At 49.9% G+C, this 57,671-nt stretch carries 57 protein-coding genes and 1 rRNA gene (1 of these 58 running past the window's edge); 46 read left to right on the top strand and 12 right to left on the bottom strand.

The annotated features are described in order from the left end of the window. The 5 genes from ACFVVF_RS24540 to ACFVVF_RS24520 all read left to right on the top strand — a co-directional run. Positions 1-18, top strand: partial view of a bifunctional diguanylate cyclase/phosphodiesterase gene (locus tag ACFVVF_RS24540; protein WP_387815413.1) — the 3' end only. The gene continues 2,493 nt to the left of window position 1, outside the view; only the last 18 of its 2,511 coding nucleotides appear in the window; its start codon lies beyond the left edge, outside the window; its stop codon occupies positions 16-18. 116 nt (positions 19-134) lie between these two features. Beyond that, the gene (locus tag ACFVVF_RS24535) at positions 135-662 is read left to right on the top strand and encodes a sigma-70 family RNA polymerase sigma factor (RefSeq protein ID WP_387815191.1); all 528 of its coding nucleotides are present in this window, start codon (positions 135-137) and stop codon (positions 660-662) included. 17 nt (positions 663-679) lie between these two features. Beyond that, entirely contained in the window at positions 680-1,822 is a 1,143-nt protein-coding gene (locus ACFVVF_RS24530; protein WP_387815189.1) for a hypothetical protein, read from the top strand. Then, positions 1,819-2,793 (top strand): ABC transporter ATP-binding protein, encoded by a 975-nt coding sequence (locus ACFVVF_RS24525; RefSeq protein ID WP_387815187.1) that lies wholly within the window; start codon positions 1,819-1,821, stop codon positions 2,791-2,793. The genes ACFVVF_RS24530 and ACFVVF_RS24525 overlap by 4 nt, the downstream gene beginning before the upstream one ends. Next, positions 2,790-3,671 (top strand): ABC transporter permease, encoded by an 882-nt coding sequence (locus tag ACFVVF_RS24520; protein WP_387815186.1) that lies wholly within the window; start codon positions 2,790-2,792, stop codon positions 3,669-3,671. Before ACFVVF_RS24525 ends, ACFVVF_RS24520 begins: the two co-directional genes overlap by 4 nt. A 996-nt stretch (positions 3,672-4,667) precedes the next feature. Here ACFVVF_RS24520 and ACFVVF_RS24515 read toward each other — a convergent pair. Continuing rightward, a complete protein-coding gene (locus ACFVVF_RS24515) occupies positions 4,668-5,324 on the bottom strand; it encodes a hypothetical protein (RefSeq protein ID WP_387815184.1) in 657 nt (218 codons plus the stop codon). 254 nt (positions 5,325-5,578) lie between these two features. Between ACFVVF_RS24515 and ACFVVF_RS24510 the strand changes: the two genes are divergently transcribed. After that, positions 5,579-6,589: a LacI family DNA-binding transcriptional regulator gene (locus ACFVVF_RS24510; RefSeq protein WP_387815183.1), complete on the top strand. Its 1,011-nt coding sequence runs from the start codon at positions 5,579-5,581 to the stop codon at positions 6,587-6,589. Between the two features lie 22 nt (positions 6,590-6,611). Continuing rightward, the gene (locus ACFVVF_RS24505) at positions 6,612-8,795 is read left to right on the top strand and encodes an alpha-galactosidase (RefSeq protein ID WP_387815181.1); all 2,184 of its coding nucleotides are present in this window, start codon (positions 6,612-6,614) and stop codon (positions 8,793-8,795) included. A 52-nt stretch (positions 8,796-8,847) separates the two neighbouring features. On the opposite strand, the gene ACFVVF_RS24500 is transcribed toward ACFVVF_RS24505, so the two are convergent. Together ACFVVF_RS24500 and ACFVVF_RS24495 are read right to left on the bottom strand one after the other, a co-directional pair. Then, a complete protein-coding gene (locus tag ACFVVF_RS24500) occupies positions 8,848-9,852 on the bottom strand; it encodes an iron-hydroxamate ABC transporter substrate-binding protein (RefSeq protein ID WP_387815179.1) in 1,005 nt (334 codons plus the stop codon). 113 nt (positions 9,853-9,965) lie between these two features. Beyond that, on the bottom strand, positions 9,966-10,751 hold the full coding sequence (locus ACFVVF_RS24495) for a helix-turn-helix domain-containing protein (protein ID WP_387815178.1): 786 nt from the start codon (positions 10,749-10,751) through the stop codon (positions 9,966-9,968). A 119-nt stretch (positions 10,752-10,870) separates the two neighbouring features. Between ACFVVF_RS24495 and pyk the strand changes: the two genes are divergently transcribed. Further along, the gene (gene pyk / locus ACFVVF_RS24490) at positions 10,871-12,295 is read left to right on the top strand and encodes a pyruvate kinase (RefSeq protein WP_387815176.1); all 1,425 of its coding nucleotides are present in this window, start codon (positions 10,871-10,873) and stop codon (positions 12,293-12,295) included. A gap of 126 nt (positions 12,296-12,421) precedes the next feature. Continuing rightward, positions 12,422-13,135: a M50 family metallopeptidase gene (locus ACFVVF_RS24485; RefSeq protein WP_387815175.1), complete on the top strand. Its 714-nt coding sequence runs from the start codon at positions 12,422-12,424 to the stop codon at positions 13,133-13,135. Between the two features lie 70 nt (positions 13,136-13,205). Here ACFVVF_RS24485 and ACFVVF_RS24480 read toward each other — a convergent pair whose 3' ends face one another. The 3 genes from ACFVVF_RS24480 to ACFVVF_RS24470 form a co-directional block, all read right to left on the bottom strand. Continuing rightward, positions 13,206-13,376, bottom strand: coding sequence for a mechanosensitive ion channel protein MscL (locus tag ACFVVF_RS24480; protein WP_387815173.1), 171 nt, complete (start codon positions 13,374-13,376; stop codon positions 13,206-13,208). A gap of 145 nt (positions 13,377-13,521) precedes the next feature. Beyond that, positions 13,522-15,105 (bottom strand): helix-turn-helix domain-containing protein, encoded by a 1,584-nt coding sequence (locus ACFVVF_RS24475; RefSeq protein WP_387815171.1) that lies wholly within the window; start codon positions 15,103-15,105, stop codon positions 13,522-13,524. 105 nt (positions 15,106-15,210) lie between these two features. After that, positions 15,211-16,224 carry an ABC transporter substrate-binding protein gene (locus ACFVVF_RS24470; protein WP_387815169.1) on the bottom strand — a complete coding sequence of 338 codons (1,014 nt, stop codon included), beginning with the start codon at positions 16,222-16,224 and terminating at the stop codon, positions 15,211-15,213. A gap of 590 nt (positions 16,225-16,814) precedes the next feature. Between ACFVVF_RS24470 and ACFVVF_RS24465 the strand changes: the two genes are divergently transcribed. Continuing rightward, the gene (locus ACFVVF_RS24465) at positions 16,815-17,288 is read left to right on the top strand and encodes an NEAT domain-containing protein (RefSeq protein ID WP_387815167.1); all 474 of its coding nucleotides are present in this window, start codon (positions 16,815-16,817) and stop codon (positions 17,286-17,288) included. Between the two features lie 111 nt (positions 17,289-17,399). After that, on the top strand, positions 17,400-20,324 hold the full coding sequence (locus ACFVVF_RS24460; RefSeq protein ID WP_387815165.1) for an S-layer homology domain-containing protein: 2,925 nt from the start codon (positions 17,400-17,402) through the stop codon (positions 20,322-20,324). 50 nt (positions 20,325-20,374) lie between these two features. Here the strand turns inward: ACFVVF_RS24460 and ACFVVF_RS24455 are convergent, their stop codons facing one another. Beyond that, a complete protein-coding gene (locus tag ACFVVF_RS24455; protein WP_387815164.1) occupies positions 20,375-21,367 on the bottom strand; it encodes a M23 family metallopeptidase in 993 nt (330 codons plus the stop codon). A gap of 236 nt (positions 21,368-21,603) precedes the next feature. On the opposite strand from ACFVVF_RS24455, the gene ACFVVF_RS24450 reads away from it, so the two are divergent. Together ACFVVF_RS24450 and ACFVVF_RS24445 are read left to right on the top strand one after the other, a co-directional pair. Next, on the top strand, positions 21,604-22,362 hold the full coding sequence (locus ACFVVF_RS24450; RefSeq protein ID WP_387815162.1) for a response regulator transcription factor: 759 nt from the start codon (positions 21,604-21,606) through the stop codon (positions 22,360-22,362). Continuing rightward, complete coding sequence (locus ACFVVF_RS24445; protein WP_387815161.1) at positions 22,359-24,113, top strand: sensor histidine kinase; 1,755 nt, start codon at positions 22,359-22,361, stop codon at positions 24,111-24,113. Before ACFVVF_RS24450 ends, ACFVVF_RS24445 begins: the two co-directional genes overlap by 4 nt. A gap of 56 nt (positions 24,114-24,169) precedes the next feature. On the opposite strand, the gene ACFVVF_RS24440 is transcribed toward ACFVVF_RS24445, so the two are convergent. The 3 genes from ACFVVF_RS24440 to ACFVVF_RS24430 form a co-directional block, all read right to left on the bottom strand. Further along, on the bottom strand, positions 24,170-24,832 hold the full coding sequence (locus tag ACFVVF_RS24440) for a PspA/IM30 family protein (RefSeq protein WP_387815411.1): 663 nt from the start codon (positions 24,830-24,832) through the stop codon (positions 24,170-24,172). 36 nt (positions 24,833-24,868) lie between these two features. After that, complete coding sequence (locus ACFVVF_RS24435; protein WP_387815159.1) at positions 24,869-25,090, bottom strand: PspC domain-containing protein; 222 nt, start codon at positions 25,088-25,090, stop codon at positions 24,869-24,871. Between the two features lie 205 nt (positions 25,091-25,295). Continuing rightward, positions 25,296-26,111, bottom strand: a complete 816-nt coding sequence (locus tag ACFVVF_RS24430; protein ID WP_387815157.1) for an alpha/beta fold hydrolase — start codon at positions 26,109-26,111, stop codon at positions 25,296-25,298. A gap of 142 nt (positions 26,112-26,253) precedes the next feature. On the opposite strand from ACFVVF_RS24430, the gene ACFVVF_RS24425 reads away from it, so the two are divergent. Next, positions 26,254-27,072: a PPK2 family polyphosphate kinase gene (locus ACFVVF_RS24425; RefSeq protein WP_387815155.1), complete on the top strand. Its 819-nt coding sequence runs from the start codon at positions 26,254-26,256 to the stop codon at positions 27,070-27,072. Between the two features lie 137 nt (positions 27,073-27,209). Beyond that, positions 27,210-27,674: a hypothetical protein gene (locus ACFVVF_RS24420; RefSeq protein ID WP_387815153.1), complete on the top strand. Its 465-nt coding sequence runs from the start codon at positions 27,210-27,212 to the stop codon at positions 27,672-27,674. A 144-nt stretch (positions 27,675-27,818) separates the two neighbouring features. Here ACFVVF_RS24420 and ACFVVF_RS24415 read toward each other — a convergent pair whose 3' ends face one another. Beyond that, positions 27,819-28,106 carry a hypothetical protein gene (locus ACFVVF_RS24415; protein ID WP_387815151.1) on the bottom strand — a complete coding sequence of 96 codons (288 nt, stop codon included), beginning with the start codon at positions 28,104-28,106 and terminating at the stop codon, positions 27,819-27,821. A 364-nt stretch (positions 28,107-28,470) separates the two neighbouring features. Between ACFVVF_RS24415 and ACFVVF_RS24410 the strand changes: the two genes are divergently transcribed. The 29 genes from ACFVVF_RS24410 to ACFVVF_RS24270 all read left to right on the top strand — a co-directional run bounded on the left by ACFVVF_RS24410 (position 28,471) and on the right by ACFVVF_RS24270 (position 55,563). Further along, positions 28,471-29,688, top strand: coding sequence for a LolA family protein (locus ACFVVF_RS24410; RefSeq protein ID WP_387815149.1), 1,218 nt, complete (start codon positions 28,471-28,473; stop codon positions 29,686-29,688). A gap of 153 nt (positions 29,689-29,841) precedes the next feature. Further along, the gene (gene alr, locus ACFVVF_RS24405) at positions 29,842-31,020 is read left to right on the top strand and encodes an alanine racemase (protein WP_387815409.1); all 1,179 of its coding nucleotides are present in this window, start codon (positions 29,842-29,844) and stop codon (positions 31,018-31,020) included. Positions 31,021-31,239: 219 nt separating this feature from the next. Then, the gene (locus ACFVVF_RS24400) at positions 31,240-31,521 is read left to right on the top strand and encodes a CopG family ribbon-helix-helix protein (RefSeq protein WP_387815147.1); all 282 of its coding nucleotides are present in this window, start codon (positions 31,240-31,242) and stop codon (positions 31,519-31,521) included. 3 nt (positions 31,522-31,524) lie between these two features. Next, entirely contained in the window at positions 31,525-31,875 is a 351-nt protein-coding gene (locus ACFVVF_RS24395; protein WP_028609438.1) for a type II toxin-antitoxin system PemK/MazF family toxin, read from the top strand. Between the two features lie 276 nt (positions 31,876-32,151). Next, positions 32,152-32,877: a CpaB family protein gene (locus tag ACFVVF_RS24390; protein WP_387815145.1), complete on the top strand. Its 726-nt coding sequence runs from the start codon at positions 32,152-32,154 to the stop codon at positions 32,875-32,877. Further along, positions 32,874-33,728, top strand: a complete 855-nt coding sequence (locus ACFVVF_RS24385) for a CpaE/TadZ family protein (protein WP_387815143.1) — start codon at positions 32,874-32,876, stop codon at positions 33,726-33,728. Before ACFVVF_RS24390 ends, ACFVVF_RS24385 begins: the two co-directional genes overlap by 4 nt. Then, complete coding sequence (locus tag ACFVVF_RS24380) at positions 33,725-35,113, top strand: ATPase, T2SS/T4P/T4SS family (protein ID WP_387815141.1); 1,389 nt, start codon at positions 33,725-33,727, stop codon at positions 35,111-35,113. The genes ACFVVF_RS24385 and ACFVVF_RS24380 overlap by 4 nt, the downstream gene beginning before the upstream one ends. Further along, positions 35,106-36,041 carry a type II secretion system F family protein gene (locus tag ACFVVF_RS24375; protein WP_387815139.1) on the top strand — a complete coding sequence of 312 codons (936 nt, stop codon included), beginning with the start codon at positions 35,106-35,108 and terminating at the stop codon, positions 36,039-36,041. The genes ACFVVF_RS24380 and ACFVVF_RS24375 overlap by 8 nt, the downstream gene beginning before the upstream one ends. Positions 36,042-36,091: 50 nt before the next feature. Beyond that, positions 36,092-36,976: a hypothetical protein gene (locus ACFVVF_RS24370; RefSeq protein WP_387815137.1), complete on the top strand. Its 885-nt coding sequence runs from the start codon at positions 36,092-36,094 to the stop codon at positions 36,974-36,976. A 25-nt stretch (positions 36,977-37,001) separates the two neighbouring features. Next, positions 37,002-37,157: a hypothetical protein gene (locus ACFVVF_RS24365; protein WP_387815135.1), complete on the top strand. Its 156-nt coding sequence runs from the start codon at positions 37,002-37,004 to the stop codon at positions 37,155-37,157. A gap of 18 nt (positions 37,158-37,175) precedes the next feature. Beyond that, entirely contained in the window at positions 37,176-37,322 is a 147-nt protein-coding gene (locus tag ACFVVF_RS24360) for a hypothetical protein (RefSeq protein WP_188891282.1), read from the top strand. After that, entirely contained in the window at positions 37,319-37,744 is a 426-nt protein-coding gene (locus ACFVVF_RS24355; RefSeq protein ID WP_387815133.1) for a hypothetical protein, read from the top strand. Before ACFVVF_RS24360 ends, ACFVVF_RS24355 begins: the two co-directional genes overlap by 4 nt. A gap of 17 nt (positions 37,745-37,761) precedes the next feature. Then, positions 37,762-38,250, top strand: coding sequence for a hypothetical protein (locus tag ACFVVF_RS24350; RefSeq protein WP_387815131.1), 489 nt, complete (start codon positions 37,762-37,764; stop codon positions 38,248-38,250). 1,448 nt (positions 38,251-39,698) lie between these two features. Then, positions 39,699-40,925 carry a M24 family metallopeptidase gene (locus tag ACFVVF_RS24345; protein ID WP_387815129.1) on the top strand — a complete coding sequence of 409 codons (1,227 nt, stop codon included), beginning with the start codon at positions 39,699-39,701 and terminating at the stop codon, positions 40,923-40,925. Positions 40,926-40,941: 16 nt separating this feature from the next. Continuing rightward, positions 40,942-41,421, top strand: coding sequence for a PH domain-containing protein (locus ACFVVF_RS24340; RefSeq protein ID WP_387815127.1), 480 nt, complete (start codon positions 40,942-40,944; stop codon positions 41,419-41,421). Beyond that, on the top strand, positions 41,414-42,916 hold the full coding sequence (locus tag ACFVVF_RS24335; protein WP_387815125.1) for a PH domain-containing protein: 1,503 nt from the start codon (positions 41,414-41,416) through the stop codon (positions 42,914-42,916). Before ACFVVF_RS24340 ends, ACFVVF_RS24335 begins: the two co-directional genes overlap by 8 nt. A 390-nt stretch (positions 42,917-43,306) precedes the next feature. Then, a complete protein-coding gene (locus ACFVVF_RS24330) occupies positions 43,307-43,702 on the top strand; it encodes a GntR family transcriptional regulator (RefSeq protein ID WP_387815123.1) in 396 nt (131 codons plus the stop codon). Positions 43,703-43,707: 5 nt separating this feature from the next. Then, positions 43,708-44,814, top strand: a complete 1,107-nt coding sequence (locus ACFVVF_RS24325) for a DUF1648 domain-containing protein (RefSeq protein WP_387815121.1) — start codon at positions 43,708-43,710, stop codon at positions 44,812-44,814. Positions 44,815-44,856: 42 nt separating this feature from the next. Then, entirely contained in the window at positions 44,857-45,066 is a 210-nt protein-coding gene (locus tag ACFVVF_RS24320; protein ID WP_387815119.1) for a PLD nuclease N-terminal domain-containing protein, read from the top strand. Continuing rightward, positions 45,066-45,983 carry an ABC transporter ATP-binding protein gene (locus ACFVVF_RS24315; protein ID WP_387815117.1) on the top strand — a complete coding sequence of 306 codons (918 nt, stop codon included), beginning with the start codon at positions 45,066-45,068 and terminating at the stop codon, positions 45,981-45,983. Before ACFVVF_RS24320 ends, ACFVVF_RS24315 begins: the two co-directional genes overlap by 1 nt. Beyond that, on the top strand, positions 45,980-46,753 hold the full coding sequence (locus ACFVVF_RS24310; RefSeq protein WP_387815115.1) for an ABC transporter permease: 774 nt from the start codon (positions 45,980-45,982) through the stop codon (positions 46,751-46,753). The genes ACFVVF_RS24315 and ACFVVF_RS24310 overlap by 4 nt, the downstream gene beginning before the upstream one ends. 114 nt (positions 46,754-46,867) lie before the next feature. Further along, the gene (locus ACFVVF_RS24305) at positions 46,868-47,248 is read left to right on the top strand and encodes a hypothetical protein (protein ID WP_042170466.1); all 381 of its coding nucleotides are present in this window, start codon (positions 46,868-46,870) and stop codon (positions 47,246-47,248) included. Positions 47,249-47,399: 151 nt separating this feature from the next. Then, a complete protein-coding gene (gene gatC / locus ACFVVF_RS24300; RefSeq protein ID WP_042170463.1) occupies positions 47,400-47,687 on the top strand; it encodes an Asp-tRNA(Asn)/Glu-tRNA(Gln) amidotransferase subunit GatC in 288 nt (95 codons plus the stop codon). A gap of 32 nt (positions 47,688-47,719) precedes the next feature. Further along, complete coding sequence (gatA, locus tag ACFVVF_RS24295; RefSeq protein ID WP_387815112.1) at positions 47,720-49,180, top strand: Asp-tRNA(Asn)/Glu-tRNA(Gln) amidotransferase subunit GatA; 1,461 nt, start codon at positions 47,720-47,722, stop codon at positions 49,178-49,180. A gap of 13 nt (positions 49,181-49,193) precedes the next feature. Then, positions 49,194-50,633, top strand: coding sequence for an Asp-tRNA(Asn)/Glu-tRNA(Gln) amidotransferase subunit GatB (gatB, locus tag ACFVVF_RS24290; protein ID WP_387815110.1), 1,440 nt, complete (start codon positions 49,194-49,196; stop codon positions 50,631-50,633). A gap of 162 nt (positions 50,634-50,795) precedes the next feature. After that, positions 50,796-51,500: an MgtC/SapB family protein gene (locus tag ACFVVF_RS24285; RefSeq protein ID WP_387815407.1), complete on the top strand. Its 705-nt coding sequence runs from the start codon at positions 50,796-50,798 to the stop codon at positions 51,498-51,500. Continuing rightward, positions 51,482-53,230, top strand: a complete 1,749-nt coding sequence (locus ACFVVF_RS24280; RefSeq protein WP_387815108.1) for a DUF6677 family protein — start codon at positions 51,482-51,484, stop codon at positions 53,228-53,230. The genes ACFVVF_RS24285 and ACFVVF_RS24280 overlap by 19 nt, the downstream gene beginning before the upstream one ends. 47 nt (positions 53,231-53,277) lie before the next feature. After that, a complete protein-coding gene (gene perR, locus ACFVVF_RS24275; RefSeq protein WP_387815106.1) occupies positions 53,278-53,730 on the top strand; it encodes a peroxide-responsive transcriptional repressor PerR in 453 nt (150 codons plus the stop codon). Between the two features lie 84 nt (positions 53,731-53,814). Next, a complete protein-coding gene (locus ACFVVF_RS24270) occupies positions 53,815-55,563 on the top strand; it encodes a glycosyl hydrolase family 18 protein (protein WP_387815104.1) in 1,749 nt (582 codons plus the stop codon). 80 nt (positions 55,564-55,643) lie between these two features. Here ACFVVF_RS24270 and ACFVVF_RS24265 read toward each other — a convergent pair whose 3' ends face one another. Next, on the bottom strand, positions 55,644-55,994 hold the full coding sequence (locus ACFVVF_RS24265) for a YgzB family protein (protein WP_387815103.1): 351 nt from the start codon (positions 55,992-55,994) through the stop codon (positions 55,644-55,646). A gap of 154 nt (positions 55,995-56,148) precedes the next feature. On the opposite strand from ACFVVF_RS24265, the gene ACFVVF_RS24260 reads away from it, so the two are divergent. After that, a complete protein-coding gene (locus ACFVVF_RS24260; protein WP_387815101.1) occupies positions 56,149-57,015 on the top strand; it encodes a nucleotidyltransferase-like protein in 867 nt (288 codons plus the stop codon). Between the two features lie 485 nt (positions 57,016-57,500). After that, positions 57,501-57,671: ribosomal RNA gene (locus tag ACFVVF_RS24255) — 16S ribosomal RNA — on the top strand; the annotation flags it as partial.

The raw sequence follows: 57,671 nt of genomic DNA, 5'->3' as shown, positions 1-57,671 counted from the left end.
GTATCCGCTGAACAATAACGTATCGGCCAGGCAAGGCCGCCTCGATGAGGCGGCTTTTTTTTGACCCTGTTACATAATTGGTCTATCGTCCGTCTTATAGATAGCTTAAGCGAAATAAAGGAGGTTATCGGGAAGTGGAACATTCGGCGCCGGATCTGTTTCGCCAATTATTCGATCAGCATTATCCGTCCGTTCGCCGCAAGTTAATTGCGCTGCTGCGCGACGAGGCTGCGGCTGAAGATATAGCCCAGGAAGTTTTTCTAAAGCTGTACCGAAATCCGCCCGATCAGCTGGAAGCCGTAGGGGCATGGCTGCATCGGGTTTTAACTAGACAAGCCTATGATTATATCGATAAAAAAAATCGGGAGCGGGCGCTGCTTCAAAAGTCTGAGCAGCAATTTATGGTCCAGCCGCAAGCTTTTCAGTCCAATGAGGAGACGATGCTGGAGCGGGATGAGCAGGAGCAGGTGAAGCAGCTGCTTGAGGCCTTGCCTGAGCGGGATCGCAAGCTGCTCATGCTTAGATATTCGGGATACAGCTATGCGGAAATTGCCGAGAAGCTGAGATTGAAGCAGCCGCAGGTAGGGACGCTCCTGAAACGGGCGGGGGAACGGTTCAAGCGGCAGGCAATGAAGCCGGACGGCATTATGTCCAATGAATAGAATAGGAGGTTAGCGAGATGACCATGAAGGATGACAAGTTGACTGCAGATGAGCGGCGTCAGAAAGAAGAGGCTTGGGCCCGTCTGGAGGCAAGATTGGCAGGAGAAGAGCAGTCGCCGCTATGGGCACAATGGGCGGCTGGTCAGGAAATAAGCTCGGAGACTGGTAACGAACGAACGGCTGCAGTGGCTATAGGCCATACAAACGTCGAAAGCAGTGATTTGGCTGCAGCAGAAATCCCTTCTATTACCGGTAATAGACCGTCAGGCAGCATCAGATGGCTGAAGCGGCATGCTCTGAAAATCGGAATGTCCGGCGCGGCTGCAGCTATTGCGATTATGATCGCCATTCCAACGACCAATCAGGCACTGGCTGCGCTGCTTAATCAGTTCAAAATGAATGAAGTCGTCGTCGTACAGGAAAATGATTTGGAACAGTTGGCGCAAATTTTTTATCGCGATGCAAATGTGAGCACCCGTTTCGGCGATTTTGTCTCGAGTAAAACGACCGAGTATAACAGCGATATAACCGACAGCCAAATTTTGCAGCAATTCGGGGTAGTTGTGCCCAAGCTGAAGCTAGGTGAACAAACCGAAATAACGAAAGGTTCCAATCATAACTCAGTCTATACGCTGAAGCTGAACGTCGAAGAGATAAATAAAACGATGAAAAAGCTGGGTGCGACAAAACTGCTGCCGGAATCCGTCGACGGAAAACCGTTGAACCTTAAGATCGGCCGCGCTTTAAATGTGTATTACAAAGAGGTTACGGGCTCTAAGTCGGGTGAAGGCCGTTCGGTTAGCCTCAGCTATATGGATGCGCCGACGATCGATATTGATCCGAGCATCGACGCACAGGAGGCGTTTGATGCCGTGGTGCGGCTCCCGGTATTGCCGGACTATATACGAGATGCCATCGTAAACACCTCGAGGCTGGAAGAGGGCCAAATTCCTTTCCCAATTGTCTCAAACGGCAAGATGGAGCAATTTACGATCAATGGTCAGAACGTTTATCTGGAAAAGTTCCAGCGCAATGAAGAGAAAGCAACCTGGAGCGCATTGTGGCTGGCTGACGGGAAAAGAGTCGGCGCCTACTTTGAAGGCTATGGCGATGACCGGTCTGCGGTTATTGAGCTGATAACGGAGCTGACTCATCCATGACAAGTGCTGCAATTGAAACGAAACAATTAACGAAGGACTATGGGGACGGCCGCGGCATTCGCGGCGTCTCCCTTCGCATTGAAGCGGGAGAGGCATTTGGTTTTCTGGGACCTAACGGAGCAGGAAAGAGCACGCTTGTCAAAATGCTTGTCGGCTTGATTAAGCCGACCTCCGGAGAAGCCCGCATATTCGGCATGACAGCCGGAAGCGTTGAAGCTAGAGGAAGAATCGGCTACTTGCCGGAGCTGTTCCGATATCCGGGCTGGCTCACAGGCGAAGAAGCGCTTCACTTTCATGCCCAATTATGCGGACTGGACCGCGTCACGGCGAAGCAGCGTATTTTTTCCTTGCTGGATGAAGTGGGAATCGGCAGCCGGGGCAGAGACCGGATTAAAGGATATTCCAAAGGCATGCAGCAGCGTCTAGGGCTGGCATGCGCATTGCTTGCGGACCCTGACATCGTGTTCTTGGACGAACCGGCTTCGGCGCTTGATCCCGTTGGCCGGTACGAGGTCAGGGAGCTATTGATCCGGCTGCGCGGCAGGGGGAAGACGATTTTTCTAAATTCGCATTTGCTGGAGGACGTTGAGCAGATGTGCGACCGAATCGCTTTGCTGAACAACGGTTCAATTTTGGCTAACGGCACCTTGAGCGATGTGCTTCACTCCCGAAACAAATGGCTGCTTAAAGTAGGCGGATTTACACCTTTTGTTCTGGACTGGCTGTGTGAGTCGACAGGACTTTCCGTTGGATTCGTAAGCGGGAGTGAAGCTGAAGCTGAGGAAGTGCTGGAGGATGGCGTCGTCTGGCTTGAGACCTCGGCGGAAAACGAAGAGCAGATTGGCTTGCTCCATTTTCGGCTGATTGAACAAGGGCTGACGCTGTATGAATCGAAGAAGGCTTCATCACGTTTGGATCAGTGGTTCCTGAAATCCGTATCGGGGCTGGAGCATAGGGGGGAACGCCGATGAACGCAGTATGGAAGCTTACGCTCAAGGAAATGCTGCGGAAGCGGGTTACGCTCATGACCATTATTATGACCGCCCTGTTTATGATCGCTTTCTGGTTCGTATCGGATTCGATTATCGGCGACAAAACGCCCGATGCCAATGAGTTTTCCTCCTTTGGCCAGTTGTTCGAACGCTTTCGCAATGGCGCAATTATTTTATCTCTCGGGTATTTTTTCGGCGCATTCGCCATAGCGTTTTTGGCGATATTCAGCTCTGTTGCTGCCGTTTCTGGAGAAGCAGAGCATGGTGTCCTGCAGTCTGTGCTGGCCAGACCGCTTCCGCGCTGGAAATGGTATTTGGGAAAATGGTTCGGTTTTAACGTATTTGGAATCGTGTACGCGCTGCTGCTGTTCATTGCGATTCAGCTCGTGACTTGGCTGCAGACGGGCATCCATTTGGAGATGTCCGTGCTGTTCAAAGCGTTGCTGCTGTTCGTTTCTGTTGTGCCGCTGCTAATATCTCTGACGATGCTGGGATCCTGCTGGCTCAGTGCGTTAGGCAATGGTGTAGCGATGACGATGCTGTTCGGAATGGGCTGGCTGGGCAGTATGATTGCCAGGGTGGCTGACACTGGCCAAATTAGCGAAGAGGGTGTTAAATCGCTGTCGACGATAACAGGGCTCATTACGCTCGTCATGCCTGCCGACTCGATCCAGCAGCGGATGCTGGCGGAGATGTTCTCGATCAACGAATTTGCGAGCTCGCTGCACAGCACCAGCTTCATGATGCTGTTCACAGTGACAAATCCGCCATCCAACGAATTTCTGGTCTATTCCGCGGTGTACACACTAGTTGTACTGCTCGCAGGGCTGCTGGTCATCCAGCGCAAAGATTTTTAAGTTGTTATGGGGAGTGCAGGCCGGGTGACGGCCTGCACTCCTTTTGTTTTTGCACGTTTGCACATTTTCGTATTCCGCGTCTTGAACGAACCAGCTTCGCTGTAGCGCATGATTGTAGCGGAAAGCCCACTGCGGGTGCAATAAACGCTAGCCTGAGCTTTAGCGAGCTCGGAGGTCGCCCGAACGAACCAGCTTCGCAAAATAGCGAAGCCATATTCGCAGTAGAGCCCGCCGATCGCCAACTGTATGTCTACAACGAACCAAATTTCGCTACTGGCGACCCTTGGTTCACGAAAAGCGAAACTAAGTTCGCTGTCCGCCAACTAACTAGTCTTAGCCCGCCCCGCAGCGAAATTACCTTCGTAAATTAGCGAATCCGATTCGCTGTAGCCCATGATTGTAGCGTGAAGCCTACCGCGGGAGCAATAAACCCAAGCCTTAGCCCGAGCTTCAGTTAGCCCGGAAGTCGCCCGAACGAACCAGCTTCGCAAAATAGCGAAGCTATATTCGCAAAAGAGCCCGTCGTCCGCCAACTGTATACCTACAACGAACCAAATTTCGCTATTCGCGAACCTTGGTTCACGAATAGCGAAACTAAGTTCGCTGTCCGCCAACTAACTAGTCTTAGCCCGCCGCTGCAGCGAAATTGCCTTCGCAAAAAAGCGAATCCGCTTCGTTGTAGCGCATGATTGTAGCGTGAAGCCTACTGCCGGAGCAATAAACCCAAGCCTTAGCCCTAGCTTCAGTTAGCCCGGAAGTCGCCCGAGCGAACCAGCTTCGCAAAATAGCGAAGCCAAATTCGCAGTAGAGCCCGCCGTCCGCCAACTGTATGTCTACAACGAACCAAATTTCGCTACTGGCGAACCTTGGTTCACGAAAAGCGAAACTAAGTTCGCTGTCCGCCAACTAACTAGTCTTAGCCCGCCCCGCAGCGAAATTGCCTTCGCAAAAAAGCGAACCAGCTTCGCTATTACCACCTACGGCCACAACGTTTACCTAAATCGTCCAACTAGAATGGACGATGGCGCTCAGATGCCAGTCTGAGCCATCCAGCTCTAAAACTAAAATCAAGCTTTCCCAGTCCATGCCTTCATATTGCGGGTCAAAGCCGCTGAAGTGATATTCCACCGTTGTGCTGCCCGGGAAAACTTCCTCGATGTTGATTAGTGAGTTGCCCTTGCCGACGATAGTGTCTATGTTGACCGTTTCAGCCGCGGCAAAATCCTGGTCATATACAAATTTATCGTAATAGCGGCCGTAAGTTAAAGAGATCGCTTCACCGGAGCCGTCGTAATCTCCCCAATAGTAAACGGTAGAATCATCAAGCTGTGGAAGCTCATCCGCATTAAACACTTTGGCGCTCGCAGTATCAATATGGGCATAGGGAGAAAAAAGAACCCCCTTATCCGGATGAATGTACGAAACGAGAGCTTGATGATCTTTATTTTTCAAAGCGGTAATAATAGCTTCAGCAGTTTGCTTGGCAGTGGCTGGCTGTAATTCAGGCGTCGGCGTTGCAGCAGGGGGTTGAACAACTGGCGGCGAGCTGAGTGGCAGTGCACTCGTCCCTTCCCCGTCATGACCGGCTGAACATGCGGCGGAAGCGACAACAAAGATAAACAGCAGCATAAACTGTGCCAGCATTTTTTTCATCAATGAAACCCTCCACTCTCTAAAGTTAGTTTAACCACAAAGACGTATCAAAGACGTTATTGTTGCAACATAGGCAGCCTATTTTAGTCTAATAGTTGCAGGAATCGGCCGATATTTGATACAATTAATAATGTGATTTAGTAAATTTATTAACTAAAACTAATAGTCTTATGTTTTCAAACAGCAAAACGGAAGCAAAAACCTCTGCTGCTATAGGAGCGGATGAACGGAAACTACTTTGAAATGGTGATGCGATGGCTACGATCAAACAAATCGCCGAAAAGGCCGGCGTCTCCTCCGCAACAGTATCTCGCGTATTGAACAACGACGCCTCCATGGCAGTCAGCGATGCGACGCGGGCGCGGATTTTCGCGGCAGCCGAGGAGCTGCAGTACAAGCCGACCCGGCTTAAGCGCTTGAAGCAGGAGGGACTCGTCGCAAACCAGCAAATCGGTTTGCTGCTCTCGTTGTCGGTCGAGGAGGAAAGCAGTGATCCTTACTTCGCTTCCATCCGGCGCGGCATCGAAAGCCGCTGCGAGGAGCTTGGTTTATCCATCGGAAAAGTATGGCGGCTGAACAGCGGCATGGAGCTTCAACCGGGACATCAGCTTAGCGGACTTATCGCGGTAGGCACGATTGCTCAGGAGACCATCATCCATCTCATTGGCCATACGGACCGGGTTGTACTGGTCGATAATTGGGAGCAATTGAGTGATTATGACTCTGTGCATCTCAATTTCCGGCAAGCCGTCAATAGTGTGGTTGATCATTTGCTGCATTTGGGGCACGAGACGATTGCTTATATCGGCGGTGACAGCGACGAAGGCTTCGATCCAAGAACCAGGCATTTCAAGGAACGTTTGGCGAAGGTAGGACTTCTTAAGGAAGAGCTGATTCTGCATGCAGGGGATTGGTCGACGAATGGCGGCTACGAGCAAATGAAAGCGCTGCTGCTGCAAAAAAACCGGCCGACCGCTTGCTTTATCGGGAGTGATCCGATGGCCGTTGGCGCTTTGCGAGCTCTGCATGAGCATAGCGTAGATATTCCAAACGAAATGGCGATCGTCGGTTTTGACGATATCGAGATGTCTGCTTTTCTCAGTCCGCCGTTGTCCACGGTGAAAGCCTATACCGAACAAATGGGCAAAACGGCTGTTCAACTGCTGATGGAGCGAATCGAGGGCCGTGAGGCATCGATGGAAGTTACGATTGAAACGAAGCTTATTATTCGTGAAAGCTGCGGCGGTATAGCTGCAAATAGTTAATACGACCTGGGAGGCTTACAACATGGGAATTCAATTTGATGCACAGCAACAAATTTTTCATCTGCAATCTCGCGACACGAGCTATGTGATCAAAATCGTAAGAGGCGGTTATCCTGCGCATCTTTACTGGGGCCGCCGCGTTCGCGGCAGCCGTCTGGAACGGCTGCTGGAGCTGAAAGAACGCTCGTCGTTCAGCCCGACGACCGATCCGGAATTTTCACTGGATACACTGCCGCATGAGTATCCGGCCTTCGGCAACTCCGACTTCCGCTCGCCAGCTTACCAAGTACAGCTGACAAACGGCACGACTGTATCGGATCTCCGTTACGAATCGCATGAAATCCGCAAGGGCAAACCGCAATTGGCAGGACTGCCTGCGGTCTACACGGAGAGCGATGAGGAAGCGGAAACGCTGGAAATTACGCTGAAGGATGCGCTGTCGGGATTGACCGTTGTGCTGACATATACGGTATTTGAGAACTACAACGCAATTACACGCTCTGCTAGACTGATCAATAACGGCACTGCTGATCTGAAAGTATTGCGCGCTTTGAGCATGAGTCTTGACTTTGCAAATGATGAGTATGAGATGCTTCAGCTGTCGGGGGCTTGGGCGCGCGAGCGTTACATTCACCGCCGCAAGCTGGTGCCGGGCATGCAATCCATTGAGAGCCGCAGAGGCTCAAGCAGCTCGATGCAAAATTCGTTTATCGCCCTACTTGGCGAAGGCGCCGATGAAGATCATGGCGAAGTTTACGGTGTGAATCTGGTCTACAGCGGCAGCTTTACAGCTGGGGTTGAGGTTAGCCAGTTCCACACGTCCCGGTTGTTCATGGGCATCAATCCATTTGACTTCAACTGGCTTCTGGAGCCGGGTGAGCAATTCCAAGCGCCTGAGGTTGTGCTCGTGCATTCCTCTGAAGGACTTGGCGGCATGTCGCGCTCCTTCCATGACCTGTATCGCGAACGCCTAACGCGCGGCAAATTCCGCGATCAAAGCCGTCCGATTCTGATCAACAACTGGGAAGCGACTTACTTTGATTTTACGGCAGACAAAATCGAAGCGATTGCGAAAGCCGGCCAAGAGCTGGGGCTTGAGCTGTTCGTACTTGATGACGGCTGGTTCGGCAAACGGGATAACGACAGAAGCTCGCTGGGCGACTGGTTCGTCGATCGCCGGAAGCTGCCTAACGGCCTTGAAGATTTGGTACAACGCGTGCGCAACCTCGATATGCAATTCGGGCTATGGTTCGAGCCAGAGATGATTTCGCCGGAGAGCGAGCTGTATCGTGCTCATCCAGACTGGTGCCTGCACGTTGAAGGTCGCACAAGAACGACTGCACGCCAGCAACTGGTGCTTGACCTGTCCCGTGCCGATGTACGGAATTACATCGTTGAGACAGTGTCTGCTGTACTTGCAAGCGCGCCGATTACGTATGTGAAGTGGGATATGAACCGCAATATGACGGAGATTGGCTCTGCTCTGCTGCCTGCAGAACGCCAGCGGGAGACTGCGCATCGCTACATGCTGGGTCTGTATGAAGTGATGGAGCGAATTACTTCGGCATTCCCTGACATTTTGTTCGAAAGCTGCTCCGGCGGCGGCGGACGTTTTGATCCGGGCATGCTCTACTACATGCCGCAAACATGGACGAGTGACAACACAGATGCCGTCTGCCGTCTGAAAATCCAATACGGCACAAGTCTCGTTTATCCGATCAGCTCGATGGGCGCGCACGTATCTGCCGTTCCGAATCATCAGGTTGGCCGTTCGACTCCGCTTGAAACCCGCGGCAATGTCGCGTTGTCCGGCAACTTCGGCTATGAGCTCGATCTGACGAAGTTCACGGAAGATGAGAAAACGGTGGTGAAGGATCAGGTTGCCTTCTATAAGGAAGTCCGTCACATCGTGCAGTTTGGTGATTTCTACCGGCTGAAAAGCCCATTCGAGGGCAATGACACAGCTTGGATGTTCGTGTCCAAGGATAAACAAGAAGCGCTGGTATTCTTCATGACCGTGCTGCGCCAGCCGTATCACCCGCTTAACCGCTTTACTCTGAAAGGGCTTGATCCAGAACTGGATTACACGCTTCAAGAGAGCGGAGAGGCGTACGGAGGCGATGAGCTGATGTTCGCGGGTCTGCCATTCCCTCAGTTCCATGGCGATTTCGAGAGCAAAGTTTACCGCTTCAAAGCTAAAGCATAAAAGAATAAAAGGCGTTTCGGGAGCAGCTCCCGAAACGCCTTTTTGTTTTTGTTTATTTCACCAGTGCCTTCATGACATCGTCAATGATTCTTTCGTTCGCCAGTTTGCCTTTGTATAGCCAACTGCTTTTCGAATCGAGCTCAATTACGTTTCCAGCTTTTACAGCAGGGATGCTTTTCCAGATCGGACCATTAATAACGGAGGTATCGCCGGCGCTTTTATCGCTGTTGAGGAGGAAAATATAATCGGCATCCAGTTCAGCGAGTTTTTCCAGTGCGATCGGACTCCAGTTGCCGCGTGATTCCTCTGGAATTTGGATCACGAGATTCGTAGGCTTCATGCCAAGGTCGTCGTAGAGAACAGTACCGCTTGATACCTTTTCGTCAACGAGATAAAAGCTTTTGCTTGTCAGCCATAGGATAGCCGCCGATTTCGTGCCGATGGCTTCGGCCAGCTTGGCTTTGCTGTCCGCCGCTTTTTGCTCATAGTCCTTGATCGCTTGCTCCGCCTGCTCGGATTTGCCAAGCAGACCGCCAATGGTCCGCAGCGCTTCACGCCAGTTGTTGCTTACTTTGTCACCGACAACATAGGTCGGCGCGACTTTGGCATATTGCTCGTACAGCCCTTTCTGCGCGGTTGCTTCAGAAGAGACCAGAATCAAATCCGGCTCGAAGCTCGCTACTTGCTCTGGCGGCATATCATCGTCGACCGTAGGTACTCCAGCGAGTTTATCCTGCAAATAGTCCTGAACGCCGCCTCCGCCGTAAGTCCATTGAGCAACGGGCGTAGTGCCAAGGGTAAGCACCGGGTCTTCCAAATAAGAAGCTACAATCCGCTGCGGATTGGCCGGAATTGTTACTTTGTTGCCGGCAGCATCGGTTACGACTTTTTCGGTTGCCGGTTCAGTGCTTGCCTCTGGTGAAGGCGATCCGCTCGTATTATTCGAGCTTTGGTTAGCGCCTTTGTTGGAATTGCCGCCGCAGGCTGCAAGAAGCAGGGTGAGCGATAGTAAAAGTATAAGAAGTGAAGCTGGTTTTATACGGTTGCTAGTAAACATGAAGTAGAGCCTCCCAATTAAATAAGTATCACCATAGGTATCAACATCATACATTGTCCCTCTAGGATGATAATGATTATCACCATCATTGTCAACGGTTATTATTTGAAAAGCTAGGCCGTAGGTGAAGGTCTGTCGCGCATATATTCTGTTGGCGTCGTTCCCGTCTCCCGCTTAAATATTCTTTGAAAATAAGACACGTCGCTGTAGCCGACAAATTCGGCGATTTCGCCTACGGTGAGCGTTGAGTCAACAAGCATGTAGATCGCCTTCTTGATGCGTGCAGCATGCACAAACTCGCTGATGGTCTGTCCGGTTACCCGGCGGAATAATGTGGCGGCATAGTTGGGGCTTTTATGAATATAGTCGCCAAGCTCTTCCTTCGTTATCTTTTGCTGGTAGCAGTCAGAGATATATTGCTTCATCCGCTCGACGCTTTGGTGAATTTCCGGAGAATTTGTGCCCTCGTCGAGCTCGCGGTTCCAGACGGCCAGCCACTCGGTTAATGCGGCCAGCCCGCGAATATCGGCATAGGGTGCTTTGTCGGTCCAGTCCGCATAGACCGTTTTAATTCGTCCGAGGCATAAATCGTACATGCCAAGCTTCGTTTTCACCCAGGTATCGCTTTGAGCAATCGGAAGCCCCGCAAGCTGATCCGCTCCGGTAAATTCGATGACGTACTTCTCATGAAAGACAGTCGGGATACACTTGCCGTAATAGGTTTGGCAGGCGGGAATATATAAGGCTTCTCCTTTGTCCAAAATGACCTTTTCCTGCTCGATCCAATAAACGGATTTGCCATAGCTGGCTAGTACAAGCGTAGATACGCCAGGTGTCCTTGACCCGTCATCGAACCAATCGACCCCCCGGTCCTGACGAATTTGAACAAATCGAAACATGGGAAAGCTCCTTCCGGTCAATGTACTATATTTCATATAGCGTACTATATTTCGTAGTCTGTTGAAAAGATTAGCGCTACAATACTAACGACAATGTTCTTTCGGGAGGAATCGACAAAATGCGCAAAACAAAAATCGTATGTACGATGGGACCGGCCTGCGACTCGACAGATGTGCTGAAGGATATGATCCAAGCGGGAATGAACGTAGCACGGCTGAATATGGCTCATGGTGAGCTGGAAGACCATGCAGGAAGAATTGAACGCATTCGCGAAGCGGCACAGGCAACGAACGCAATCGTGCCGATTTTGCTTGATATTAAAGGACCAGAGGTTCGGATCGGCAAGCTGGAGGAAGCATCCTACGAGCTGAAGACAGGCTCGACGCTGACATTGACGACAGAAGATATTCTCGGTACCGGTGAGCGGATTCACGTCAATTACAGCGAGCTCCCGCTCGTTATCAAATCTGGGGATACGATTTTGCTGGACGACGGCTTGATCGAGCTTGAGGTTCAGTCCGTTGAAGGAACGGAAATCCACTGCACGATTTTGAACGGCGGCGTCATCAAGCCTAGAAAAGGCGTCAATTTGCCGGGTATCCGCACAACCCTGCCAGGCGTAACAGAACGCGACATTCGCCATATTCATTTCGGCATCGAGCAGGGCATCGATATTATCGCCCCTTCCTTCGTACGCCGTGCTGAAGATATTCTGCAAATTCGCGAGCTGCTTCAGGCAAACGGAGCAAGCCATATTCAAATTATTTCGAAGATCGAGAACGAAGAAGGCGTAGACAATCTGGATGCGATCATTGAAGCTTCCGACGGCATCATGGTTGCGCGGGGTGACCTCGGCGTTGAAATTCCGGTAGAGGAAGTGCCGATGATTCAGCGCGAGATGATTGCCAAGTGTAATCTGGCCGGCAAACCGGTTATCGTAGCTACGCATATGCTGGATTCGATGCAAGTGAACCCGCGTCCTTCCCGTGCGGAAGTTAGCGACGTGGCTAACGCTGTCCTGCAAGGCACGGATTGCATTATGCTCTCCGGTGAGACAGCTGCCGGCAAATATCCGGTGCAATCGATCAGTACGATGGCATCCATTGCAGTACGTGCAGAATCGATGCTGGACTATGCGGACGGCTTCCGTCAGCGCAGCTCCGAGCAGCCGACAACGACTACTGAAGTCATTAGCCAAGCAGTAGTGAGCTCGTCGCTGGAACTGAATGCGAAAGCGATACTGACGCCTACGGAAAGCGGCTTTACGGCGCGTATGGTTTCCAAGTACCGTCCTAAATCGCCGATCGTTGCCATCACTACGGATGACAATGTGCTGCAGCGGCTTGCACTGCTCTGGGGCGTTATCCCTGTCAAAGGCGAGGAAAGACCAGAATCGACAGACGGCATTTTCCAGACCGCATTGAGCAACGGCGGAAAAACCGGCTTGCTGGAAAAAGGCGATTATGTAGTCATTACAGCAGGAACGCCAACTGGCCGTGCAGGCGCTACTAATTTGATCAAAATCGAGCAATACGGCGTTTAATAAAATGAACTGCGGCATACTTCCTGAAAGGAGGGAGCCGCAGTTTTTCTTTTCTTTTGCGAGGCCGGATGAAACCTTATATGCCATAATGAAGTAAAAAGGGTAAGAAGGTTTGGAGGGATTGCGATGCGGGCTTGGCTGCAGACAGCTGCGGTTGTTTTGGTTACGGTCATTTTAACGAGGTTTATTCCGTTTTCTGCTTTTTTCCGCAATGTTGATACGCTGGTTCATGAACTCGGGCATGCGCTGGCGGCATTGCTGCTGAAGGGGCAGGTCAATCATATTTACTTATATGCGAATCAGAGCGGGGTTACCTATACGAGCTATGCGGAATCGTGGATGTCGATTCCGATCTCGCTTGCCGGCTATACAGGGGCTGCACTGTTCGCGCTGCTGCTGTTCTGGCTGTATGCGAGAAAGAATGAACGGGCAGGCCTTTATCTCGTTACGGCGCTGGCGGCAATTGGTCTTGCGCTGTTCGTTCGCAATGGCTACGGTATGCTGTGGTGCGCAGGTTTTGCTGTCATTACAGGAGTTATCGGGGCGATGGCCCCGCAATGGCTGCGGCACGGCTATTACTTGCTAATTGCGTTCATTTGTTTGGTAGAGTCGATTTTGAGCCCGTTCGTTATTTTAAGCCTGTCGATTACATCTCCTGGCGCTGCGGGCGATGCCGCTAATCTAAGCCGGGCAACGATATTGCCAGGCTTTATATGGGCGCTGCTTTTTGTTGCTTTCGCTCTTGTTTGCGCCAGATTTTCCGTATCGCTGCTGTTCAAGCGGGGATTCCGCGACCGGGTGGCGGCCGGCGGAGAAGCAAATGGCAACTTACGCCTGTAGACGGTCAGCACTGAATAAGCTCAAATAGGCAAAAAAAAGATGGCCTCTGTTGTGGGGTCATCTTTTTGCTTTAGTTGTATTCAACTCTGCGGCTCAAGTAAATGCTTCCGCTATATTTTTCTTGTACTCGAACGGCTTCTTGCTGTACGTAAGCATAAATTTCTTTCAAGCGCTGGTTCACCGGCTTTATCGTTTCTTTCACTTCACCATCGACGACAACATCGAACACGATCATGCTCATTTCACCTCCTGTTCCCTTGATGTCTTTACTATAAGGGGACAGTATTAGCGGCGTATTTAATAAACGTTAGAACAATGTTAACTTTCATGATGGAGAAGCGCCTATGATGGAAGTAGGATGAAGTGTTCGTACTTTGTTCCGTTTATTAAGCTAGAGCACGAAGAACGTCATCGATTTTTTTGCTATGAGACAGGACTCCATAATTCATCCAGGTAAGGAAATCAACCTCGTATACGCGTCCTGCTTGTACTGCCGGCAGTGACCTCCAGATTGGGTTCGTATCCGGGTCGGGAATAGATCCTTCGTATTTATCGTATACGACGAAGAGATGCTCAGCATCCAGCTCTTTCAGTTTTTCCGCAGTCAGCATTTCCAGCCGTGACGCTCGCTCTGAGAGTTCGATTGCAAGCGGATGAGGCTTCAAATCCAGATCCCGATACAAGACAGAGCCTGTATACCCAAGATCCGCTCCCCCATATAGATAAATGCCAGACGCAGACAGTCTTACGCAGGCTACAGACTGCCCGGAAACGGAGCGTCGCAAACGTAAGCTTGCTGCTTTCGCTTTATTCTCATATTGAGCAATAACTTGATCAGCTTGCTCCACTTTACCTAAAAAATCGGCCATAGTCCGCAGAGTGGCGCGCCAATTCTCGCCGGGGTGCTGAAGACGATACGTTGGGGCAAGGTGCTCAAATTGGCGGATGCTAATCGGATATTTTTCATAGCCGCCATCTAGAATGATGAAGTCTGGCTTGCATGCAGATAAATCAGACAGACTTGTTGGCTCCAGCACAGGGACATCTTGCAGACCCAAATATTCCTGCTTGCCCCATCTTGCGTCCCAGCATTGTGCAATGGGTTTGATACCGAGCGCCAATAGAAAATCTTCCATATAGGGAGCGTAGATTTTCAAATCATCCCGATGAATCCTCCGATATTGTCCAGGAGAAATGCCTACCGTTTGCTTAAAACGCCGATTGAAATAGTATTCGCTGTTATAGCCGACCGTTTCCGCTATCGCATGCAGCCGATCTTCTGTCTGAAGGAGCAGTTGCTTGGAACGCTCTATCCGTATGCCATTCACATAATCAAGCGGCAATTGCCCGGTTAGCTCCTTGAACATTCTTGTATATCGCCAGCGGCTGACCATCGTCCGTTCGGCAAGCTGATCGACAGTGAAGGGTTCGCGGTAATGCTCTTTCAAATACCGGATGGACTGCTCCATTCCGCCGCGAATGTCGGTCTCTGCCGTTTGCTGTTGGTTCTGCTGGAGAAGAAAAAGCAGCAGCTGCTGAAATCGAATCTGATTTTGAAAAAGCTCCAATTGTCCGCGAAGCAATCGATGGCTATAGATCGCTCCAATATTTTCTAGCGCCTGTGAAAAGGGAAGGCAAGCCATTTCCCCCGTACAAGGGAACGGATCAACGTCAGGGCTGGCAGAAGCTAACGTTCCGGGAACGCCGGACCATAGAAAGGAAATAATATAGCCCTGCAGTCCTTTGCATTCCGGCTTAATAGTAAGCTTCGAGCCGGGAGGGATAGTCAGACAAGTTCCGCGGACGAGACGAATACCGTCTTGGGCGAGGCGGGCATTGCCGCTTCCCTCGGTAATAACGAGCAATGTATAGACGCTTTCTTCTTCACCTTCATCGTTATATAAACCCTGCAAGGGCTCATGCCGTATCTCTTTCATCGCGCAATATGCGATAGCCGCTTGCTGCGTCAATCCAATCGCCACCTAACTGAGAATCATTATCATAGTTATAGTGTAAAAGAAAAAGCGAAGCTCTTCAAGCTTTTATTTGCTTGAAGAGCTTCGTTTGAATAATTGTTATTTGGAGAAAATGGCAGTAAGATCATCCATTTTCAGCTTATTGGCCAGAATAGCGCCGGTTTGCCAATGGGAGCGCTCTACTTTGTACACATGTCCGTTTTTAACGGCTGGAACCGACTTCCAGATCGGGCTTTCAAACAAGTTAGAGATCGCCTCTTGGTTTTCTGGAGATTCCCAGTTGCCGTTAGACGGGAGAATGATCAAGTGGTCGGCATTTAAATCGGGGATAGCTTCCATCGAGATCAAGTCGATAAAGGCTTCCATCTCTTCGACCATTTTCGGAGCTTTTAACCCTAAATCATGGTATAGTGTAGCCCCGATGAACCTGTTCTTGTAACCGAGAATATTAATCGACTTATCACTGATGTTGATGCGCAGGACGGCGACCGTTTCGTCTCCAATTTTTTCGTGCAGCAGTGATTTGGTCTCGGCTGCCTGCTTATCATAATCGCTGAGCAACTGTTCGGCTTTCTCTGGAATGCCCAGGACATCAGCCACCGTTGTCAGAATAAGGCGAGGATCTTGCAGGGCGGAATCAGGAATACGGTAAGTAGGGGCGACTTTGGAATATTGCTCATACTTCGCTGCATCCGCTCCACCGTCAACAAAGATCAGGTCAGGTTCATAAGCTAATAATTTCTCCATATCACCTGTAATATCCCATGTAGGAGAAGTCAATTTCAAATATTCTTGTGTCCCCCATAGCGGGTGGAACCATTGAACAACAGGGGTAACGTCAAGCGCTTTTAAATAATCTTCCATGTAGATGCCGGCAACCTTTTGCGGATGGACGGGCACCGTAACTTCACCAAATTGATCCTTCACGGTACGCGTTGCTCCTTCATCAGGCACCGGGCTGCTCTCAGGAGCCGTAGTACCATTGTCTTGCGTTGGCTGACTGTTATTCACATTGGAGCTGGAACCTCCGTTTGCGGCACAGCCGCTTAATCCTATCATGGCTACAAGCAGTATCGCTGCCAGTATTGCTGTCATTTTTTTCGAGCTTGTCATTGCGTAATCCACTCCTATGCTGATTGTTGTCTGTGGCGAGAATGATAGAGGGCTGACTAAATAACTATGTAATGATTCTCATTATCAATCAAGCTGACCGAGGTTATTATAGCCTCTTAATCAAAGGATCTACAATGCACATTTACTAATCAAGCGATGTACATATGAGCGAGAACTTCATCATTTCCCATTCCGTACGCAACAATAATTTCAAAAAAATGTATTGACAATTTTTAACTGACTCTATTACAATGATGTCGTTGATAGCAAATTATGGGTATAGGCTTTTGCTGTCAATGAGGGACACTGAACTTGGAGGAGCTTTTTTTTTACGACTATATTGATAATGATATTCATTTTCATAAACATATCAAAAATGATTGGTGATGCCGGCAAAGCAGAATGCTGCCAGCAAAACCCTTTTTTTTGAATCTATATTGATAATAATTATCATTATCGTTAAAGTATCGTTCTCCTCTTTCGGTTTGCAGCGTCTACAAGGAAAGGAGTGTGAAGTTCGTTCATTGTTGCTGTTTCGTTGTAAGCAGTAGAATCTTCATCCAAAAAACGATTAAGGGAGAGTGTTTGTATTGGTAATCAAATTCCGTAAAAATCTCGTTATGTTCATGCTTCTTATCGTTGTAGCTGTTGCTGCTGTCACGCCTGCTTATGCGGCAACCTTCCCTGATGACGGAACTTACAAAATTGAGTATGCGGCTTATTCAGCTACCAGCAGCGCTCCATCGATGTTATCCGGCTATATAGCAGCACCTGCTGTTGTTGTGGCCGACGGCAATTCCTTTACCGTTACGGTAGAGTTCACTAGCGACAGCTACATCCAAAACTTCCGTGTTAATAATGGCGCGGGCTATGTGGAAGCAACGAGCGTAACACCAGCAACGGCAGGCAACTATGCCTTCCAGTTCACGACTGACGATCTTGACAGTTACGTTAATATTCAAATTTACGTAGAAATTCCGTCCTCGGTATATCCTCCGAATGGCTACCAATATACACGTGATGCACGCCTCTTGTTTAACACGGCTGGCGCAGTCGAAGCGTAAAGCTGATCTTGAGAAAAGGCTTGCCTTGCAGGCAGGCCTTTTCTTCTTTACATGATTGGTCGGAGCTTATTAGCTGGCTGATCTAATTTATATGAAAAGGATGTGGAAGGGATGAAGTTGAAGGGGAACTTGGCTGCGGTAATGGCCTTTTTGTTTATATTACAGACGGCATTTGCCGCTCCATTTGGCGTATCGGCTGCCGCCGCTCCACTGGCAGATGGCGAATATCCGGTAGGATTTTATTATTATGAAGACGGAAAGCAAACTCCCTCTAAGCTTCAAGATTATTCTGTTGCGGGCAGCGGAAAGCTGATCGGGCAGAACGGGACGGTCACATTCCAGCATGAGATCGTTGCGAAGGGGGACATTCCATTCGTCGGCATCTTGAAAGATGGAGCATCCCGAGCCGTTATTAGCGGCGGTAAGCTTATAAGCGGAGCAGAGAATTACATATCGGCTTACGGCAATGATCACAATGCCAATACTGCAAGCTATGTCATTAACGATTTGTCTAAAACGTATGATATTCTCATTCACGTCTATATTTCAACGCCGCAAATTCAATATGACAATTGGTATCCGGTTCAGCTGAAGCTCGATGCTAGCGGAATTGGCCCGGGAACAGAAGGCGGTCCAGTATCAGTGGAGGAGCTGAATACGCTTATTGCGGAAGCGAAAAGCCTTCATGATGCGATAACAGAAGGAACCGGAGACGGCTATTATCCGGCTGGAACGAAAATCGGGCTACATAACGCAATCCAAAAAGCAGCTGCAATTGCAGCTGAAGAAAACGCTACTGAATTGGAGTTTGGGAAAGCTTTCTTCGAGCTTAGCAAACAGGTGGAGCAGGTCAAAGCTTCTAAAATTGTCGTAGATAAAGCAGCGCTTCGCAATGTCATTGCAGAGGCACAGTCTGTCTATACGGCATCCAAACCGTTCGGGGCAGCGGCGGTTGCGGATCCGGTTGCCTATACAGGTGCAACAGATGCGCTTCGAAAATATATTGTCAGCGGGGGAGAAATTCCCGATACGCCAATTAGCACGAGCTACCGAAACAAGCTGCAGACGTACATAACTGCTGCTATTCAGGACCGGGACAATGTACAAGCCTCACAGGCGCAAGTGAACGGCAGAGTGTCAGACCTGCAAAGCTATTTAGTCGAAATTGCAGATAATGTTGCCACACAAGGAACAGGACGATTTGTTGTGCTGGATAGCCGCTCGTCTAACGCGGCAGAGTCCGAATTTGCCTCGTATTTTGTTCCAGAAACGGTCGAAGTGATCTCGGGAGCAAAAATATACGAGCGGATTACGATCCAAAATTATAGCGAGTTTAAGTCAAAATTCGTATCGCTGGATTGGTACAGCGCTACTTATAATCCTGCCTTCAGCGATGGAACCGGTATCGGTTCCAAACAGACGGTCAGGGAGGTTGCAAACCGTCCGGATAAGGACGAATATACAGGCCAGCTTATTCTGAATTCGACAAACCTGAATGCAACGAACGGATTGCTTCCTATCGTATACAAAACGGCTGATCAGCCTGCGGTTGAAAAGACACTGTACTTGAACTTCAATGTTGAGCTGTCCCATCAGTTGAAGCAAGCGGTTGAGGCCGCTCAAGCGCTGCATGATGGAGCAGAAGCTGGAACACGGCCGGGACAGTACGGCGCCGGGGCAAAAGAAAGCTTCCAAACGGTCATAACCGAAGTGAAGCTGACGGCAGATCACCCTGCTGCAGCAAGAGCAGATATTTATGCTGCGTCCGCTAAACTGGAAGCGGCTATTCAGCAGTTTGAAGCCGCCAGAGTTCCAGATCACGCAGACGGCAATTATTATGTGGATTTCAAAGTGCTGAAGGCGGGAAGTCCGGATGCCTCTGTCATGCAGACATTTGTTGTTACACCAGGCATGCTTCACGTTGTCGGGAACGACAAAACGTTTTATTTTACGATCAAGCAGGATTCCGTTATAACGGGCTTCAAGCTTAACGGGGAAAATGTACCGGTGCTATTCAGAGATACGGCAGCGAATACCCGCGTTGTTTATTTTACCATCCCTAATTTGACGACCGTCATTGACGGCTGGGTGAAAATCGAGTCGCCGGAAAATCACTACAGCGGTGAAGACCAGATTCGGCTTCAGTTCGATCCGGCTTCGGCGACTGCAACGCAGGACGCTCTGCCTGCGCCAAGTCCGAGCCCAACACCAAGCCCAACACCAAGCCCGACACCAAGCCCGACACCAAGCCCGACACCAAGCCCAAGCCCAAGTCCAATACCGAGTACTAGCCCGGAACCAAGCCCGCATCCAAGCACTAGCCCGAGTCCGGAACCAACTCCGGGTTCAAGCTCGCCCCCGAGCCCGACTCCGACACCAAGTCCGGGAACTAACCCGGGGACTGGCACGGTACCAAGCTCCAGCCCTGCACCAAGCGCAAAACCTGGCTCTAGCCCATCCCCCGGCGCTGGAAACAGCGGGGAGCCGGCTAAGTCCTTTTCCGATACGAAAGGGCACTGGGCAGAGGCTGCAATTGTACGTGCAGAAGCGCTTGGCATTGTGAAGGGCTACAGTGATGGAAGCTTCCATCCTGAGAATCCGGTTACGCGTGGTGAGTTCGCGGTCATGCTGAGCAGAGCGTTGAAGCTGGATACAGAAGCGGAGGAAGCAAGCTCTTTCACGGACAACGGTCAAATTCCTGATTGGGCCAGTTCCCATGCTTCAGCGGTCCAGAAGCAGCAATTGATTCAAGGCTATGCCGATGGAAGCTTCCGGCCTTCCGGCAGCATAAGCCGTGCGGAGCTGGCTGTTATTATCGCACGGGCTGCGAAGCTTGATACGTCAGCGGAATCAGCATCGGCTTTTGCCGATAACAGCAGCATTCCGAAGTGGGCCGTTAAAGAGGCAGCAGCAGCTGTTAAAGCAGGACTGCTGGAAGGGAAGCCAGGCAATACTTTGGATCCGCAAGCTAACGCGACACGAGCGGAGGTCATTGCATTGATAGTGAAGCTGCTTGACTGGCAAGCGGCAAAATAGCTCTAACAAAAGGCTGGCGCCATTTGAACGCGCCAGCCTTGTTTATTGCTTTACTCACCGCCAGAAATTGTATGTCCCTGCGAGTCCTCGATGTTGTTTTTCCATTTTACACGAATGGCATGGGAGCCATCGAATAAGTCAGGGCCATTTGAAACTTGGAAATGAATATGCGCCTCGGCGGAATTGCCGGAATTGCCGGTTTTACCGAGAAGATCGCCCGTTTTGACCTTATCCCCTTCTTTTACAATAATAGTGCCCTTCTTCATGTGTGCGGTAAAGCTGTATTCGCCGCCATGGTCGATAACCACGACATTGCCTTCGGGTGCTTTTTCATTCATAACGCCAACCGGCTCATTGTCAGGAACATCATTAATAACCTTTACAACTACACCGTCTGCAGGGGCAAAGGCATCCTGATTAAAGGCGTAGTAGCTTTCGTTTTTAAGCGGATCCCCGTTATACGATTTCTCATCCTTCACTTTAATGATGTCATAGGCATAACGCTGGCCAGGATATTCGTAGTGATAGTTCACCAAAGCGTTGATTCCGCCCCAATAAACGAACCAGTCTCCTTTAAACGGCGGCTCATACGCTACCTTCGTCAATTGAGCGTCGGTATCGGGGAAGATCTCAAGCGGCCGGACCTGCAGGCTGTCAATATCATTGTTCGCATCCAGGAGTGCAATCAGCCCTTTTTTGCCGCCAGGGGCCGTCCAAGACCGCAATTCCATTCCGTTCAGCCTCATGAAAGAGGATTGCTGCAGCGAGTCTACGCCTTTGCTAAAGTTTCCAACCAGGGCGCTGAAATCAGCCAGACTGATTTCATTCCTGAATGATTGGGTCGCATGATTGTAGATGGTCTTATATTCTCCGCGCAACAGGAGGTCTGGCAAATTCTCGAATTTAAATTCGCTCTTCTCCCCTTCGTTTGTCACTGCCTCTTTCACGGTCGGTGATGGTTCCGGTGCCTCTTTACTGCCTCCGCATCCAGCCAGCAAGCCGGCAAATGCACCTGCAACCAATATTAAAGCAACTTTTCTCATCTTAAAATTTGATTTTTTCTCCAACCTTAACGCCTCCGATTTATCGATTTTCTATTCTCAGTTAGAATAACAGGGCAACCTTATAGGAACTGAACGCTTTAGTGAACACAAGCTTAATTCATTTCCTTTTTATCGTAAGCAGAATTAAGACTGTGTTAAGAGAGCACGGTAGGTTCGGCTGCAAGGATCATGGTAAACTAATGAAATAAACTGCATGAAGGAAGCTGGTGTACAGAATGAACAATCATTCCATTCTGCTTGTCGATGACGAGCATTCTATAGTTGAATTAATGCGAACGGTGCTGGAGAAAGAAGGGTTTACCGACATCGACAGTGCGTCATCTGCTGAGGAGGCTCTCGCCGCTTGCAGAGGCAAGGAATATGACCTGATCGTTCTCGATGTTATGATGCCAGGACGAAGCGGGATTGAGGCCGCTCCTTTTTTGCGGGAAATGACTGACGCGCCAATCCTATTCTTGACAGCACGAACATCTGATTTTGATAAATTGACCGGCTTTGCGGTAGGCGGCGACGATTATATTACGAAGCCGTTTAACCCGATGGAGGTTGTAGCCCGCATGCGCTCGCAGCTGCGCCGGTATACGCATGCCAAACGGCTTGCCGCTGGTCAGCCTGGAGAGAGCACACGTCTGCATGCCCAAACGCAAAAGGTCTATGATTATGGAAGGTTTCAAGTAAATGCGGAAGCGGGAGAACTAATTGTTGAGGGCGAGACGGTATCATGCCCGGCGCTTGTCTTTCAATTATTGTTGTTTTTATGCGAAAACCCGAACCGGATATTTAGCAAAAGCGAGCTGTATGAGCAAGTGTGGGGCGTTGACGCCTTTAACGATGATAATACGGTAATGGTTCATATTCACCGCATCCGCGAGCGGATTGAAGCCGATCCCTCCAACCCTCAATTTATCGTCAATGTTAGAGGCTTAGGGTATAAGCTGATACAGCCGAAAGAAAAAGGCATCGAAAAGCGATGAACATTAAGCGGCGATTAGCTTTGCGGTTTGTTTTCCAATTATCGATTGCAGGTATCGTCTCTTTGCTGATCGTAGTACTGACCGGTCTTTGGGTCATTCGTCAATATGCCGAAATTCAAATTTCCCGCGATTTTGCCTCGGTTGGTCTGGAGCGGCTCGTCGAATCCTCCAAGCTGACCAAGGACGGCTTCGAATTTGAACCAGGCTTGCTGGAGCGGGTGAAGAAAAATAACGGCTGGCTGCAAAGCCTGGATGAGAACGGCCAAGTAGAACGTTCCTACAACACGCCGAATGATGTGCCCAAACAGTATACTTCCGGGCAGTTAATGGAGTATTGGCTGAACAAAAATTCGTTTCCTTATGAAATTTATCTATGGGTTCAGCAGAAGGAAGGCAAGCTGTTTACACTGATCTACGGAACGCGCAATGAGCTGACCCCGTTGTTTGAACAAGTGAAAGCGGGTTCTGCGCTTTCCGGCAAAGAGCTAATAATTCCGGAGAGAGCGGCTGACCGGCTGCGTGCGTTAGGCGGATTTGTTCAATTGCTGGATCGGCAAGGCAAGGAGCTGGCTTCGTTCAATAAACCAAAGGGAGTTGAGGATCACTATAAAATAGACGATATGGTCGTTCGTACTTTGTACTTCTACCGTTTTGACGACCGTATTCTCACCTCTTATGATGAGGACACAGGCAGAACCTGGATCGTAGGCGTTCCCAATATATCCGGCGGAAGCGTGGACCGGGGGTGGCTGCCGCCGGAGGGAAAAGTTCTCCTTACCGCAATGACAGTCATGTTCGTTGCGCTAATTATCGTCTTTATCCTGCTGTCTTTATGGAATGCGCACCGTTTCGGGGGGCCGATGCTTCATACGCTGGCTTGGCTGAATTCATTAGGCAAAGGAGATTTCAATGAGCCGCTTGACCGCAGAGGCATTGCAGGCAGCCGCAAGCGGACCGGGGAATGGCGTTCGCGATACCGGGTATTTGCAGAGGTGCTTTACTCCATTGATCATCTGGCTGCGACATTATTAAGAAATCAGAAGCTGCGGGAGCAAAACAAACATTTGCGGGAAGAATGGATTTCAGGCATTACCCATGACTTGAAAACACCGCTTTCCTCTATTAAAGGGTATACGCATATGCTTGCCGAGGACAGTTATGAATGGAGCCCGGAGGAGGTTCGCAAGTTTTCCCGCATTATGCTGGAGAAGGCTGCTCATATGGATACGCTTATTAACGACTTGGCCATGTCTTACCGGATCAGCGCCGGTATGCAGCAGGAAGAAGGAGAACGAATCGAACTGAATGAATGGATGGCAGAGGCTTTGGAGCGTGCAGGATCCAATCCTTTATTCAATAAAGAGAGAATCCGGTTCGTCCCGGCAGCCAAGCCGTTGTATGCGAAGCTGCATAAGCCTTGGATGGAGCGGATCGTGGCCAATATTGCTGCTAACGTATGGCTCTATAATCCTCCGGAGACGGTATTGACGGTAAAGGTTGAAGAGGTGGAGGACAGAGGGCAAGCAGCGATATCATTCAGCGACAACGGCAATGGCATGGACGGGGATACGGCCAACAGGCTGTTCGAGCGATATTATCGGGGGACCGACAGTGCAAGCTCAACGGACGGTTCAGGCCTAGGCATGGCTATTGCGAAAGGGCTTGTAGAGGCGATGAGCGGCGAAATTACGGTGCGAACCTATCCCGGCACCGGTACGACCATCCGGTTGACCTTCCCGACAATCAAATGATTAATGAAAAGAGAGCCCATTTTGCTGAATGCAAGAATGGGCTCTCTTTTCATTAATTACTTATTCAACAAACGCTGAAGCTCTTCTTCGACAAGCGCATTGCGTTTTTCTTGCTGCGGATTAGGGATGCTGGACGCTGAGCCGCTGTAGCTGCCATGCGGCGTTTTCGAGAGCTCACGCGCTGCCTCCCACTCCATTACCTTTTGCTCGATGCGGTCAAAGCCTCTTGCGGCCGAGCTGCCTTGGAAGGATGGGGCCGCAGGCGCACCGGATACGGCTCCGGCTTGCTGGACGCGGGCAATCAGCTCTGTACGTTTGCTTTGCAGACGTGTGCGTTCTTCTTTCAAGGATTCCAGGCGCAATTCAATTTCAGTTACGGCCTGTTGGGCAAATTCAAGCAGGCGGGAAGATTCCTCAGCATGCTCCTTATAGAGAAGCTTGGCTTCCAAAGCTGTTCTTGCTTCCGCCTCGCGGTCAGCAGATGCGGCTTGTACCGCTTTGTCTTCATAGTAAGCAGCTTGGCCATTTTGCTCATCCAGCTTCGATTGCAGCATCCGTACTTGTGCTTGCTGGGAAACCAGCGAACGCTCGGCTTTGGCGATGTCCTCGTCCAAATCTCTCAAGTAATGGTTCAGCATCATGACCGGATTTTCAATTTTGTCCAACATCTCATTTGCCGCTGCTTTCGTAATCGAAAAAACTCTCTCCAAAATTCCCATCATCATCTCTCCCTTAGTTTTTTATTAATCAAATAATTAAAAGTGGTATTGGTTAGTGTAGTTAAAATCGCCGTAAGGCGCTTTAGGAACGAAGATCGATGCGACGATGTAGATCAACACGACCGCCCCGAAGCTGAATAGTGCCGCTATTGCTACCAACAATCGAACTACAGTAGGATCAACACCCAGCCACTCCCCGATGCCTCCGCAAAGACCTGTCAGCTTGCGGTCAGTCTGTGAACGAAATAATTTTTTCATTTCCCATCATCCTTTCGACTTGCTCTTCGATGTCTTTATTGTAGTATGGATTCCGGCTGCTCGTAACAGTCCCCAGTCGGTTTCTGAAACTGGCCTTAAGGCGGGGAAAGACTGAGACGGGCGGCGGGGATGGGACGGCTTTGGCCATTCTGAAGGCGATATAAAGCGATTTAAGGCTGGAGAGATAGAGAGATGTTTGTACGGTTTACTTCAGGAAGCGCAGCAGCTCTTCATTGAACTTGTCCGGCTCATCAAACAGTATGCCGTGTCCGCTCTGCTTGAACTGAACAAGTGTAGAGCCGTCGATGCCGGCGAGCAGCAACGCAGCAAATTCCGGCGGGCAGATGGTATCACGCATCCCCTGGAAGATGGTTGTCGACGTCTTGATCTGCAGTATATCTTCACGTAAATCCTCGTCCCTGAGCGATTCGAAGGTACGTACGGTGCCCCAAGCGGAAGCCTCAAGCCCAAGCTGTTGAAGCCAGTCTTTGAAAGGACCGCTTATCGCCTTCTCCCCGCCGCCATCTAGAAATTGCGAGCCAAAGTCGCGAAGCAGCTGAGGCCGGTCTTGCTGGATTGCCGCAATTTGAGCTTCAGCCTCTTCACGCTTCATGCCGTACGGGTAATGGTCCCGCTGCGTGAAGGCTGGAGCGGCTGCACCCAGCAAGGCGAGTTTCCGGATGCGATAGCCGCCATGGCGCGCCATGTAACGAACAGCAATTGCGCCGCCTACAGAGAAACCGACTAAATAGACTTGATCCAGCTCCAAGCGGTCAATAACCGCTTTAATATCATCTGCCAAGCGGTCATAGCTGTAGCCTTCTGCCGGAGCATCCGATTTGCCGAAGCCCCGCTGGTCGATGCCGATGCAGCGATACCCCTGTTCGGAGAGCCAAGTAAATTGATATTCGAACATCCGGCTGTTAAGCGGCCAGCCATGCAGGAAGATGACTGGAGTCCCTTTCCCGACATCCTCTACATATAAAGTAACATTTTTTTCAACCTCTACATAAGTTCCCATCCCATTCTCTCCTTTCGGTTCCTATTTGTTTCATTACCCGTTTTGCCGGTCATTGAAAAGCCTGTTTAATGGGAATGATGAAGGGATAAGAATAAGAAAATAGAATAAATAGGATATAGATAAGAAGGAAGGTTGTGAGAGCATGAGCAAGGAGTTTCGCGTTTCAGTGAAGAAGAAAGTGAATCTCTCGAATTATGATCCTAAGGATACGGGCCGCTTTTCAAATAAAGACGAGTTAGCCGAGGAGATTGAGCAGCTGGAGCAGGAGCTGCAGGACCTGCAGGAGAAGCTGATCGCAGGGAAAGAGCATGCTGTTTTGTTTGTTTTTCAAGGCATGGATTGCAGCGGCAAGGATGGAGTCATTAAGAAGGTTTTTGCCGGGCTAAACCCGCAAGGCATCTCGGCGCATAGCTTCAAAGCTCCGACGGAGGAAGAATCCCGTCATGATTTTTTATGGCGGACACATCAAGTTGTACCGGCACTGGGACAAATCGCTGTTTTTAACCGTTCTTATTATGAGGATGTGCTTATTACGAGGGTGCATGGCAAGGTGGACGATGAGGAAGCCCGGCACCGCTTCAAGCATATTAATCATTTTGAGTCGCTGCTGGCGGATAATGGGGTTAAGGTTGTGAAGCTGTTTTTGCACATATCAAAGCAATTCCAGCTGGAGAAGCTGATCAGCCGGATCGAGGATCCGACTAAAAACTGGAAGTTTGATCCTTCCGATTTGCAGGAACGCAAATCATGGAAGCAGTACAGCAGCTATTACGAGGAGCTGTTCGAGAAATGCAGCAAGGCTTCGCCTTGGCATTTGATCCCTTCGGATAATCGCTGGTACCGGAATTACGCGGTGCTGAAAATTGCGGTTGAAGCATTGCGCAGCCTGGATCTGAAAGAGCCGCCTGCCAATCCGGAGCTGCAGCAGCTGCTGGCTGAAATTAAGGAAGCAGAAAAATAATAATGGCTGCATGCAAGTCCCCCGGTTATTGCCACATGCCGAGGGGCTTTTTCCGCTTCTGCACAAGGTTAGAGCTGCAACTTTACTTCCCCGGACAGCGTTAGGTGGATAACGACGCACTAAACTGGAGGATTCCAATGAAATATGTCATGCCTATTCTTCTGCTAGTCATATTGATCGGATGTTCGGCGCCCAATGACTTAACAAGGAATCAATCCGCAGCCAAAAGCTTCCTTGAAAAACGGGGCTATCAAGTTTTGTCCTATGAAGCCCATGCAGAAAGTTATGAATTAACGAAACAAAAAATAATTACCCTGCCCTATATGATGTATTGGGGACTACAGTCAGTTGACCCTGTCCCTTTTTTCGGCAAAACCATTGAAGTTGAAAAATTCAGTGTAAAAAACCACCCGCTTTCTGCTGGAAAAGTAAATGTATTCGTCTATGTAGTGAATGGAAAAGCAATCGGGGGCACGTCAGCCCCGTCTGACGATGAATCTGATGGAGGATACTGGTCGTTAGACGGCAAGACGCTGGAAGAGGTTCAAGTGAAGTCATATCAAGACTGGCAAAAGGATTGGCTGAACAAATATAGCGAGTAAGCTAGCTGGTGTAGGCCTGCGGAGGCCTTTCACAGGACCTGCAGCAGAAACAGTTACAGCTTAAAGCGTAGATGGCTAAACAAAAAAAGCTGCCGAGAATTTCTCGACAGCCTGACCGCCCCCCCAGCGGGTATGTAACGGGTATTACAGATTGCTAAATGCAGCGAACATGCTGCCCAGGAACAGTACAGCAATAAGAATGTAAATGACAAGTACAATTGCAGCCCACAGCAGTGCAGCTTTATAGTAGTTTTTCTTAGTCGGATTGCCTTCCCCGAAAGCCCAGACGAACATCATGATAATGCCAACGATCGGAATGATCGAAATGAGCATCATGAGCATCCATTCTCCTACCGTAATAACCGGCGATACTTGCTGGTTGTTGTACCCCGCGTTATACGGATTTGCTTGCGGTTCATTATTGAGTTCCAAAAATGATCTCTCCCTTTGATAATAATTGACGTCGTCACACAACGTTCACATCTTATTATAGCGGCTTAAATTCACTTTACAATCCCTTTTTTGCTAAAATCCCCCTCTTTTTTCAAGACTAATTGTTTTTTGCGGTCGTTTTACATCGAAATGAGATGATGAGAGTCAAATTTTTAATGATTTTGTCAACAAAACAAAGATACCTTTGTATTATATTCCCTAAATCGTTGAACATTCTTGGCATCTTAAATAATTAACGAAAAATTTAAATAAAGCCAAGCCATTGCCAGTCCGCATAATTGTCCAAGTTCCCTCATAGACATGTTACCAGTTGGAAAAACATTGTGAAGAGGGGTTGATTGGAATGCGTCGCATTACATGGGCCGCGGCAATTTTGTTAGTTTTCTCACTCGTATTGAGCGCTTGCGGGACGAAGGACGCCGAGTCCGTGGTCAAGGAGCTCGATAAGACGGTGAGCAGCATGGAGAGCTATCGGGGGAGCGGAACGATGACTCTCAATACCGGTACACAGCCTCTCCAGTATGCGGTTGAGGTTTCTTATCAGAAGCCTAATTTTTACCGGATTAAATTGACCAACACTGAGAAAGATATTACGCAAATTGTGCTCCGCAATGACGACGGCGTATTTGTACTCACTCCCCGTCTGAACAAAGTATTCCGTTTCCAAAGCGATTGGCCGCAAAACCAAGGCCAGGTGTATTTGTATCAGACGCTGGTACAAAGCATTTTGCTCGATAATTCCCGTCAATTTGCAGTCGAAGACAACTCTTATGTATTTGATGTCATGGCCAATTACAATAATGGCTCGCTTGCCCGTCAAAAAATCTGGCTGAACAAGTCGGATTTCAAGCCGGTGCATGTGGAAGTCAGCGATACGAATGCTTCTGTAATGGTAGACGTGAAATTCGATACCTTTGAATTCGGTCCGAAATTCGAAAGCAGCGCTTTTGAGACGGAAGCGAATATGAAATCTGCCCCATCCAACGGCGGTACTGGCGATCAAGCGACAACTGTAGAGCCTGATGACAACGGAGAAGGCAGCGAGCAAGCCACTACTCCTAGCGATAACAGCAGCAATGCCGGCACAAAAGCTGGCGCTGAAGCTAATAACGGTTCGAAAAAGGACCCTGCAGCAGGTAAAACGGATAATGCCAATGCAAACGGCGGGAAAACGGAAGAGGAAACCGATGAGACAATCGCTCAGCCGAATGAAGCGGGAGCCATTCTGCAAGTGATGCTGCCAACCTATATGCCGCAAGGCGTCTCGGAGAAAGACAGCGTGGATATCGTATTCGGCGGCAACGCCGGTCTCATGACCCGTTACACGGGCACCTACGACTACTCGCTCATTCAAACGCAGCCGAAGGATCAGGCGGCATCCTATAGCGAAGGCGAAATGTTTGATCTGGGCTTCACGATCGGACAAATCAGCAGCGGTGAAGAGCAGCGTACACTTACATGGTTGTATGAAGGCAATCAATTCCGTCTAACAAGCTCTACGTTGTCCGACAAGGAATTAACGAAAATTGCGCAATCCGTTCAGGCAGACACGTCAAAATAAGCGGCAGCGAGTTTCCAAGAGGTGCTAACTGTTTCAGGCGGCCAATTCATTGACAGCCCAAGCGGCAACGTATAACATTGTTTTTATGATGTTTATCGTCCGGACTGGATGTTGGATTTAGGGATTGGCCGTCAGAGAGGTTAGGTGAACGACTTGGATTCGTATTATCGCCCGACGAGGGTAGAAATTTCGCTCGATGCACTCAATCGCAATCTTCAAGCGTTCCGGAACACGATGCCTGAAGGCCGCCGGCTGCTTGTTGCTGTGAAGGCGAATGCTTACGGTCATGGAGCGGTTGCAGTTGCCCGCGAAGCCGAACGGTTTGGTGTCGACTATCTGGGCGTCGCTTTTCTAGATGAAGCGCTCCAGCTCAGACAGGCCGGCATAACGGCACCGATACTCGTGCTGGGTTACGTTCCCGCATATGCGCTGGAAGTTGCCCGAAGCCATGACGTTACGGTTGCCTTATTCCGTGAGGATGTTCTGGAAGCGGCTGCGGCGCTGCCGCAGAGTGAAGACGGCAAACGGTTGAAAGCGCATGTCAAGATGGATACTGGCATGGGTCGGTTAGGGTTGCTCGGCGTTCAAGCCGTTGCTGATTTTATCGAACGGGCGCTGAAGGTTCCGCAGCTTGAGGTTGAGGGACTGTTCACTCACTTTGCCCGGGCAGATGAGCTGGATAAAAGCCATACTAAGCAGCAGTATGAACGATTTAGTGAAATTGTGGATTATGTCAAACAGAAGCAGCTGCCGATTAAGATTATACATTCTGCGAACAGCGCAGCCGGAATCGATATGCCGGAATGGCCTAGCGATATGGTAAGGCTGGGCATCAGCATGTACGGTCTTTATCCTTCAGTTGAAGTGAAGCAGGACGCTATTGCGCTTGAACCGGTCATGTCGCTGAAAAGCGAGGTTGTCATGGTAAAGGAAGCGCCTCCAGGCTGGGGAATCAGCTATGGCTCCCGTTATGTCACTTCAAAGCAGGAGCAGATCGGAACGCTTCCCATTGGTTATGCCGACGGGTTTAGCCGGATGCTGGGCGGTAAAGCAAAGGTGCTGGTTAGAGGTGTGAAAGTGCCGGTGCTCGGAACGATCTGCATGGATCAATGCATGATTGCTTTGGACGAAGTATCAGTTGAGGAAGCGGTTCAGCCGGGCGAAGAGGTCGTGCTCATCGGCCGTCAGGGCGATGAGTGCATTACGGCCGAGGAAATCGCGGATCAGCTCGGTACCATTAATTACGAAGTAACATGCATGATGGCTGCCCGTGTTCCGCGTATTTATATGAAGAATGGCAAAGCGGTTGCAGTCGAAAATCCGTTGATTTAGGTGGAAAATTTTCCAAAACGCAAAAATTGCCAGAGTAAAAAGGAATTTCGTCAATTATCGCGAATTAAGTAAGGCAACTGATGTACAGGGAGCTATACGCGAAATCATACAGCATATTTGATATACGCAACACATAGATATGTTGGAGTATAGCGACGGCTTATTAATGCAATAATGAATATGAATGGTTGTTGGAAAAGTTTTGGGGGTGCTTGCTCGGTGGCCAATGTGCAGAACACCAAGAGGATCATGATTAGTTTGCCGGATCAGCTATTGGAGGAAGTGGACGGAATCGTCGCGAAGGAGAACTCTAATCGCAGCGAATTTATTCGGCAGGCCATGAAGCTGTATCTTGTCGAACGTAAAAAACGGCAAATCCGCGAATCCATGCAGCGCGGTTATCTCGAGATGGCGAAAATCAACTTGAATATGGCCTCAGAAGCTTTTCAAGCGGAGGAAGAAGCCGACAATATGCTGGGGCGTCTCGTAAGCGGGGTGTAGAGCTTGATCGTTAAACGCGGTGATGTTTTTTTTGCGGACTTGTCCCCCGTCGTCGGATCGGAGCAGGGGGGCGTAAGACCGGTGCTTGTCATTCAAAATGACATTGGCAACCGTTTCAGCCCGACTGTAATCGTGGCTGCAATTACGGCGCAGATTCAGAAGGCTAAGCTTCCGACTCATGTCGAGATGGATGCTGCTGCCCACGGATTTGACCGTGATTCTGTCGTGCTGCTGGAGCAGATTCGAACCATCGATAAGCAGCGGTTAACCGATAAGATAACCCATCTGGATGACGAGACGATGCGCAAGGTCGACGATGCCTTGCTGATCAGCGTTGGTTTAATCGATTTTTAATGGTTTTTGGATAGCGAAAAGAAAGCTTCTTTCTGCTCCGGCATAATGCCGTCTGCCGGGAGAAGCTTTTATTATTAACGTACCGATTGTTAGAATTGTTGCGCAATTCAAATTATGTATAGACAACATTGCTATTAGTTGTTATTATTACATTAATTGGTTGTTGAATTTCTATATAGTTAAGCAATGCTTTGCGAAGAACGCAAGTAGATTAGCCTTAAGGGCTACTGCTGCGTTCTTTTTTTTATGCGTTGCGGGCTTAGGAGGAGAGAAAAGATGAGCAGAAAGCGTAGTGCGGGTATTAGTGTGGCGGCCGCGCTCCTGTCGGTCTCGGTCGTTTATGGTTTGTTCCATATGCAGCGGCTGCAGCTGGAGAAGCAGGAGACGGTTGCGGTTGTCGTGCCGAAGCGGTTCATAGAAGCGGGCAAGCGTCTCGAAATGGAGGATCTAATTTACCGTCGTATGCCGCGGGATACGCTGGACAAGGATATGCTCCTTGATGCAAGCGCAGTAGCCGGGATGGAGACCGTCGTTCCGCTTGGAACGAATGAGCCGATTCTTGCATGGAAGATCAACCGCTACCGTTTGCTTCCGGCACGCTCAGAATCGACATTTCAAATCCCCCGGGAATACGTCCGCTCGATCTCTAACGGTATCCGGGCTGGTGACAAAGTAACCCTTTATGTATCCGGGGAAGGCGAGCCGTCCCGGCGGCTGTTCGAGGAACTGATAACGGTCGCATCCGTGAAATCATCAGGCAATACGGAGATCGACAATATGCAAAACTCGAATCTGTTGTCGCTCGCTGACGATGATAGGGCTCGTATGTACGCTTCGAGGCGGGATGCGAACGGGATGATTGACTATATTAATTTGAATCTGACAGAGGCGCAGTGGCTGCTAATTGACGGCTACTGTAAAGAAGGTGCGGGCAAGCTGGTTATCGCGTTTAGCCCGGAGTCGCTTAACGTGCCTGCGGAGCGGACGGGTGAGGGGTCATGAACGAAGCGGGAGCCGCTTCGCCAGTTATCGCTTTAGTGGGGACTACCCCGAATATCGGTACGACAACGGCGGCATTTGCATTGGCTTACCGGATTGCCGAAGCGAGCGATAAGCAAATCGTTTACTTATGCCTTCATCTGAAAAGCGCCAAAATCCACCGTTATCTCGGAGTGGACTCGCCTCCTGTCACATTGGACAAGCTTCGCCCGGAGCTTAAATCCGGTTCCTTAACGGCAGACAAGCTGCAGCGGGCCGTACATCGGGTGCCGGAACGGCCTTGCCTGCAAGTGCTGTTCGGCAATTTGCACCGGGATCAGGCCGAATACTTCACACCGGAAGAGGTTGAGCATTTGATCGACATTGCAGCAAGAGCCTTTTCCCTCGTCATCGTTGACGTAGGTGCCTATTGGGACAATGCAGCTACGATTTGCGCCTTGCGCAGAGCGGATTCCCGGATTGTCGTGACGACCGGCGCCTTATCGCATTTTCAGGAGGACGGGAAGCGCTGGATTCATCAGCTATCCCCATTGTTCGGCATTCAATCCGAGCAGTTTGCAACGATCGTTATTCAATCCCCGTGGGGCACAGGAGGTTATCGTATGAAGGAAATATGCAAAGAGATGGGTACGGCGAAGCTTGGAAAGCTTCAGTTGTCGAGCAATCTGTTCACGCAATTGGACAAAGGAACTTATAGTCAATGGTTGAAGGATGATCCGCAAGGAAGGACAGCAATGAAGCGACCGGCCGAAAGTATGATGATCAAGCATGGTCTCCGCCGTGACTTTCCCGCTGTCCATACGCAGCCCTGGTACCGGAAGCTGCTGTCGCACCGGAACGGGGTCGGATCATGACAACAGGCGCTGAGACCGGGAGCGGCGGCGCAGGACGGTTTTCTCCTACAGGCTATGCTTCGGCTGTCCGCCGGCTTGCCCCGGTAGGGGAAGGTGAAACTGCAGGACGCAGACAGGAACGCAGCGACGATTTCAGCAGGCTGGCGGAGGAGATGAAAGCTTACCTGGCTTCACCGCGCGGCTTGTCGGAGGAGGAACGGCAGCAATATAACGAAACGTTGAACCGGGCGGTTCTGGGATTTGCTGATGAAAGGGAGCAAATTCTTGCCATTATTGAAGATCAGCTCATTCGGCTGCGTATCCATCAGCTGGAAGGTTATGCGCATAGCTATCAGACTCTAGCTGAAGCGGTTTTTGCCGAGGTTATCGGTCTGAATGTGCTGGAGCTCGTTCTTCGCCAGAAGGATGATCTCGAGGAAATCCAGGTAGTAGGCACCGTTATTTATGAAGTGCGAGGCGGACATGCTGTACGCTCAAAGCATTGCTTCGATCATGAACGCGAGGTGGAGCGAATACAGCAAAACCTTGTTCTCTATAATAATGACCGGATTGGCCCGCGTAAAAGATGGGCCGAGGTTGTGCTCCGGGACGGCTCGCGCGTCACGATGACAGGCTTTGGCTTCACGTCGAGGCCAACGCTGACGATTCGATTTTTTATCGTCAGGAGCTTTAGTCTGGCAGCACTGGCTGCCCCGCCCTATTCGACGCTGAATATGCGCATGCTGGATATGCTTCAAGCCGTCCTCCAAGCTCGGTTCAATCTCGTCATCATCGGGCCGACCAATTCCGGCAAAACGCATCTAATCAAGGCGCTCATCGCCGAACTTCCCGATGAGGAGAGAATCGTAACGATCGAGGGCCGCTATGAGATGATGCTGGGCAGGGATTTTCCGAATAAAAACACGGTGGAATATGAAGCGGAGGAAGAGGATTCGCTGCACCGTGCGGAACAGGCCTTCAAGCTTGCATTACGTCAATCTCCCGACCGTATCATTCATGCGGAGATAAGGGATATGGATGCCAATATTTATGTTCGGGCCTGTACGAGGGGACATTCCGGCAGCATGACTACCGTTCATGCCAATACGCTGGAGGATGTGCCGGAGGCGATCTGCGACATGTGCATGCTGGATGGACGGGGAATGAATCCGGAGCGGCTGACGAAGCGGATTGCAGAGTATGTGACGCAAATCGGCATCGAGATGCGAAATGTGAACGGCAGACGGGTTATTGCCCGCATTGGAGAAATCGATTGGGCTTCAGGAGGCGTTATTGTTCGGGATTGGGCTCGTTACGATGAACATACGGGAGATTGGCTATTCCCGGAAGCTCCGTCTGCCAATGCTAGAGTAAGGTTTGATCGGGGAGGAGCGGCTTATGAATAAACTGTCGATTGCTGCTGCTGCCCTGCTGCTGGTTCTGCTTCTTTTCATAGCTATCCGGTTCGCGCTTACATTGTGGAGCGCTGAGCAAGCAAGGCGGGATAAGCTAGCCTTCCGTCAAAGGGGACGTATCAGCTTCCGGCTGACCGAAAGATTGAAGCGGTATGACAGGCTGTACAGCCATTTGGCGGAGCTGCTCGAAACGCTGCAGCTCAAGCTGTCGCCGACAGGACTGGCTGGCTTTTCGGTTCTATTGCTTCTTGCCGGCATTGGAGCAGGCGGGATTTATTTTCAAAGCATAAAAGGGACACTGCTCATCGGACTCGTTACCGGCTTTCTGCCGTACACGACGCTAAGAGCGATGCTCGTTCAACGGCAGTTGCAGCTGCAGCTTGATTTTTTGCCATCCATTGAACTGTTCTATCAATGTTATTTGGTGACGGGGGGCAGGCAGGTGCGTATTGCACTTCAGCGTACTGTAGAGGAGAGAAGGCTGTTAGGGCCAATTCAGCCCGTATTTGAGCAGCTATACCGTAATCTGTCTGTACGGGGAGATGATGAAGCCAGCCTGCGCATTTTCGCCGCTTCGCTTGGCCATATCTGGGGCCATTATTTTGTTAATATTATCCGGGCGGCACTCTCTGAAGGGACGCCGATTGCTGACAGCTTGAAGGAGCTCATTGCGGACATGCGCAAGGCCAGGCGATCGAATGAACAAGAGCGTAATCGGCTGCTTGAAATCCGAATTGTCAATTTTACACCGCTGCTTTTTCTAGCTTTGTTTATTGGCATTAATGTGCATTACAACAAACAAAGCGCTTATCGGTACTACGTTCTTGACCCTGGCGGGAGAGACATGCTTCTCAATGCGGTTGTACTTATCTTTTGCTCGTTTCTAATGGGATTATGGCTTTCGCGCCGAAAGCTATAGCCAGCCGTAGCCGTTGTACTGATAAATAAGAGAGGAGGTTAGCGGCGGCTATGCAAATGCAAATGACCCAATGGCTTACGGGCTTCAGCCTATTTGCAGGTCAGCTGATATTCGGTTTTTTTGCCGTGCTTGCTCTGTTTCGGCTGCTTCCGCGAAGAAGACCGCGCTGGACGCATTTAGTGAAGCTGGACTGGCAGCATCAAACGGTACCGGACAGATGGCTGCGAAGACTGAGGCTGGCGCGGGAGCAATCTTCCTTTACCGAGCGGGAGACGCTGCTGGCCGGCTGCGGTTTTACGGCTGATGCAGCTTGGTACGTTGCTGGAAGGCGCATACTGCTTGTTGTGCTTCCGTTGATTATGTTAGGGCTGCTCGGGCTGCAACTGAGGCAGGGGCGAGTCGGGCTTTTAACGATCGGGCTTGTTGTGCTGATAGCAGCGCTATACGCAGATTTGCCTTGGCTACGTTCAATTCGCAAGCTGAGAGCTTACCGCATTACGAAAGAAATTTATATTATGAGCAACCAGCTGCTTTACTTGGCCGAATCTTCGCTCCATATTCATACGAAGCTGACGCGCTGTGTGCCGTATACTCGCGTTCTGCGGGGAGAGATGGACAGGTTGTTGACGGAGTGGTATCACGATGCCGAGCAGGCGCTTCGGCGGTTTAAGCACCGGATCGGAACCGATGACGGCATGAGCTTTGCCGAGACCATTGACTCCTTAAGACTGCATGAGAGTCCGGAATACTATGAGCTGCTTCGCGAGCGGATTCAGGATTATAAGGAGAAGTTAGAGCTCGCGAAGGAAAGCCGCAAGGAGACCGCTTCATACGGGCTGTTTATCATTGCAGGAATCCCTATTCTGTATACATTCCAAGTGTTTATCTATCCATGGATCAGAGAGGGACAGAAGCTGTTCGAGTCTTTGGGTTAATTCGCTATGGAAAGGGGGGAAAAGAATGCGCAATATTTTAATGACCGTTATGATGCTGGTTGTCGTGATTTTGCTGTTCAATAACATTATCACGAAGGATACGACAGGAACGAGCAGTCAAATTACGTCGCAGGGCGAAGCCGCAAATACGAAAATCAGCCAAATGCTGCCTAGCAGATAGGCTTGCTGGAGGTGTAGGATGAGAAGCATCCTAATGACACTGCTGCTCCTTATCGTCGTCATTGTCATCTATACGAACGTTATGGAAGGGGAGCGCGGAATGAACAAAAGCTTGAGCGATTCCGGTGACGCAATCGGGGGCTACATCCGGCAACTAAGTCCATGAAAAGCATACTCGTATTTGTCTTATTCGCCGCAACGATGTGCTGGATGATGTTCTCGCCGATTTATCGCCATGTTCTCGTTGTCAGACAAGCTGTCTTGCAGCAGGAGACCGATTATTTGCTGGAGGTTGGAGCAAGCGGAAGCTATGGTTATATCGATACGGACATGATCGACCAGTCCCGAAGCAGGCTCGCAAGCTTCGGAATGCGGCCGGAGGCGGTGGAGTATGCAGTAAGCTCTGACAACGGGCTTGGAGCAACGAATCCGGCTGCGCCGCTTCCCCGGGGGAGCGGGCTGCGTCTGACGATGAGCTATCCGTATGAAAATTTATTTCAAATCGACCGGTTAATTGGTCTGGCTCCTGTAGATGAGAATGCGAGAATGAGAGCTTTCGGAATTAAAATGAGCGAGTATGTACCTTAGAAAGGGGCAATCGTTAATTGTACAAGCTGCTGCTGTTGACGTTAATGGTAACGGTGTGGATGACGCTTCATTTGCAGCAGACGGATGAGGAAGCGGCTATGAAGCTTTTGTATCAAGGGAAGCGGGCTGTCAATCGCGCTGCACATGCCGCGGCTCTCCAGCTTGACCGGCAGGCTTTGTCCGAAGGGATTATTCGCATTGACGAAGCTGCGGCTAGAGCCGCAGCTTCATCTTATTTGGCGGCAAATCTGCAGCTAAGCGCGAATGATTGGAAGCCGCTGCCGAACTCTCCGCTCCGCGAGCCAATTGAGCTTCTCGTATTTCAAATTATTGATGAAGGCGTAAGCTTTCCATACGTTTATCGTAACGACGAATACGATTATGAAGCTACGCTGCGCAGCCCCGGGGTCATTCTTATTATTCGAATGGAGCATCCTCGAATTTTCACGGCTACTCCGCCGATCGGCTGGGAGATTAAAGGCGTTGCGGAGCAGGTGATTGGATAGTTTTTTAGTAACCATAGGTTAACGAAGCAGGTTCGCTATTTGCGATATTGCTCCGTTGCAGTAGTTTTAGTTACTCATAGGTTAACGGCTAATTACGGGCGCTTCACTGAATTGCGAACCATTCTTCGCTGTTGGCGAACCTAGCTTCTCGGATAGCGAAATTTGGTTTGCTGTTGGCCGTTCATGCGCAGGATTGAGGCGGAATAGCGAAAGCAGGTTCGCTAGAGAACGAACCTGCTTATCCTCGAACGAAATTACCTTCGCAAATTAGCGAAGGTGATTCGTTGTAGTTCTAGTCATTCTCGAATAACGAAGCAGATTCGCTATTTGCGATATCGCTCCGTTGCAGTAGTTCTAGTTACTCATAGGTTAACGAAGCAGGTTCGCTCTCTAGCGAACCTGCTTTCGCTAATCCGCCTCAATCCTGCGCATGAACGGCCAACAGCGAACTAAATTTCGCTATCCGAGAAGCTAGGTTCGCCAACAGCGAAGAATGGTTCGCAATTCAGTGAAACGACCGTAATTAGCCCCCCTCGAGCGAAATTACCTTCGCAAATTAGCGAAGGTAATTCGTTGTAGTTCTAGTCATTCTCGAATAACGAAGCAGATTCGCTATTTGCGATATCTCTTCCTTTGTAGTTCTAGTTACTATTGGTTTACGAAGCAGGTTCGCTCTCTAGCGAACCTGCTTTCGCTAATCCGCCTCATTCCTGTGCATGAACGGCCAACAGCGAACCAAATTTCGCTATTCGAGAAGCTAGGTTCACCAACAGCGAAGAACGGTTCGCAATTCTGTACAGCTCCCGCAATTAGCCCCCCTCGAACGAAATTACCTTCGCAAATTAGCGAAGGTGATTCGTTGTAGTTCTAGTCATTATCGAATAACGAAGAAGATTCGCTATTTGCGATATCGCTCCGTTGCAGTAGTTCTAGTTACTCATAGGTTAACGAAGCAGGTTCGTTCTCTAGCGAACCTGCTTTCGCTATTCCGCCTCATTCCTGCGCATGTACGACCAACAGCGAACCAAATTTCGCTATCCGAGAAGCTAGGTTCACCAACAGCGAAGAATGGTTCGCAATTCAGTGAAGCGACCGTAATTAGCCCCCCTCGAGCGAAATTACCTTCGCAAATTAGCGAAGGTAATTCGTTTTAGTTCTAGTCATTCTCGAATAACGAAGCAGATTCGCTATTTGCGATATCTCTTCCTTTGTATTTCTAGTTACTATTGGTTAATGAAGGAGGTTCGCTCTCCAGCGAACCTGCTTTCGCTATTCCTTCTCATTCCTGCGCATGTGCGACCAACAGCGAACCAATCAGAAGTCCGCATGCAAGGAAGAGGCTTATGGAAGGTTGACGAAGCTGACGATTATTGATGTAATAAGCGTAAGCTTCCTGTTCAATTTTTACTACAATAAGGGAGTATTCATTAGGCTTTGGAGTTGAGAAAATGATCGATCAATTACAGGATGTCCCTTCATCTGTAGTGTTTGAGCGAATTTCCCGCTTACAGGGAGAACTTCAGTCGGGCGGCATGGACGGTATGCTGTTATCTCAAAATATCGATTTATATTATTTTACAGGCTCCATGCAGACGGGATATGCGTTTATTCCTGCACAGGGGGAACCGATCTTTTATGTTAAAAGAAGTATAGAGCGCGCCAAGCAAGAAACAGGGGTTACGGTTAAAGAACTGGGTGCTTTCCGTCAGTTCAGGGAAACACTTGCGCATGATTATCCGGGAATGTTCAGTTCGGGTCAAGCGCTGCGAATAGCTGCCGACCTCGATGTCCTCCCTGCGCAAACGTACTTAAAGCTGGCAGAGCTGCTGGCTGGCCCGGATGGCAATGTGAAGCTGCTGGATGGATCGGCCTTGATCCGCAAGCTTAGAATGATTAAGTCGGCGATTGAAGTGGGGCGGATTGAAGCGGCTGCTAAAGCGGTAGACGAAGCGCTGACAGAATCGCTGAACGACTTGCATGAGGAAATGTCGGAGCTGAGCTGGATAGCCCGAATTGAATATGAATTGCGGATACGCGGGCATATCGGTCTCATGCGGATGCGCGGCTACAATCAAGAGATTGCGACCGGCATGCTAATAGCTGGTGCGGCGGGGGCTATGCCGAGTTATTTTGACGGTCCCGCAGGCGGGTTGGGACTTGGTGCGGCATCACCGACAAGTGTCAGCCGCAGCCTCATCCGGCGAAACGAGCCCATCCTGCTCGATATCGGCTGCTGTATCGACGGTTATATAATCGATCAGACGAGAACTGCCGTTATCGGAGAGCTTCCGGAGAAGCTGACATTCGCTTACGAGACATCGGAGGCGATTTTGCGCGAGGCTGAGAAACGAATGATTCCCGGAACCGTATGTTCGGCGTTGTATACGCATTCGCTGGAGCAAGCGCTGTCGGCCGGACTGTCCGCTCATTTCATGGGCTACGGAGCCGATCAGGCAAAGTTTCTCGGCCATGGAATCGGGCTGGAGATTGACGAATGGCCGGTGCTGGCGAAAGGCTTCGATATCCCGCTGCAGCCCGGAATGGTTATCGCCGTAGAGCCTAAATTTACGTTTCCGGGACAAGGTGTAGTAGGCATCGAGAACAGTTACCTGATAACAGATGAATCGCCTCGGCCTCTGACACGTACTAAAGAGGAATTAATTAAATTGCCCTAGAGGAGTGCTTGCCGGAATGAATCGTCCTTTAAGCAAAAGATTGGACCATGATTATATTACCGTGTACCGCATCAGTTCATTAATTACCCACGCGATCGGCTATGCGCTGGTTATCGCGTACACGGCATTGGCCGGATCTAAGGGGTGGACGTTTCTTCCGGCTTGGATTGCATTAGCCGTTGTAACGTTATCGGCCGTTTGGTTTACCTGGTTTATTCCGTTATGGAAGTATCGCAGCTTTCAGTATGAATTGTTTGATGAGGAGCTGGAACTCTCTTCCGGCATTATTTTTAAGAAAAATGTGCTTATTCCAATGGTTCGGGTTCAGCATGTGGAGCTGGAAAGCGGCCCGCTTATGCGGAAATATAAGCTGGCAAGCGTAAAGGTGGTAACGGCGGCAACGACCCATGAGATTAGCGGTCTGAAGCAGGAGGAAGCTTCCGAGTTGAAGCAGCAGATTGGCCTGCTGGCGAAGGTGGATGATCAGGATGAGTGACCGCCGTAAGCTGCACCCGGTTTACATGCTGTTTGCTCTGCTGCAGACCGTCAAAGGCTTTCTCCCAGTAATTATTATTACATTGCTGAGGGGGACAAAGCTCTCCCAGTTGAACCCTTATTGGTATATGGGAATCGGAGTTGTCATCCTGCTGCTTCTGGTGTATGGCTACTATGATTGGCGCAGGTTCAGTTATGTGCTGGAGCATGATCGTATCGTTATCCAGAAAGGCGTATTATTTCGCGATGAGAAAACAATTTATTTCTCGCGCATCCACTCCGTTAATGTGGAGCAGCCGTTAATTCAGCGTCTGTTAGGCGTTGCTCAGCTGAATATCGAAACGCCGGGCGGCAGCAAGAAGGCAGAAGGCGTATTGTCGGCCTTGTCGGCAAAAGATGCGGAGAAGCTTCGGACACAGCTGCTTGGTAGCAGCGGGAAAGCTTCCGTAGCAGAAACAGCTCAGGTTGTTGATGCTTCAGCCGAATCAGCAACCCCTCTGGTGCAGGAGACTGCGGAAGTGAAGCCGGCAGTTGACGTTCCCGAAGAAGAGGGAGCTCATTACCGTCTGAAGGGCGGGCAATTGCTTATGGCGGGGCTGACGTCAATGAACTTCGGGCTCGTAGTGGCTTTCGTTGCCGGGTTAATTTCGTTCGCGGATGATTTTATCCGGTTTATTGTTCCAGATCATTTTTATGAAAATATTGCCCAGGAATCCAAAAGCCTTATGGCTGACTATTTGAGCCTTATATTGGTTGCGGCCGGCGCTCTTTTGCTGGCGTGGCTCCTTTCAAGCGTACTGTTTCTCGTTAAGTTTGCGGGCTTTGAGGTTCGCATGGAGGGCAAGAGGGTAGCGGTATCCTACGGTCTGCTGGATAAAAAAACGCATGTGTTCGATCCGCGCAAAGTGCAGGCGGTCATCATCGAGGAAAACTTGCTGCAGCAAATGGCTGGCTATGCCAAGATTAAATTGCAGGTCATATCTTCAGATAAAAATGAACGGCTTGTCCTTCATCCTTTCATAGCGCTTGGGAGTCTTCAGGAGGTGCTGGGCAGTTATGTGCCGCATCTGAAAGTGCAAAAGGCGGATACGCCAGCTCCAAAACGGGCTCTTCTCTACTATATGAGAGGTGAATTGATCATTACAGCTATCTTAAGTGCGGTCTTGATCTACTTTTTCAAAGGCCTCGGGATGCTGTCGCTGATCCTGTTCCCAATTATCGCTTATTGGTGCTGGACCCGCTATAAGACGGCCGGAATAGGGCTTGAAAACGGACAGCTGACATTGCGCAAACGGTACCTGTCCCGCATCACTTATTACATCCGCAGGCCGCAAATTGTCGTCATGAATGTAAGACGAACGAGATGGCAGCAGCGCAAGCGGCTTTACTCGCTATCTGTGAATGCTTTGGGCAGCGAGACGGAATACAGTGTGAGTTGTTTGGATCAGGCTGCCGTTGAACCTGTATGGGAATGGTACAGCCGGGATCGAAAATAAAGAAATGGCGGTGCTTGGGAGATGATCCCGGGCATCGCCATTTTTTGTAAGGTCATTTTCGCATGGAATAATCTCTAGGCTATGCCAATCAAAATGTAAAAGTGCAGGTTGACTGCAGCTTTTTCACCCATATCGGGGCTCAAAATGCAAAAGTGCAGGTTGAATCGCCAAAATGGGGTCTAGAAGGCGGAAAAGAAGGATTTCAAATGTATTTTTACATTTTGATAGCGATTTTAGGCCTTTTGAGGCGAATCAAAATGTACATATGCATTTTGATCCTCATAACAATCTGGCAAGAGCCCAAATTTTGCAGATTATCTTGCAGCAAAAAGATGCCTGTTATATTATATGTATAACAGATGTAACAAAAAGAGCAAAAGAGGCGCCAATATGATGATTGAACTGGATTTGCAATCGGAAATTCCTATTTATACGCAGCTTATGGATCAGATCATCGAGGGAATTGCCAGCGGAAGACTGGAGCCGGGAGAGTCGCTCCCTTCGGTAAGAAGCTTGGCTTCCGACATCGGGATCAATTTGCATACGGTCAACAAAGCTTACACCTTGCTCAAGCAGGAAGGCTTCATTCAGATTCACCGCAAAAAAGGCGTCATCGTCGTGCAGAAGAATGAGATGCCGCAGGTGACGGAGCAGTATTTAGCGAAGCTGGGCCAGCAATTAAGACCGGTCGTGGCAGAATCGCTTTGCCGGGGATTAAGCCAGGAGCAGCTGACTGGGATTATCACCCGGCTTTACAACGACATTCAATCACAAAATAAGGAGTGACAGGTATGCAGGATTTCATCATTTTTATGCTGGCAGCTTACGTGCCCATGAATATTATTATGATTCTATCGCCTTTTCTCGCTAAAAGATCAATTCGATTTGGCGTTGCCATTCCAGAGCCTTACCTGAAGGATGCGAGCCTGGAGGCCGCCCGAAAAAATTACTTGCAATGGTCGGTCGTCGTCTCAATAGCGGGACTGCTTCTCTATATTGTCTTGCAACCGTGGCTGGGGGACGTACGCTTCGCAACCGCATTGTTGACTGCCATTCTGTTCTCGCTGCTGGGTCACTCCTTTTTGTATGTACGCAGCTACAGCCGGGTAAAGAAGCTGAAAGCCGATAACGGCTGGGAAATACAGGCGCCGCCGGCACAGAAAGTCGTCGTGGATATGTCTTTTCACAGACAGAAAACAAGATACTCGAATGCTTGGTTTTTGCTGCATTTCGCAATAGTTGCGGGAACTGCTATTTACTTGGCATTTAATTATGACTCGATTCCGGAGCAGATGGCGACACATTTTAATCTTCAAGGTGTAGCCGACGGCTTCTCAGCCAAAAGCTTAGCGACCGTCTTTGACATAAGCGTCATTCAATTGATTATGATCGGGATGTTCATAGGGATTAATTGGCAGATCTCGGAAACCAAACAGCAGATTGATCCGGCTAATCCGGAAGTATCGCGCCGCAATAGTATTAAGTTCCGCAGACTAAGCTCTCTATTGATGATCATCCTAGGGTTATTGATCGTCGTCTTGTTCTCCCTATTGAAGCTAGCCAGCGTACTGGAAGCGAGCAGCCGCTTTATCGGAGCGAGTACCACGTCGTTTATGATTATTCTTTTTGTTACGATTGCTATATTTATTGGTTTAATGGTTCGCGCGAAAAAAACAACGTTCTCCCACGAAACAACTGTTCTTCCGATGGACGCCGATCAGCATTGGAAGCTGGGTACTATTTATTACAATAAGTCTGACCCGGCGCTGTTTGTAGAGAAAAGGCATGGCATTGGTTACACGATCAATATGGGGAGTCCGCTGAGCTGGCTTATCATCACAGGGCTGGTTCTCATCATCGGACTCATTATTTTCCTTTCAAGCTTTGCTTCAAGCTAGAAATAACTGCAGCAAGAACTTAACGAGAGGAAGGGGATTAGAATGACTGAATCAACGTTGGAGCTGAGTAAACTGCTGCCGATCATCGCACCATTGTTTGTCATACAGCTTATATTGGTCATTGTTGCATTAGTAGCACTGGCAAAAGCGACTCGGACAAGAGGACCGAAATGGCTCTGGGTGCTCATTATCCTATTTGTTAATATCATTGGCCCTGTATTGTTCTTCGTAATCGGCAGGAGGAATGATTGATGAGCGCCTTGCTGAAAGTCGAACGTTTAACCAAAGCCTTTGGATCTACGCAGGCGGTTGCTGGCATTAGCTTTGAAATCGCTCCAGGGCGCTGCACAGCGCTTCTAGGTCCGAACGGTGCCGGGAAAACAACGACGATTCGCATGCTGGCAGGGTTATTGCAGCCTACAGGCGGAAAGCTGAGCTATGCCGGATTGAAGCCTGGACAAAGTCCTAATTCGCTGCTTGGCTACCTTCCGCAATCGCCATCCTTCTACGGCTGGATGACCGGCCGCGAATATGCCGTCTATGCGGGCCGTCTATGCGGCTTGTCCGCGGCCGAAGCGGGCAAGCAGGCTGATGCGCTGCTGGAGAGAGTAGGGCTTTCCGCCGCAGCCAAGCGTCCGATCAGCGGCTATTCCGGGGGAATGAAGCAGCGGCTTGGGTTGGCTCAAGCGCTCGTTCATAGACCGAAGCTGCTTATTCTGGATGAACCAGTATCCGCACTTGATCCGCTGGGCCGGCATGAGGTGCTGATGCTGCTGCGGGAATTGAAGCGGGAGACGACGGTGCTGTTCTCCACGCATGTACTCCATGACGCCGAACAGCTATGTGACGACGTTCTTATTATCCGGGGCGGTGAAATGGCTCTTCAAGGCTCCATAGAGGAGATTCGCAACAATCACCGAATGCCTGTCATCACGCTGCACACTGAGGGAGATCAACGCTCCATACAATGGTGCATGGCATACGAGGGCGCAGCTTATGTGAAGGAGCTGCGCAGAACCGACAAGGGGATGGAGCTTGTCGTAACCGATATGGAGCTGGCTAGACAGGAGCTGCTGGGGCAGCTCGCCAAGAACGGGATTCAGGTGGCCAAGCTGGAATTCGGCCATTCGACGCTGGAGGATTTGTTTATGAAGGTGGTGTCTGAATGAGCCAATGGACGATTATTTGGCGGAAAGAGCTGCTGGAGCTTGCCCGCAGCTATAAGCTGCTATGGCTCCCTTTGGTATTTCTTTTACTGGGGGTCAGCCAGCCGATCGTGACTTACTTTTTGCCTGATATTCTAGCGAATGCAGGCAATCTTCCAGAGGGTACCGTGATCGAGATGCCCAAGCCTCAAGGCGGCGAGGTGCTTGCGCAGACGCTGCAGCAATATGGCATGATCGGCAGTTTGATTATTGCTCTGGGCTTTATGGGAGCAGTGTCGGGCGAACGTGCCTCCGGAGCGGCTTCAATGATTCTTGTAAAGCCTGTCTCCCGAGCTGCTTATTTATTAGCCAAATGGACAGCGATGCTTGCGCTTGTATGGGGATCATTAGCTGTTGGCTACCTGGGCGCCTGGTATTATACCTCGCTGCTCATTGGAGAAGTCGATGCGGTACATGCTATACAAGCACTGCTCGTATTTGCGCTGTGGCTGTCGGTTATCGGCACGCTGACGGTAGCCGCGAGCGTATGGCTGCGAAGCGGGGCTGCTGCCGCCTTTACAGCTTTGGGAATTGCCATTCTTTTGTCGCTGACAGCCTCATTTCTTCCAAAACCGCTTGCCTGGAGCCCCGGGCAATTGCCGGGCTTGGCAAGCGGTTTTCTGCTGGATTCTATACCGGAAGCCGCAGGCCTCATTATCGCCTCAGGAGCCGTATTAACGGCAGCCGTCCTATACTTAGCTGTATGGCGGATGCGGCGGATGGAGCTTCCTTAGAAGCCGTATAAACAGACGATAATCTTAACTTCTATTACTCTATTGGACATGGCTATTATTTTTTAGTAGGATAATAGTTATAATTACCGGCTGATAGAGACTGGAGTGAAGACGATGCTGAAATTAGGGTCAAAGGTCGTCATAATCGCCGACCAATATGAACAAAATCTTCCCGTAGGGGAATATGGCTATATAATCGCTTATGACCGCAACGCCGATAACGTGTTTGACTACGTGCTGCGCGTGCCGGCGGCGAACCGGAATTTTCTCATTCCGGACGAGGATGTCGAGCTGGAAGAAGTGCTCATTCAAGAGGAAGTGGACCGCGTAGAGCGGGAGGCGCTGATTGATTATGCGCTTGCCACTTATAATGAGGAGCTGTTCAACCGGATCGTCAAGGGCGAGGAAGCGCAGGTTGAGGTAGAAAGCACAAGCAGCGAGAGCCAGAGCAAGGAAGATTTCATCCGGCAGGTTAACCTGAAGGCGTGGATTTAATTGTGTATGCTCCTTCCGATCATTCGGGGGGAGCTTTTGTTTGCCGTCGTTTTTTGCAAAAGAGTGCAGTACGACTACTTTGTGAAAATGCGAATCTAAGCTATAATGGGAAGAATGAAGTGAAGGATGGAAAGGGAGGATTATGCATTCCATGAGCATAACGTTGAAAGATGTCGAACATGTAGCCAACCTGGCGCGATTGGAGCTGTCCGAGCAAGAGAAGGAGCAGTTCACCGGCCAGCTTAATGCAATTCTGAAATATGCGGAAAAGCTGAACAGCCTGGATACCGAAGGCGTAGCGGCAACAAGCCATGTTCTGCCGATCACGAATGTGATGCGCGAAGACGTAACGAAAGAGTCGCTGCCAATCGAGAAAGTGCTGCTTAACGCACCTGATGAAGAAGACGGCCAGATTAAAGTACCGGCTGTATTGGAATAAAGAGCTTGGTTAATTGAAGGGAGGAGCTGCAGTTGGCACTGTTTGATCTGCGCCTGCAGGACGTACATAACAAACTGAATGACAAAGAAATTCAAGTATCCGAACTGGTGGATGCTTCTTACCGCCGCATTGCGGAGACGGATTCTTCCATTAAAGCATTTATTACGCTCGATGAGGAGAATGCCCGCCGTCAAGCTGCGGAGCTGGACAAGCAGCTTCAGGACGGCACGGAGCGGGGTCTGCTGTTCGGGCTTCCGGCCGGCATTAAGGACAATATCGTAACAGAAGGGCTGCTCACGACATGTGCGAGCCAATTTCTGAGCAACTATAATCCGATCTATGATGCGACAACAGTCGCAAAGCTGAAATCGGCGCAATCGGTAACGATTGGCAAGCTGAACATGGATGAATTCGCGATGGGCGGCTCGAATGAGAATTCAAGCTTTTACCCGACGCGCAATCCATGGAATACTGATTATGTGCCAGGCGGCTCCAGCGGCGGCTCTGCGGCATCGGTAGCTGCCGGTCAAGTGTATTTCTCGCTTGGCTCCGATACGGGCGGTTCAATTCGCCAGCCGGCTGCTTATTGCGGCATCGTGGGCTTGAAGCCAACCTATGGCCTCGTATCGCGTTATGGCCTCGTTGCATTCGCCTCGTCGCTGGACCAAATCGGGCCGCTGACGAAAAACGTCGAAGATTCCGCTTACGTTCTGCAAGCTATTGCAGGCTACGACGGCAAAGATTCGACGTCGGCTAATGTAAGCATTCCTGACTACACCAGCGCTTTGACTGGCGATGTGAAAGGCTTGAAAATCGGCGTAGCGAAGGAATATTTGGGCGAAGGCATCGATCCGGAAGTGAAGGAAGCGGTTCTGAACGCTCTGAAAGTATATGAAAGCCTGGGCGCTACCTGGGAAGAAGTATCGCTGCCGCATACCGAATATGCGATCGCGACCTATTATTTGCTCGCTTCATCGGAGGCTTCCTCCAACCTGGCCCGTTTCGACGGCGTTCGATATGGCGTGCGCGCCGACAATCCGGACAACCTGATCGATCTGTACCGCAAGTCCCGCAGCCAAGGCTTCGGACCGGAAGTGAAGCGCCGCATTATGCTTGGCACGTATGCGCTTAGCTCCGGCTACTACGACGCTTATTATTTGAAAGCGCAAAAAGTACGGACGCTGATCAAACAAGACTTTGACCAAGTATTCAGCAAGTTTGACGTCATTATGGGGCCGACAGCGCCAACGACAGCTTTCCGTATCGGAGAGCAGGTCGGCGATCCGCTGACGATGTACTTGAACGATATTTGTACGATCCCGGTCAGCCTTGCCGGCGTTCCGGCAATCAGCATTCCTTGCGGCAGCTCGAACGGCCTGCCAATCGGTCTGCAAATTATCGGCAAAGCCTTCGACGAATCGACCGTATTGCGCGCAGCGCACGCGTTCGAGCAGAACACCGAATTCCACCGCGGCCGTCCGCAGCTGGGATGAGAGGAGAATAACGATGTCTGAAGCGAATAAATACGAAACAGTAGTCGGACTTGAGGTTCACGTCGAGCTGCATACGAATAGTAAAATCTTCTGCGGCTGCTCGACTGCTTTTGGCGCTCCGGCTAATACACATACATGTCCCGTCTGCCTTGGACATCCCGGCGTTCTGCCGGTGTTGAACAAGCAAGCGGTGGAATACGCGATGAAAGCGGCTATGGCGCTGAACTGCCAAATTGCCGACATCAGCAAATTCGACCGTAAAAACTATTTCTACCCGGATTCCCCGAAGGCATACCAGATCTCGCAATTCGATCAGCCGATCGGTGAACATGGCTGGATCGACATCGAGGTCAATGGAGAGACGAAACGTATCGGCATTACTCGTCTGCATCTGGAAGAAGACGCAGGCAAGCTGACGCACGTAGACGGCGGCTATGCCTCGCTCGTCGATTTCAACCGTGTCGGTACGCCGCTCGTCGAGATTGTATCCGAGCCGGACATTCGTACGCCTGAGGAAGCGAAAGCTTACCTCGAGAAGCTGAAAGCCATTATGTTGTATTGCGAAGTGTCGGATGTGAAGATGGAAGAAGGAAGCCTTCGCTGTGATGCGAACATCAGCCTTCGTCCATACGGGCAAGAAAAGCTTGGCACGCGTGCCGAGCTGAAAAACATGAACTCCTTCCGCGGCGTTCAACGCGGCTTGGAGTATGAGCAGCTGCGTCAGGCCGAAGTGCTCGACAGCGGCGAGAAGGTTGTTCAGGAGACACGCCGCTGGGATGAAGCACAAGGCAAAACGCTGTCGATGCGGGGCAAAGAAGAGTCGCATGACTATCGCTACTTCCCGGACCCAGATTTGGTACAGCTTCATATTAGCCAAGAGTGGAAGGACAGCGTCCGCGCTTCGATTCCGGAGCTTCCGGATTCCCGCAAGGCTCGTTACACGAGTGAATACGGTCTGCCTTCCTACGATGCGGAAGTTATTACATCCTCGAAGAAGCTTGCTGATCTGTTCGAAGAGAGCCTTGCTCATACGAAGGATGCAAAAACTGTATCCAACTGGATCATGGGCGACCTGCTCGGTTATCTGAACGCCAACAACCAAGAGCTTGCCGATGTATTGATTACCGGCCAAGGCTTGGGAGAAATGATCGGTCTGCTTGAGAAGGGAACGATCAGCAACAAAATTGCCAAAACCGTGTTCAAAGCGATGCTGGAATCCGGCAAGCTGCCGCAGCAAATCGTTGAAGAGCAAGGGCTGGTGCAAATTAGCGATGAAGGCGCGATTTTAACGATCGTGGATCAGATCATCCAGGCTAACCCGCAATCGGTCGAAGATTTCCGGGCAGGCAAAGAGAAAGCGATCGGATTCCTTGTCGGTCAGATTATGAAAGAAACGAAAGGCAAGGCAAATCCGGGACTGGTTAACAAGCTGCTCCTCGAGCGGTTGAAATAGACAGCTTCCCCCATTCGCTTATTGCAATAGCGTTTCATCAAACTAGCGTCGTTCATCGTCATGATGAACGGCGCTGTTTTTTTGCCGGGAAGGAACGAGTTAGGCAACTGGGCGCATACAAATATGTTACAATAGGCTCAAATAGAAAGGTTGTCTGTGAAAATGGTGCATGCGGTCGCCAATCCCTGGTCGATTAACGAATATCATATTTTCCTCAGACTGCTCCTGGCACTGGTATTAGGCGGTTTGGTGGGGCTTGAACGTGAACAGTCCAATCATGCTGCGGGTCTCAGGACGAATATTCTCGTCTGTATCGGATCTTGCCTGCTGATGCTGCTGTCGATATACGGCTTCTCAGATTTCGTTAATGAGACGAATGTCAGGGTGGATCCGGCTCGTCTGGCCGCCGCGGTCATTACAGGCGTAGGCTTCCTCGGGGCCGGCACTATATTATACACAGGCAAATCGATTACCGGCTTAACGACAGCTGCTTCCTTATGGGTTGTGGCGGCGATTGGTCTTGCGATCGGGGCTGGCTTTTATTTCGCGGCAGCTTCTTCGACGATCTTGGTGTTGCTTACGCTATGGGCGTTCAACAAGCTGGAGAAGCGATACATTAGCGGGAAACGGGAATATTTGTTGAAAATACAGGCGGAGGAGCGTTCGGCCATAATTTTGACACTGAACGCGTTACTGGCCGAGCGGCAGATCGTCATTCGAAAGATGCTGCTGGAGGAGCTCGGTGAAGAAGCGGCAAGGCAGTTCATGCTTCATTTGTACGTAACTCTGCCGAAGTCTGAATCCATGCTTGCGCTGCTTGACCAAATTCAACATATGGAGGGAGTCCATTGCGTGAGCTCGGAGTAAAACGGCCGAAGAGCCGCTTGTTAGCCGCCGTGCTTGCTTTTATCCTTCCGGGCAGCGGGCACTTGTATGCGGGACGTTATGCGCGCGGCTTGCTGATTATGGCTGGCCTTATGGTGGACGTTGCGGCAATTATCCGATTGGCGGACGCAAACGGAGCTAGGCATTTGCTGTTCATTGTTTATTTGGCGCTAGCGGTGCCGGCCTTTTATTTCGTCAGTGTGTATGATGCTTTGCAAAGCGTCGAGCAACCTTCGGATAAGCCTTCCAGACTGACGATGGCGGGCGGTTTTTTACTGATGATTGGCGGCCTGCTGCTCGCGGTGCTTATTCGTCCCCCGGCCAGTCTCGTGCCTTGGATGAATGAGCTGGCGGATTACTCGGTTGGACCGCTGCTGGCTATAACGGCACTGATTTTAATTATTACATATTGGAAAGGGGCGGTGGATGTGTTTAAGCTAGGCCGCTTCACGTCAGCCGCAATTATTGTTGCAATTGGGTGCCTGTTATTGTCCGACCAATTGCAGAACCGGAATGATATTGCACTGCTGCTGCATTGGTGGCCCGCGGTTTTCGTATTGCTCGGGGCAGAAATCATTCTGTTCAGCATCTTCAATAGGAACAAAGAAAGAAGGCTGCGCTTTGATTTCGGTGGCGGCTTGCTAGCTGTCATTATTGCGGCAACGGCACTTGTGGTCACGCAATATTCGGAGCTGCCCTTTAAGTGGCTGGATCAATATGTCGAGCTGAAGGGAAGCGCGGATTACGGCGAGGAGAAAGGCTTTCGTTATACAAAAGAGCAAATCGTCATACCGTTAGAAGAGAGCGTTTCCGAAATGACGATTACGAACCCCAACGGGCATGTAACACTTCGTTCTGGTGATGTGAACAGCGTTCTTGTCGATACGGAGGTCTGGGTCGATACCGATGATCAGACGGAAGCCGGGCGAATTGCCGAGAAATCGAAGGTAGACGCCTCGGCTGATTCGGCTAAGCTGACCATTCAAGGGAATGGCGAGCCTTACGGAGCGAGCGGCGGCCGCAAGCCGCGTATTAACCTGATTGTGACGATGCCGCGGGAAGCGGCCGCACTGTCGCTCTCCGTCCATGTGACCAACGGGGAAGTGGACGTGGCAGGAGTGTCGGCTGAAGGAGGACTGCGGGTTAATAATGTCAGCGGTGATATCGATATATCGGATATCGAGGGCAATGTGGAGGCTTCCGGCATTTCCGGAAGCGTAAAGCTCACCGGCATTACAGGCTCAGTGAATGCAACAACTAAAAACGGCGCAGTAGACGTGTCCTCTGTATCAGGAGAACTGGCTGCGGCAACGATTAACGGAAGCGTTGCAGTCAAAGACGCTGGCGGAGCTGTCCAAGCCGAGACGAAAAATGGTAAAATCAGTATTAAAGAGGCGGCAGGATCCGTTAAAGCAGACACGTTGAATGGCGGGATTGAATTATCAAGCTCTGTCATCGGCGGTGATTGGGATGTGGACAGCTCGGTTGGCGAGATCAAGATCGAAGCGCCCGAAAACGGGGATTTTACTGTGTACGGCTCGGTTACATTCGGCAATATCGATACCGACTTTCCGTTCACCGTCAGCAAGAAAACGGTAAGAGGGACGGTAGGGGAGGGCACCTACCGGATTCAGATCAATGCGACCAACAGCATTTCGATCCATGCAATTGGGCTGCTCGCGAGCAGCGCTTTCATTGACAAATCATTTTGAATGAACGTACAATGGTTTTAACTACTTAGCAGAAAGGCGTGAGGGGAATGGGAGTAACCAGCGTGAGCCAGGCATTGGAACAGTTGAAGATGAATGGCGTCCGTATGACCCCGCAACGTCATGCCATATTGAGTTACTTGATGGATGCGACTTCGCACCCGACAGCGGACGAAATCTATAAAGCGCTGTCACCAAACTTTCCTAGTATGAGCGTGGCGACCATCTATAATAATTTGAGACTGTTTGTGGAAGCGGGCTTGGTCCGTGAATTGACCTACGGCGATGATTCCAGCCGCTTTGATGCGGATCTGTCGGATCATTATCATGCCATTTGCAAAGATTGCGGACAAATCGTCGATTTTCACTATCCACCTCTCCTCGAAGTGGAGCGGGCTGCGTCGAATATTACCGGTTTTGTTGTAGAAGGCCATCGTATGGAAATCTACGGCGTATGTTCAAGCTGCTTAACAAAGCAGACACCGGAGACTAGTTTAACGTAATTGTAACTGAATGCTTGCTAACTAACGTGCAAATCGCGGTAACTCCGGCTTTGCACGTTTTTTTATAAGAAGAATAACGGAATCATGAATTGGGAGTGTGAGCAATTGGAAGCGACGTACACCAGGGCGCCGCGCCGCCGAAAGGGCGGGGGTTTCTTGCTGTTCATGTTTGTAGTTGGAATGGTTGCTGTCATCGGCTGGATGCTGTATATGCGGTATATACCGAACAGCCAGTTCAAGGTGATGGATTATGAAGCGGAGCATCCAATCACGTTCGAGGGAGAAGTGCTGGCTGAAGGAGCTGTTATTGAAAATGATGAAGTAAAGCTCCCGTTCTCCATTCTTGCGCATGTGCTTGGATCGGATGAGCTTATCCGCTATGAACCCGATTCAAAGTCTATTATTATGACGACGGCGGATAAAGTGCTTCATATGAAGACGGACTCGTTGACGGCTACCGTCAATCAGAAGCCGTATAAGCTGGAGATGGCGGCTGAATTGAATGGCAAAAGCGTATATATCCCCCTTACACCGCTGAAGGAGCTGTATGGGCTGAAGGCGGAATATGAAGCGGATTCCGGCATTGTGGTATTGCTTAAGGCGGGCGAGAACATTCAACTGGCCCAAGCAGTCGGGAAAAAAGGTGAGGCGATCCGCACAGAGCCGACGATTCGGGCGCCTTATGTAGAACGAGTGCCGCAAGGCGGCAGCGTACGGATATGGGGAGAGCGTGACGGCTGGCTCTTCGTGCAAGGTCCGCAAGGACAAATTGGCTACATGGCCAAGAAGAGCGCTGCGTTAACGACGATCGAAACGATTCCGCTACCGAAGCAAGAGCCACCTTTTCAAGCGTGGAAGGTAATGGGCAGCAAGATTAATCTGGTCTGGGAAGCGGTATATGAGAAGAAGATCGACCCTTCCAAGATCAATGACATGCAGGGCGTTAATGTTGTAAGTCCAACGTGGTTTGAGTTAAAGGACGGCAAGGGAACGATAAAAGCGAAAGCAGACCCTGCTTATGTACGCTGGGCGCATAATCAAGGCATGCAGGTATGGGCGTTATTCAGCAACGGATTTGAGCCCGAGCGGACAACCCAAGCCCTCGCGAGCGTAGAGACGCGATTCTCGATGATTCAGCAGCTGCTGGCTTTTTCGCAGCTCTATGATCTGCAAGGCATTAATATTGATTTTGAAAATGTAAAAACGTCGGACAAGGCTAATCTGGTGCAATTTGTCCGGGAAATGACGCCTTTGCTGCATGAGCAAGGATTAGTCGTCTCTATAGACGTGACCCCTAAATCAAACAGTGAGATGTGGTCATTGTTTCTCGACCGGGCTTCACTTGGCAAAGTTGTCGACTATATGATGGTCATGGCCTATGACGAGCATTGGGCATCCAGTCCAAAGGCTGGCTCGGTCGCCTCGATTGGATGGACGGAGAACTCAATTGTTCGAATTTTGGAAGAGGACGGTGTTCCGGCCAGCAAGCTTGTGCTGAGTATGCCGCTTTACACCCGCATTTGGACCGAGAAAACGGATGGCGATGGAGCTAAGAAGGTCAGCTCGAAAGCCGTTGGGATGGAGCGGGTCAAGGAAATTGTAGCTGCGAAAAAGCTAAAGCCTGTATTTGATAAGGATGCGGGCCAGCATTATGTGGAATATACAGAGGACGATGCGCTGCAGCGCATATGGATTGAGGATGAAGTGTCGATTCAAGCGAGAATCGGGCTTGTCCGAAAATACGACTTGGCAGGCGCTGCTTCTTGGCAACGAGCATTTCAAACCCCTTCCATTTGGAAAACGATTGATGATGCGATCAGCAAACGGCCTTAATTATCGTTTATAAAAAAAGAAACACCCCCTTTACCGATTAAATCCGGCGAAGGGGGTGTTTGCTTTTTTCAATGGAGTGATTATTCTGCAGGAGCATGTGTGGCTTGCGCCGGATCGAGCGTAAGGATCGTTTTGCAATACATGCAGCGGTCGGTTTTGCCAAGCATTTTGGTCTGACGGTTGCATTCCGGACATTGGAGCATCGTTGCGCTTGTAGACATCATACCGGCCCAGAAATAGACCATGACGCTGATTAGCAGCGAGATCATGCCGATAACCATAAAGACGGCGGCGATGATCCTTCCGATTTGTCCCCACCAGATGATGCCTCCAGTGCCGACAATCATGACGCCCATGCCGACCAAAGTGAAGACGAGACCCCATAAACGAAACTCATTGATTTTGGCTGATTTGAAAAAAAACTTGTTCACGTTTTCCAATCCTCTCCATGACAATGTTCATATAAGAATTAGGACGGTTTTCTTACTGCGGAAGCAGGAAACCGGACCTGCCTTGTCGAAAAAGGTATACCCATAGACTATTATTATAGCTGAATCCTCTCGGATAAGCTATATGGAGGCAGAAGTGAAACATATCATAAAGCATTTCACACAAACTTTTCGCTCGCAGCCTGATGTCATCAGTCTTGCCGCTATCGAGAATCCATATCCATACAATCCCTTTATTGAAGGTTTGGACTTACTACTGCTGGTCATCAGAGAGCGCAATGGCGCCGCCGGAACCGAGCACATGCGGTTTGACGGGGAACGTATTCTAATTCGTACGATTGACTCGGACAGCATGCAGCAATGGATTTCCAGTGGAGAGCAGCGCAATTTGATTGAGTGGATTGTTCGGGGGGAGATCGTGTTGGATCGCGAGGGCTATCTGATGAATATTCGCGAACGCTTAATGTTATTTCCGGATACGATGAAGGAGCAGAAGCTGTTGATTGAGTTTGCCGGGTTTCTGCGCACGTATTTGCAGGCGAAGCATGAGCTGGAGAACAACAATATATTGGATGCATACAGCCATGTATTGTCGGCGCTTCATCACTGGGCGCACATTGTACTTATAGAAGAAGGACAACATCCGGAGCTGACGGTATGGAAGCAAATGCGCCTCGTTCATCCCGGAGTGTACAAGCTGTATGAGGAGCTGACCGTCAGTCATGAGACGATCCAGCAGCGTGTTGAATTAGTGATGCTTGCGTGCGAGTTTACGGTGATGAACAAAATGAAAGCTTGCTGCACGCTATTGTTCCGGCTGATGGCGGATAGAGAAGAGCCATGGAGCATCTTGGAGCTTCAATTGCATCCTTCTATAGAAGCGCTGCATGTTGATCTGTCTTTGCTAGTCCAAAAGCTTGTTAAGCGTTCATTGATCCGGGAGGTCGCTGTCGTGCCGGATAATGGTGATACGGAGGCGCTTGAGCTGCGGTATATGATGTAGAGGGAATGAAGGATAAGGCTCGTCAGCACCGTAGTGCTGCGGGCTTTTTTTGATGAGTTAAAAGCACTTTGAAAAAAGTTTTAAAAAAGGCTTGACTCAAATGAAAGTAATATGATAAATTAATACTCGCCGCTTTTGAAGCAGGCATTTAAGTTAATCGGCAAGCTGTACGGGGATTCAAGTAATAGTCGTACAGGGAACAGGTTATGAGGAAATATTCAATACATAATCAGCTTCTAAAAAAAATGTCGAAAGACGAAAAAAAATGCTTGCAATCAGATAGGCGACTGTGATATATTATAAAAGTCGCCGCTGAGAAAAAGTCGGTTGACACACAAAAGAAATTGTTCTTTGAAAACTGAACAACGAGCGAAACTGCCCTGTTAATTCTAACGAATTAATGGAAAAGCGATAAAACAAAGTAATGAGCTTTCAACTTTCTCGACTTTCAATTAACCGATTTACTCGGTCACTTGAAAGCTCGTATAATGGAGAGTTTGATCCTGGCTCAGGACGAACGCTGGCGGCGTGCCTAATACATGCAAGTCGAGCGGACTTGATGGAGTGCTTGCACTCCTGATGGTTAGCGGCGGACGGGTGAGTAACACGTGGGTAACCTGCCCATAAGACTGGGATAACATTCGGAAACGAATGCT

It is taken from the genome of Paenibacillus sp. NPDC058174 (assembly GCF_042883865.1).
GTDB lineage: Bacteria > Bacillota > Bacilli > Paenibacillales > Paenibacillaceae > Pristimantibacillus.
Note: the sequence above shows the minus strand (reverse complement) of the source record. Positions and strands in the feature narration are given on the sequence as shown.

Coding starts and splice junctions, on each gene's coding strand:
- ACFVVF_RS24530 (WP_387815189.1), top strand. CDS start 680: ATGACCATGAAGGATGACAAGTTGACTGCAGATGAGCGGCGTCAGAAA.
- ACFVVF_RS24525 (WP_387815187.1), top strand. CDS start 1,819: ATGACAAGTGCTGCAATTGAAACGAAACAATTAACGAAGGACTATGGG.
- ACFVVF_RS24520 (WP_387815186.1), top strand. CDS start 2,790: ATGAACGCAGTATGGAAGCTTACGCTCAAGGAAATGCTGCGGAAGCGG.
- ACFVVF_RS24515 (WP_387815184.1), bottom strand. CDS start 5,324: ATGAAAAAAATGCTGGCACAGTTTATGCTGCTGTTTATCTTTGTTGTC.
- ACFVVF_RS24510 (WP_387815183.1), top strand. CDS start 5,579: ATGGCTACGATCAAACAAATCGCCGAAAAGGCCGGCGTCTCCTCCGCA.
- ACFVVF_RS24505 (WP_387815181.1), top strand. CDS start 6,612: ATGGGAATTCAATTTGATGCACAGCAACAAATTTTTCATCTGCAATCT.
- ACFVVF_RS24500 (WP_387815179.1), bottom strand. CDS start 9,852: ATGTTTACTAGCAACCGTATAAAACCAGCTTCACTTCTTATACTTTTA.
- ACFVVF_RS24495 (WP_387815178.1), bottom strand. CDS start 10,751: ATGTTTCGATTTGTTCAAATTCGTCAGGACCGGGGGGTCGATTGGTTC.
- pyk (WP_387815176.1), top strand. CDS start 10,871: ATGCGCAAAACAAAAATCGTATGTACGATGGGACCGGCCTGCGACTCG.
- ACFVVF_RS24485 (WP_387815175.1), top strand. CDS start 12,422: ATGCGGGCTTGGCTGCAGACAGCTGCGGTTGTTTTGGTTACGGTCATT.
- ACFVVF_RS24480 (WP_387815173.1), bottom strand. CDS start 13,376: ATGAGCATGATCGTGTTCGATGTTGTCGTCGATGGTGAAGTGAAAGAA.
- ACFVVF_RS24470 (WP_387815169.1), bottom strand. CDS start 16,224: ATGACAAGCTCGAAAAAAATGACAGCAATACTGGCAGCGATACTGCTT.
- ACFVVF_RS24460 (WP_387815165.1), top strand. CDS start 17,400: ATGAAGTTGAAGGGGAACTTGGCTGCGGTAATGGCCTTTTTGTTTATA.
- ACFVVF_RS24455 (WP_387815164.1), bottom strand. CDS start 21,367: ATGAGAAAAGTTGCTTTAATATTGGTTGCAGGTGCATTTGCCGGCTTG.
- ACFVVF_RS24450 (WP_387815162.1), top strand. CDS start 21,604: ATGAACAATCATTCCATTCTGCTTGTCGATGACGAGCATTCTATAGTT.
- ACFVVF_RS24445 (WP_387815161.1), top strand. CDS start 22,359: ATGAACATTAAGCGGCGATTAGCTTTGCGGTTTGTTTTCCAATTATCG.
- ACFVVF_RS24440 (WP_387815411.1), bottom strand. CDS start 24,832: ATGGGAATTTTGGAGAGAGTTTTTTCGATTACGAAAGCAGCGGCAAAT.
- ACFVVF_RS24435 (WP_387815159.1), bottom strand. CDS start 25,090: ATGAAAAAATTATTTCGTTCACAGACTGACCGCAAGCTGACAGGTCTT.
- ACFVVF_RS24430 (WP_387815157.1), bottom strand. CDS start 26,111: ATGGGAACTTATGTAGAGGTTGAAAAAAATGTTACTTTATATGTAGAG.
- ACFVVF_RS24425 (WP_387815155.1), top strand. CDS start 26,254: ATGAGCAAGGAGTTTCGCGTTTCAGTGAAGAAGAAAGTGAATCTCTCG.
- ACFVVF_RS24420 (WP_387815153.1), top strand. CDS start 27,210: ATGAAATATGTCATGCCTATTCTTCTGCTAGTCATATTGATCGGATGT.
- ACFVVF_RS24410 (WP_387815149.1), top strand. CDS start 28,471: ATGCGTCGCATTACATGGGCCGCGGCAATTTTGTTAGTTTTCTCACTC.
- ACFVVF_RS24390 (WP_387815145.1), top strand. CDS start 32,152: ATGAGCAGAAAGCGTAGTGCGGGTATTAGTGTGGCGGCCGCGCTCCTG.
- ACFVVF_RS24385 (WP_387815143.1), top strand. CDS start 32,874: ATGAACGAAGCGGGAGCCGCTTCGCCAGTTATCGCTTTAGTGGGGACT.
- ACFVVF_RS24380 (WP_387815141.1), top strand. CDS start 33,725: ATGACAACAGGCGCTGAGACCGGGAGCGGCGGCGCAGGACGGTTTTCT.
- ACFVVF_RS24375 (WP_387815139.1), top strand. CDS start 35,106: ATGAATAAACTGTCGATTGCTGCTGCTGCCCTGCTGCTGGTTCTGCTT.
- ACFVVF_RS24370 (WP_387815137.1), top strand. CDS start 36,092: ATGCAAATGCAAATGACCCAATGGCTTACGGGCTTCAGCCTATTTGCA.
- ACFVVF_RS24365 (WP_387815135.1), top strand. CDS start 37,002: ATGCGCAATATTTTAATGACCGTTATGATGCTGGTTGTCGTGATTTTG.
- ACFVVF_RS24360 (WP_188891282.1), top strand. CDS start 37,176: ATGAGAAGCATCCTAATGACACTGCTGCTCCTTATCGTCGTCATTGTC.
- ACFVVF_RS24355 (WP_387815133.1), top strand. CDS start 37,319: ATGAAAAGCATACTCGTATTTGTCTTATTCGCCGCAACGATGTGCTGG.
- ACFVVF_RS24345 (WP_387815129.1), top strand. CDS start 39,699: ATGATCGATCAATTACAGGATGTCCCTTCATCTGTAGTGTTTGAGCGA.
- ACFVVF_RS24340 (WP_387815127.1), top strand. CDS start 40,942: ATGAATCGTCCTTTAAGCAAAAGATTGGACCATGATTATATTACCGTG.
- ACFVVF_RS24335 (WP_387815125.1), top strand. CDS start 41,414: ATGAGTGACCGCCGTAAGCTGCACCCGGTTTACATGCTGTTTGCTCTG.
- ACFVVF_RS24330 (WP_387815123.1), top strand. CDS start 43,307: ATGATGATTGAACTGGATTTGCAATCGGAAATTCCTATTTATACGCAG.
- ACFVVF_RS24325 (WP_387815121.1), top strand. CDS start 43,708: ATGCAGGATTTCATCATTTTTATGCTGGCAGCTTACGTGCCCATGAAT.
- ACFVVF_RS24320 (WP_387815119.1), top strand. CDS start 44,857: ATGACTGAATCAACGTTGGAGCTGAGTAAACTGCTGCCGATCATCGCA.
- ACFVVF_RS24315 (WP_387815117.1), top strand. CDS start 45,066: ATGAGCGCCTTGCTGAAAGTCGAACGTTTAACCAAAGCCTTTGGATCT.
- ACFVVF_RS24310 (WP_387815115.1), top strand. CDS start 45,980: ATGAGCCAATGGACGATTATTTGGCGGAAAGAGCTGCTGGAGCTTGCC.
- ACFVVF_RS24305 (WP_042170466.1), top strand. CDS start 46,868: ATGCTGAAATTAGGGTCAAAGGTCGTCATAATCGCCGACCAATATGAA.
- gatC (WP_042170463.1), top strand. CDS start 47,400: ATGAGCATAACGTTGAAAGATGTCGAACATGTAGCCAACCTGGCGCGA.
- gatB (WP_387815110.1), top strand. CDS start 49,194: ATGTCTGAAGCGAATAAATACGAAACAGTAGTCGGACTTGAGGTTCAC.
- ACFVVF_RS24285 (WP_387815407.1), top strand. CDS start 50,796: ATGGTGCATGCGGTCGCCAATCCCTGGTCGATTAACGAATATCATATT.
- perR (WP_387815106.1), top strand. CDS start 53,278: ATGGGAGTAACCAGCGTGAGCCAGGCATTGGAACAGTTGAAGATGAAT.
- ACFVVF_RS24270 (WP_387815104.1), top strand. CDS start 53,815: ATGAATTGGGAGTGTGAGCAATTGGAAGCGACGTACACCAGGGCGCCG.